The following is a 56,489-nucleotide window of genomic DNA, read 5'->3' as shown; positions in this document are numbered from 1 at the left end:
CTTCAAGGCGCTCGGCGCCTGCGCCGTCATCCCGAAGCCGTTCGACCCGATGCTGCTGGCGGCCCAGGTTCGGGCCGCCTGTTGCCGATGAGGCGGGCGGTCAGGGCGTGACGCGGATGAACGAGCCGAAGGAGCGCGGCCCGTTGCCTGTCGTCATCTCGCGCGTGACCTTGAGCGTCGCGACGTCGATTTCGCTGAGAGTGTTCGAGAACCAGTTAGACACATAGACGAACCGGCCGTCGCGCGACGCCTCGATGCCCTCCGGGTACTCTCCGACCGGAATTGTGGCGACCGGCTTCAGGCTCGACAGGTCGAACACCGAAACCTGCTCCTGATATTGATCGGTCACGAAGCCGCGTCCGCCCGCCAGCGCCACGGCGTAGGGCCTGTCGCCGACCTTCACGCTGCCCACGACCTTGCGGGCGGCGATGTCGATCACCGAGACGTCGTTGGTGGCGACGTTCGCCGTGTAGGCGCGCTCGCCTTTGGCGTCGATCGTGACGCCGAACGGCCGGTCGCCGACCCGGAGCTGCGCCACTCGTTTCGCGCTGGCGACGTCGACGATCGAAACCTCGTTGGAGTCGCGGTCCGCCGACAGCAGCAGCTTGCCGTCCGGCGTGACCGCGAGGCCGGAGGGCGACAGTCCGACTTCGATCGAGCCGGTGACCTTCCGGGCGACGGGATCGACCACATGGATCTTGTGGGCGTACCAGTCGGCCACATAGACCAGCGACCCCGAAGGATGCGCCGCGACGCCGAGGGGCCCTCCCCCGACATCGATCTTCGCGACCACCTGGCGCGCCGCCGCGTCGACGACGTTGAGCGCCTTGCCCTCGGGCGAGGTGACGTAGACGCGCGCGCCGTCCTTCGAGACGGCGACCCCGGCCGGTCGGCCGCCGATCGGGATCGTGGCGAGCGTCTTTCCGCTCGCGAGATCGATCACCGACAGGTCGTCGCTGGACTGGTTCGTGACGAAGGCCTCGTCGGCGCGGGACGGACCCGCGACGACGAGGCAGACCGCGGCGAGGAGCGCGCCGAGACGCAAAAGCTCAGCTCCCGCCTTCGACCTTCTTCTTCAGATTGTCGAGGCCGGCGCGGTAGAGCCCGCTGACGGCCTTGAGCGCGGCCTCGTCGCTGAGCTCCGGCGGCGGATCGTTGTTCGGGAAGCCGCGATAGAACGCGCCGTCCCAGGTCACAGTGGTCTTGTCGCCCTCGCCCTTGACGATGATCTTGGACGAATAGTTCGAGACCGGCAGCACCTTCACGTCGACATTGGTGATGCGGTACGAATACATCATCTTGTCGGCGGCGTACTGGTTGAGCTCCTCCTCGACGATGGCGCCGCCCTTCAGCGTGATCTTCCGCTTGGCGCCCTTCTCGGCGGCGGCGTCGCCCTCGGTCTTCTCGACGGGCGGAAGCCAGCTCATGTCGAGCCAGTTGCCGACGACCTTCCAGACCTTGTCCGGCGAGGCGTTGATCTCGACCTTCTGCTCGGTCTTCTGGCGCGTCGGGCCGTGGGCGTCGGCCGCGCCGGCTGCGCCGAGAACAAGCGCGGCGGCTGCGAGGAGTTGAAGCTTCATCCTTGTTGCGTCCTTTTTCTTCCTCCGCGCCCGCCGCGGCGCGGCCGGCCTACGGGCGCTTGTCGGCCATGCTCGGCCGGGGCGGCATAGAACCACCGGCCGGCGCCGCGATAAAGGCCCGCCCACTGGTCCCTTCGACGCACCCGCGCCGCATTCCCGGGCCCCAATCTTTTGGGCTATGTCCTAGATGAAGCTTCGTTTCCGAACCCACCCAAAACTCCTCAGCCGGGAGAGTCCGTCACGTCGCACTCGCCGAGGGAGCCGGCCTTCCGCGCCCGCGTGATCTCGCGCATCGCGGACGTCGACGCCGCCTCCTGGAACCGCTGCGCGCTGGCCTGCGGTCCATACAATCCTTTCGTGGACCACCGCTTCCTGAACGCGCTCGAGCTCTCCGGTTCGGTCGGCCCAGGAACCGGGTGGGCGCCTGCTCATGTCGCGCTCGAAGCACCCGACGGCTCGCCGGCGGGCTTCGCGCCCTGCTATCTGAAGTCCCACAGCCAGGGCGAATATGTCTTCGACCACGGTTTCGCCGACGCCTATGAACGGGCGGGCGGCAGCTATTATCCGAAGCTGCAGGTCGCGGTCCCCTTCACGCCCGCGACCGGACCGAGGCTGCTTGTCTCTCCGGACGACGACCCTGAGGCCGCACGGACCGGCCTCGCCGCGGCGCTGCGCGGCCTCATGCGCCAGACGGGCGCCTCATCCACCCACGTCACCTTCGCGACCGAGGAAGAGCGCGCGCTTCTGGTCCGCGAGGGCTATCTGGCCCGCGACGACCAGCAGTTCCATTGGCGCAATGAAGGCTACCGCTCCTATGACGACTTCCTCGCCGACCTCGCCTCCCGCAAGCGCAAGCAGCTGAAGCGCGAGCGCCGCGAGGCGCTGGCCGACGGGATCGCCATCCGGCACGTCACCGGATCCGACCTGACCGAGGACTGCTGGGACGCGTTCTTCGCCTTCTACATGGACACGGGCTCCCGCAAATGGGGCCGGCCCTATCTCAACCGCCGGTTCTTCAGCCTGATCGGCGAGGCGATGCCGGAGACGATCCTGCTGGTGCTCGCCGAACGCGCCGGCCGGCCGATCGCGGGCGCGCTGAATTTCATCGGAGGCGACGCGATCTATGGTCGCTATTGGGGCGCGGTGGAGGAGCATCCCTTCCTGCATTTCGAGGTCTGCTACCATCAGGCGATCGACGCCGCGATCGCGCGGGGCCTCGCCCGTGTCGAGGCCGGCGCGCAGGGCGAGCACAAGCTCGCGCGCGGCTATCGCCCGGTCGTGACGCGCTCCGCCCACGCCTTCGCGGATCCCGGTCTCCAGCGCGCGGTCGCGGACTATCTCGCGCGGGAGCGGCGATATGTGGCGGCCTCCCAGACCGAACTCGAGGAGGCGACGCCCTTCCGTCGCAGCGACGCTGGGGCGGAGAGCTGACGCGAGGACGGGATTCGGGACGCCGCTGTGGCCGGCGCGCGCTTGACCCGCTCCGCGTCCTGCGATCCCTTGCGCGCCCGATCCGAAGGGAGGCCGCGCGATGGCCGACTACGACCCTGACAACATCTTCGCCAAGATTCTGCGCGGGGAGCTGCCGGCCCAAAAGGTCTACGAGGACGACGCCGCGATCGCGATCATGGACGTCATGCCGCAGATCGACGGCCATGTGCTGGTCATCCCGCGGGCGCAGTCGCGCAACCTGCTGGACATGGACGCCGGAACGATCGCTCCGCTGTTCGCGGCCGTGCAGAAGGTCGCGCGCGCGGTCAAGGCCGCTCTCGGGGCCGAGGGCGTCACGATCACCCAGTTCAACGAGGCGCCCGCCGGACAGAGCGTGTTCCACGCCCACGTCCACATCCTGCCGCGCTGGACCGACGTGCCGCTGAAGCCGCACACGGGCAAGATGGAGAAGCCCGAGGTCTTGGCCGCGCATGCGGAGAAGATCAGGGCGGCGCTCCAGGAGCGATGACCGCCGTCCCGACCATCAGCGTGGCGGCGGCGGCCGCGACCCCGAGGGCGAGCGAACGACGGCCGAGCGCATAGGCCGCGACGCCGAACGCGACCGAACCCAGCCGCAGCCAGAGCGGCGCGAGCGCGAGGCCGCCCGTCGGGTTGAGCACGAGCTTGGCCACGAGGCCCGCGACCAGCGCGGTCGCGACCATCTTCACCCAGGAGAAGACGGCGCTGTCTTCGTGAAGGCGCGCCGACAGCGCCACGCCGACCACGCGCCAGACCTCGTTCGCCGCGAAGGCCGCAAGGATCGCGGCGAGCATGAACCAGCCGTCGTAATGGGTCATGGCGTCTCCCGTCGCCGGCGCAAGGCGCGCTCGATCACGAAAGCGGCCGTGCCGCCCACGACGCCCGTCAGGAGGAGATCGAGGCTCGGGGTCAGGACGCCGACGACGGGCGCCATGAAAAGCCCGATGAGGATCGCGAGGCGTTCGCCAACGCTCCCGGCGCCCCGCTCGAGCGAAAGCAGGAAGTAGATCGGCGTCAGCCCCAGCAGCGCCACGGAAAGCGGCGTGGGAAGGGCCCCGGCGGCGGCGTGGCCGACGGCGGTCGCGATCGTGCTGCCGGCCACGAGTCCGTTGGCGAGCCCGAGGAAGTACGGCATGCGGGCCGAGCGCGGCATCATCTGCGTCCGACGCTGCCCTTCGAACCAGGCGGTCACGGCCACGTAATGGGCGGCGAGCAGGCGCGCGGTCAGCCTCGTGCGCGGCGTCCGCAACACGGGCAGGAACGCGATGACCATCGGCAGGAGGCGGACGGCGGACACCGTGACCGCGAGAGCCGCCGCCACGATGCCGGCGCCGCTCGCGAGCGAGCCCGCGAGCACAAGCTGGGCCGGGGCCGCCCAGACCAAAGCGGTCGACAGCGCGGCCGCCCAGAGCGGCCAGCCGAAGTCGTGCGTCATAGCGCCGAAGCCGACGAAACTGCCGAACAGCACGAAGCCGGGCGTGCTCAGCGAGTCGCGGGCGCCGCGCAACGCCCAGACGCGCGGCGGCCGCTCGTCGCCCGCCAGCTCGGGCTGGCCCATGGGCTCAGTCCGCAGGGCGGATGGCCGCCCCGCGGGCGGGGTGCTCAGCCGTCACTGCGCACGAGCGGCGGCGTCTTGGCGATCGTCTTGCGGGGGGCGCTGGACGACGGTTTGCGCTTGGAAGGCTTGCGCCCGCCCTCCTCGGCCTTGCGGTCGATCTTTTCGGGCTTCGGCGTGACCGGCCCGGCCGGGAACTCGAATCCGAGGCCCGGCTCGCCGCCTTCCTTGGACTCGACCACCACCCGCACGGCGCCGCCGCCCTTCAGCTGCCCGAACAGCACCTCCTCGGCGAGCGGGGTCTTGATCGTCTCCTGGATGAGCCGCGCCAGCGGGCGCGCGCCCATCATCGGGTCGTAACCGCGCTCGGCGAGCCAGTCGCGCGCCTCGTCGGAGAGCTCGATCGTGACGTTGCGGTCGGCGAGCTGCGCCTCGAGCTGGAGGACGAACTTCTCGACGACCTGGCGCACCACCTCGATCGGCAGATTGCCGAAGGCGATGATCGAATCGAGCCGGTTCCGAAACTCCGGCGCGAACAGCCTGTTGATCGCGTCCGAATCCTCCCCGGTGCGCTTCGAGCGGCCGAAGCCGATCGGCGCCTTGGCGAGATCCGACGCGCCGGCGTTGGTGGTCATGATCAGGATGACGTTGCGGAAGTCGACCTGCTTGCCGTTGTGGTCGGTCAGCTTCCCGTGGTCCATGACCTGCAGCAGGATGTTGAACAGGTCGGGATGCGCCTTCTCGATCTCGTCGAGCAGAAGGACGCAATGCGGGTTCTGGTCGACGCCGTCGGTCAGCAGCCCGCCCTGGTCGAAGCCCACATAACCCGGAGGCGCGCCGATCAGGCGGCTCACCGTGTGGCGCTCCATATATTCCGACATGTCGAAGCGCAGCAGCTTGACGCCGAGCAGCGAGGAGAGCTGCCGCGCGACCTCGGTCTTGCCGACGCCGGTCGGGCCGGAGAACAGGTAGCAGCCGATCGGCTTTTCGGGGTCGCGAAGGCCTGCGCGGGCGAGCTTGATGGTCGAGGACAACGCCTCGATCGCCGCCTCCTGGCCGTAGACCACGCGCTTCAGATTGTCGGTCAGCGAGCGCAGCACCTCGGCGTCGTCCTTTGAGACCGACTTCGGCGGGATGCGGGCCATGGTGGCGATCGTGGTCTCGATCTCCTTCACGCCGATGGTCTTCCGCCGCTTGTGCTCCGGCAGGATCATCTGGCTCGCGCCGGTCTCGTCGATCACGTCGATCGCCTTGTCCGGGAGCTTGCGGTCGTTGATGTAGCGGTGCGCGAGCTCGACCGCGGCCTTGATGGCCTCGTTGGTGTAGCGGATCTGGTGGAAGCTCTCGTAATAGGGCTTGAGACCCTTGAGGATCTCGATTGCGTCCTCGACCGAGGGCTCCGCCACGTCGATCTTCTGGAAGCGCCGGACGAGCGCCCGGTCCTTCTCGAAGTGCTGGCGGTACTCCTTGTAGGTCGTCGAGCCGATGCAGCGCAGCGTGCCGGAGGCGAGCGCCGGCTTCAGCAGATTCGAGGCGTCCATCGCGCCGCCGGAGGTGGCCCCGGCGCCGATCACGGTGTGGATCTCGTCGATGAACAGCACCGCGCCGGGCGTCGCCTCGAGCTCCTTGACGACCTGCTTCAGCCGCTCCTCGAAATCGCCGCGATAGCGCGTGCCGGCGAGCAGCGCGCCCATGTCGAGCGAGAACACCGTGGCGTCGAGCAGCACCTCCGGGACCTCGTCGCGCACGATGCGCAGCGCAAGGCCTTCGGCGATCGCGGTCTTGCCCACGCCCGGGTCGCCGACGAACAGCGGGTTGTTCTTGGTGCGGCGGCAGAGGATCTGGATCGTGCGCGAGATCTCGGCGTCGCGCCCGATCAGCGGATCGATCTTGCCATCCCTCGCCTTCTTGTTGAGGTTGACGCAATAAGCGTCGAGCGCATCGGCCTTTTTCTTGCCGTTGGCAGGCTCGTCCGTGGTGGCGCCGACGTCGTCGTCCGCGCCGCGGGCCGGACGGCTCTCGGAGAGGCCCGGACGCTTGGCGATGCCGTGGCTGATGTAGTTGACGGCATCGTAGCGCGTCATGTCCTGCTCCTGCAGGAAGAACGCGGCGTGGCTCTCGCGCTCGGCGAAGATCGCGACGAGCACGTTGGCGCCCGTCACCTCCTCGCGTCCCGACGAGGTGACATGAATCACGGCGCGCTGGATGACGCGCTGGAAGCCGGCGGTGGGCTTCGAATCCTCGGACGTGTCCCCGACCAGATTGTCGAGCTCGGCGTCGACATATTCGATCAGGTTGCGGCGCAGGATCTCGAGGTCGACGTTGCAGGCCCGCATCACGGCCGCGGCGTCCTGGTCGTCGACCAGCGACAGCAGCAGGTGCTCAAGGGTCGCGTATTCGTGGCGGCGCTCATTGGCGAAGGCCAGCGCGCGGTGAAGGGACTGCTCGAGACTGCGCGAGAATGACGGCAACTGGCTTACCTCACTTCTTTTCCATGACGCATTGCAGGGGGTGCTGGTGCTTGCGCGCGAAATCCATCACCTGCGTCACCTTGGTTTCGGCCACCTCGTATGTGTAGACGCCGCACTCCCCTGCGCCGTGATTGTGGACGTGGAGCATGATCCGCGTCGCGGCCTCACGGTCTTTGGAAAAGAACTGTTCGAGCACGTGGACGACGAACTCCATCGGAGTGTAGTCGTCATTCAGGATAAGGACACGATAAAGACTCGGGCGCTTGACCTTCGGGCGCGTCTTGGTGACGACGGCGGCGCCGGGCCCTGCGTCCTCGACGCGCCGCGAGCCCGTGGCGGCGATCATGACCGACCTGAGCGCGGCGGCGCTGCGACGGCCGGCCGGCCGTCTGGCGCCTCGTTTGAAGATTGTGCCGCGTCCTTCGCCCATCAACCGTCGCGCCGTCCGTCGCCGAGCCGCGCGGCCTCGCAGCGGCGGCTCAAATCAACACCATCGATCCTAGCCCCGCTCGCCGCAGTGCGCCAGAGCGCTCGGACCTCTCGTGCGCACACCTAGGCGTCGGTCGGGACGAAAAAAAGGGCGGCGCGGACATGCCTGACCGGACCGCGCCGGTGGCGGCAGGGGCGCAGCGCCCGCGCAGGAAGGCTGACAAAAGAAAAGCCCGGCCGAGGGCCGGGCTTCGCAAGGACGGCCGCCTTGTCGGGCGGCGTCCGAAACTGTCAGCTGGAAGCCGTCACTTCGCCTTAGCGAGAGCGGTCTCGACCGGCTTGTAGCTCTCCTTCGCGATGTCCGCGTAGAGTTCGCCGATCTTGGTCATGCGCGCGAGATACGTCTCGTAGCTCGATTTGACGAACGCCGACTGAACCTCGATAGCCTTGTCGATCGTCTTGGCGCCGAGCAGCTTCTCGACCAGCGCGGAATTGTCCTCGAAGGTCTTTTTCGAGTAGTCCGCCACTTCGACGGCGATCGCCTGGAAACCCTTGCTGACCGAGCCGAGGCTCTTCAGCGTGAGGTCCATGTTCTCGCGGCCAAACTTCTGCACGTCCTCAAAAGTCGTCGTCATAGTTGTCTCCTCCTTGACGAATGTCGGACCTCGCCAAGCCTCGTCATCGAGCGCTCGGCGCCGGGCCCACCACTTTCAGCAAACGGGTCCGCCGTTCACGACGTTGATATATGCACTGCAGCATGGACGTCAAGGAAAGATTTTGCATTGCACAAAACGGGGCGCTTAACTGCTCCGTAACCGCATCTTCCTACCGTCATTGACAGCGGCGTGAACGCCACCCGGCCGCAGCGCCGGAGACGACCAGAACGGGAAATGGCGGACGGCACATGTCTTGTAGCGTAGCGAAACTCAGCGTCCGTCTTCTGTCCTGCGTCGTCGCCGCCGGCATCGTGGCCGGCGCCATGGCGGCGACCGTCGAAAGCGCCGAAGCGCGGTCGAAAAAGAAACGGTCCTACAGGTCGATCAAACCGGTCGCAGCCGCGACGTTCACCGGCGCGTCGAACTACGCGGCGCTGGTGGTCGACGCCAAGACCGGCCGCACGCTGTACGAGAAGAACGCCGACGCGCGACGTTTTCCTGCCTCTGTCACCAAGGTCATGACGCTCTACCTCGTCTTCGAGGATCTGGAGCGGGGACGCCTCAGTCTCGGCTCGCGCATCACGATGTCGCCGCGCTGCGCCGCGATGCCGCCCTCCAAGCTCGGCATGCGCCCGGGTCAGACGATCGACGTCGAGAATGGAATCAAGGCGCTCGTCACCAAATCGGCCAACGACGTCGCCTGCGCGTTCGGCGAGAATCTCGAGGGCTCCGAGTTCGCCTTCGCCGACCGCATGACCCGCAAGGCGCGCGCGCTCGGCATGAGCGACACCGTCTATCGCAACGCCTCCGGCCTTCCGAACCCCGACCACATCACCACGGCGCGCGATCTCGTGACGCTCGGCCGGGCCGTCCAGGACCGCTTCCCGCGCTACTACGGCTATTTCGGCACCCGCGTCTTCGCCTTTGGCGCCCGCCAGATGCCCAACCACAACCGCCTGCTCGGCCGCGTCGAGGGCGTGGACGGCATCAAGACCGGCTACACCAACGCGTCCGGCTTCAACCTGCTGTCCTCGGTGAAGTCGAATGGACGCAGCATCGTGGCCGTGGTGATGGGCGGCCGCACGGGCGCCTCCCGCGACAATCACATGCGCGAGCTGATCGCGCTGAACCTGCCGAAGGCCCAGCCCGGCCAGCGCGTCGCGCCGCTGGTCGCCGAAGCGGCCTCGCCGTCCGCGATTCGCGCCCGTCCGGCCGTCATGGCCGGCCTGCCGGCGCCGCTGGCCGCCCAGCGCGTCGGCTATGAAGCGCCGGTTCCCGTCCCCTCGCCCGCGCCGGTCCAGCGCGAGGCCGCCCCGATCCCTGCCCCGCGGCCCGTCCAGGTCGAGCGCGTCGTGTCGCCCGCCGTCGAGCCTGTCGTCGCCGCCGCGGTCCCGGCGGTCGTCGAGGCGCCGGCCGCGCCGGCTCCGAAGCCGATGCGCTGGGTCGTCGGGCCTGCCCCGACCACGACCGGCAGCGTCGACGTCGCCGCGGCGCAGGACGACCAGATCGCCGAGCTCGCCACGAACGAATCGCCGAGCCGCTCCGCCTCCAGGCAGGCCGCGGCGGAGCCCGTGCGCCAGACCGCGCAGACGGCCGAAATGACGCCGGCGCGCAAGGGCTGGATGATCCAGATCGGCGCCACCACCGAGGCCGCCAAGGCCGAGGAGCTGCTGTCCGACGCGGCCTCGAAGGGCGGCCGGCTGCTCAACGCCGCCGAACCCTTCACCGAGGTCTACACCAAGGGCGCGACCACCTATTACCGCGCGCGGTTCGCCGGCCTGAACGAGCGGTCGGCCGACGCCGCCTGCAGGGCCCTGAAGCGCAGCTCGGTGAGCTGCTTCGCGATCAAGAATTGAGCCCGGCGGGAGAGGCCTCAGCCATGGCGCCGCTTCGCGAGAACGTCCTTGGCGGCGTTGGCACGCGCCGCGAGCTCCGTCGACCCCCCCTGGTCGGGATGCAGTTTCTTCATCAGCGTCCGATGCGCACGGGCGACCTCTTCCGCGCTCGCCCCCGGCTGCAGGCCAAGGATCTGATACGCCTGCTGTTCCGTCATTACGCCAAAGCCCACGTCCGGCCGGACCTCGTCGGCCCGCCAGTAAGGGTCGTCCTCGACGTGCGCACGCCCGCCGGACGCCCCGCCGTCACGCTCTCCTTCGGGCCGCCGCGGTGACTTGCGCGGCCGCGGGGCCGCGAACACGCCAGCCGCGCCGAGCGCCATGAGGGTCAGGCCGTAGAGCGGCTTGCCCGCGAGCGCCAGCGCGACGCCGACCGCCCACACCGCCATCGCGGTCACGCGAATCTGCCGACGCGCATGGGCGGGGTCCGCGTCGACGAGGATCCGGCCGACGGCCAGGAATGTGGCCACCGCCATCGCGCCGAACACGATCCAGATCATTCCGCTCTCCGAAGCGGCGACGCGGCCGCCCGGCGAAGCTCGCACGGGCAAGGCCGGCGGGCCAAGACGCCGCCGCTCAGTCTTGCTTGATCGCGCCTGTGTCGGACCGCGACCGTGGCGCGTCGGCGGGCGCGCTGCTAATGGGCCGCGGTCGCCGGCCGTCGGGCGACGTCCATGGAGGCAGATCGCGTCGATGTCGCGTCCGAAAACCGTCACCGCCGTCGCCGAGCTGCGCGCCCGCCTCGCCTCCCGGCGAAACGCCGGAGAGCGGATCGCGCTCGTCCCCACCATGGGCGCGCTCCACGCCGGTCATCTGTCGCTTGTCGAGCAGGCGGCGCGCGTCGCGCCGCGCGTCGTCGTGTCGATCTTCGTCAATCCGACCCAGTTCGCGCCGCACGAGGACCTCGCGACCTATCCGCGGAACCTGGAGCGCGACCTCGACATGCTCGCGCGATGCGGCGTCGACCTCGTCTTCGCGCCGGACGTCGCGGAGATGTATCCGGACGGCGCGGCGACCACCGTGACGGTCGGCGGCCCGTCGGAAGGTCTCGAAAGCGTCGTCCGGCCGCATTTCTTCGCTGGCGTGGCGACCGTGGTGGCGAAGCTTTTCGTCCAGGTCGCGCCCGACGTCGCGATCTTCGGCGAGAAGGACTTTCAGCAGCTCGCGGTGGTCCGGCGGATGGCCCGCGACCTGTGCTTTCCGATCGAGATCCAGGGCGCGCCGATCATTCGCGAGACCGACGGACTCGCAATGTCGTCGCGCAATGTCTATCTGACGGACGCTGACAGGGCGCGCGCGCCCGAGCTGCATGCCGCGCTGGCGGAAGCCGCAGCGGCCGCGGAGGCTGGTCGGGACGTGAGCCAGACTCTCGACGCCGCGAAAAGGCGGATCGAGGGAGCGGGTTTCGCGATCGACTATGTGGAATTGCGCGACTCAGGCACGCTGAGACCGATCACCGCGCTGGAGGACCGCCCGGCGCGTCTTCTCGCCGCCGCCCGCATCGGCGGGGTCCGGCTGATCGACAATGTGGCGGTCAACACCGCGTGACCCTGCGAAGGTCGCATTGAAACATGTCGTAATGTTCAGCGTTTGATCACTCGTCGAACTCCGATCGAAAGACGCGACAAATGGCGTCGACTACAGCGTTCCCCAGATTCTCGCCGATGACCTCGGCGGCCAAGCCGCGCGGAGCCGTGCGCGCGCGGCGCTCGATCGTCATTGAGGCGCGCGACGCGATCGGGCTCTGGCGCCGCAAGCAGGCGGTGTTCGTCGATCTTCGCGACTGGGAGGTCGTCGACGAGACTGGCTGGATTGAAGGCTCGCTTCACTGCCCGCCGGGCGAGTTCGCGGCCATCGTCTCGCCGTCGAGCCCGCTCCACGCGCGTCTGTTCGAACCGGGCAAGACCTTCATCTTCTATGGCGGCCCTCACACGGCGCCGCTCGCTTCGGCGAAGCGTGCTCGCGAGCTCGGGCTCGAGGGCGCGCTCGCCCTGCGGGGCGGCCTGAAGTCCTGGCGGAACGCAGGCGGACGCGTCGCTGGCCATCCGAACAGCCCGTTCCCGGCGCTGAAGGCGTCATTCACGCTGGCGACCAAATACGCCCGCTCTCGTCTGTCGGCCTGGTGGCGGCGCGACAGGCGGCGGAGCGATGGCCGGCGGCTGAAGAAAGCCTGACGGCCTTTCCGGGGATGGCGCAGACCATCACGCGCGGCTTCCGCGACATGCTGGCCGAGGCCGAATCGCGCGTCGAGAGCCTGCCGGTCGAGACGGCCCTGTCTCTCCATCGCCGCGAAGACGTGACCTTCGTCGATCTTCGCGATCCGCGCGAACTCGATCGGGAAGGCCGCGTGCCCGGCGCCTTCCACTGCCCGCGGGGCATGCTCGAATTCTGGATCGATCCGGAGAGTCCGTATCACAAGCCGGTCTTCGCCGAGGACCGGACCTTCGTGTTCTTCTGCGGTTCGGGCTGGCGGTCGGCGCTCGCGGCCGACACCGCGCAATCGATGGGGCTGAAGCCCGTGGCCCACGTCTCGGGCGGCTTCAAGGCCTGGAAAGAGGCTGGCGGGCCGGTCGAGCCGGCCGCGTCGAAGAAGGGCTGAGGCCTGAGGCCGGAGACGAGAGCCGCGCTCATGTCCCGGCCCTGAGCCGGGACCCATTCGGGCTTCCACTTCAACTCGAGAGCGCGCCGGGCGACGCCCCTCATCGGGCGCGTCCGGCGCATGATGGGTCCCGGCTCAAAGGCCGGGACTTGGGCGTAGCGCCGAACCGCGCCACTTTCTCGCGACGGACCCCGGCTCGGCGGTTCGCGCCGGCCGGGATGACGCCTCGTTTCGGCCTTAGCCCGCCGAGTGCGCCAGGATCGCGAGCAGCAGCAGCGCCACGATGTTGGTGATCTTGATCATCGGGTTTACGGCGGGTCCGGCCGTGTCCTTGTAGGGATCGCCGACCGTGTCGCCGGTCACCGCGGCCTTGTGGGCTTCCGAGCCCTTGCCGCCGTGATGGCCGTCCTCGATGTATTTCTTGGCGTTGTCCCAGGCGCCGCCGCCCGAGGTCATCGAGAGCGCGACGAACAGGCCCGTCACGATCACGCCGAGCAGCATCGCGCCGACCGCCGAGAACGCCTCGCTCTTGCCCGCGACCGCGAGGATGATGAAGTAGCCTACGATCGGCGACAGCACCGGCAGGAGCGACGGGATGATCATCTCCTTGATCGCGGCCTTGGTCAGCAGGTCGACGGCGCGTCCGTAGTCCGGACGGTCCTTGCCTTCCATGATGCCGGGCTTCTCGCGGAACTGGCGGCGGACCTCCTCGACGATCGAGCCTGCGCAGCGGCCGACCGCGGTCATGCCCATCGCGCCGAACAGGAAGGGCAGCATGCCGCCGAACAGCAGGCCGACGACGACGTAGGGGTTCGCCAGCGAGAAATCGAGCTTCACATTGGCGAAGTACGGGTACTGCGAGGCGTTGGCGATGAAGTGGTTGAGGTCCGAAGTGTAGGCCGCGAACAGCACAAGGGCGCCGAGGCCGGCCGAGCCGATCGCGTAGCCCTTGGTGACGGCCTTCGTCGTGTTGCCGACCGCGTCGAGCGCGTCGGTCGAGGTCCGGACCTCCGGCGGCAGCTCCGACATCTCCGCGATGCCGCCGGCGTTGTCGGTCACCGGTCCGAAGGCGTCGAGCGCGACCACGAAGCCCGCGAGCGCCAGCATGGCCGTAACCGCGATCGCGATGCCGAACAGGCCCGCGAGCGAATAGGTGACGATGATGCCGACCATGATCACCAGCGCGGGCAGCGCCGTCGCCTCGAGCGAGATGGCGAGGCCCTGGATGACGTTGGTGCCGTGGCCGGTGACCGAGGCCGCGGCGATCGACTTCACGGGGCGATAGCCGGTGCCCGTGTAGTATTCCGTGATGACCACGATCACGCCGGTGATGACGAGGCCGACCACCGCGCAGAGATAGAGGTCCCAGCCCGTGAAGCTGGTTCCGGTCGTCGTGGTGTACTCAGTCGTGAAGCCGACCTGGAGCGCGGTGACGATCGCGATGCCGACGAGCGAGAGCGCCGCCGAGACGCCGAAGCCGCGATAGAGCGCGCCCATGATCGACTGGTTGGCGGGCAGCTTCACGAAGAAGGTCCCGGCGATCGACGTCACGATGCAGATGGCGCAGATGCCGAGCGGATAGAGGATCAGGCTCGGCAGCAGGGCGTTGCCGGCGAAGAAGATCGACGCCAGCACCATCGTGGCGACTACGGTCACCGCATAGGTCTCGAACAGGTCCGCGGCCATGCCGGCGCAGTCGCCGACATTGTCGCCGACATTGTCCGCGATCGTCGCGGGATTGCGTGGGTCATCCTCGGGAATGCCGGCCTCGACCTTGCCCACGAGGTCGCCGCCGACGTCCGCGCCCTTGGTGAAGATGCCGCCGCCGAGACGCGCGAAGATCGAGATGAGGGACGCGCCGAAGCCGAGCGCGACCAGCGCGTCGATGACCGTGCGGTCGCCCGGATCGAAGCCGATGATGCGCAGGATCGAGTAATAGACCGCGACGCCGAGCAGCGCGAGGCCGGCGACCAGCATGCCGGTGACCGCGCCCGACTTGAACGCGATCTCGAGGCCGGCGCCTAGCGATTTCGAGGCGGCCTGGGCGGTGCGGACGTTCGCCCGGACCGAGACGTTCATGCCGATGAAGCCGGCCGCCGCGGAGAGGACCGCGCCGATCAGGAAGCCGATCGCGACCGCGAAGGACAGCAGGAAGATGAGGGCGACGAAGATGACGGCGCCGACGATCGCGATCGTGGTGTACTGGCGCTTCAGATAGGCCTGCGCGCCTTCGGCGATCGCGCCTGCGATCTCCCGCATGCGCGGCGTGCCGGCGTCGGCCTCCATCAGGGACTTGGTCGCCCAGACCCCGTAGACGACGGACAGAAGACCGAGAATTATTATCAGTACAAGCGCCATTGGGGTTCTTCCCTCACACGTGACGTTCCTCGTCGCAGGCCGGACCTGCGGCGACCAGCGCCGTGCTTTTGTTTTGTCTTATGGGGAAGTCGCCTTCCGCCCGCACGACCGATCGGTCGCGGCGGAAGCTGCCAGAACGGCGATGATTGCGCAATCGTCCTGGTGGCTTGTCTTCGACGGGCGCGCACATGGACGAAGCAGATTGATGAAAGCCCCGGGGCGCCGGCGTTGCGTGCTTCGAGACGCATGCCTTGCGGCATGCTCCTCAGCATGAGGACCATTGCAGGATGCCAAAGCACCAACCTGCCTCATGCTGAGGAGCCGTCCTTCAGGACGGCGTCTCGAAGCACGCAGCACGCCAGAGCAAGGCGTTGAGAAGTCGCCGAGCCGCCTCAGGAGCCTTCCGCGATCTTGTTCGCCGCGTAGGCGATGGCCTTCTGGTAGACGCTGGCCCTGTTCCATTCGGCGAGCGGGCCGTACTGGTCGAAGCCCCCGCCGCGCTGCCAGCCGTTCGACCGCAGATAGTTGGCGATCGACGCGATGGTGTCGGCCGAGGAGCGCACCATGTCGCTGCGCCCGTCGCCGTCGCCGTCGACCGCATATTTGATGTAGGAGGTCGGCAGGAACTGCGCCTGGCCGATCTCGCCATGCTCCGCGCCGCGCATCTCGGCCATCGTCAGGTCGCCGCGGTCGACGAGCTGCATCGCGGCCAGCAGTTCGCCTTGGAACATCTCGGTCCGGCGGCAGTCATAGGCGAGCGTCGCGAGGCCGTTGAAGACGTTCTTCTTGCCCTGGATGGCTCCGAAGGCGGTCTCCATGCCCCAGATCGCGAGGATCACGGGGGCTTCGACGCCGTAGCGCTGCTCCACCCGGTCGAAGACGGCGCGGTTCTTGGCCCAGCGCGACTTCGCCTGGGTAATCAGCGAGGCCGGCGCGCGCTTGGCGATGAACTGCTCGAGGCTGAGCTTGAAGGGACGCTGCGTGCGGTCATAGGCGATCAGACCGCGATCGTAAGCGACGCCCGACAGCGCCGCTTGGGCGACGCGCGCCGAGATGCCGCGCGACTGCGCCTCCGCCTGGAACTCCGGCACCCACGCGCTGAAACCGGCGCCGTCATTGCCGCACGAGGCCGCCGACGCAGCTCCGGACCAAAGCGCGCCTAGGCCGACGACCGTGGCCGCCAAGGAAAGAGAGATGGGTCGCATGCGGGTCCGCCCCATGGTTGTGGTTTGTTCGTTCGGTTCGGGACCTGCGCCTTGAAAGAAGGCCAAGATTCGACCGCGGACCATCATGCGTGCGCGCTTCGGCCGTTTCAATCGCGGTCCGCGCGTCTCGCCGGCCTCTCGTGGCGCACGCGCAACAGCGGACGTCGGTCAGAAGTGGCTGTAGCTGCTTCGGTCCAGCGAAAGGAGGCGGGCGCCCGATTCGATCTCGACGCCCTCGCCTTCCAACAGCACGCCGATGTCCGTCACGGCGACCGCGCAGCTGCGCGCCTCCGCTTCGAAGGCCTCGACGTCGTCGGGATCGATCGCGATCAACAGTTCGTAGTCGTCGCCGCCCGTGAGCGCAACGCCAAGCGCATCCTCGTCGCACCGCACGATCCGGGCGGCCGCAGACGACAGGGGAACGCGGGCCGCCTCCACGATCGCGCCGACCCTCGAGGCGGCCGCAAGCTTCTCGAGATCGCCCACAAAGCCGTCCGAAAGGTCCATGGCCGCCGTGGCGTAGGCCGCGACCACGGCCGATAGCGCAAGCCGGGGCTCCGGAATGAGATAGCGGTCGAGCAGCCATTCGCGCTCGGAGCGCCGCAAATCCCAGCGCAGCGCGAGCCGCTCGTCCTGCCTCAGCCGCAGGCCAAGGGCGGCGTCGCCGATCGTGCCGGTCACGTAGAGCCGCTGGCCCGGCGCCCCGCCTCCCCTTCGCGGCACCCCGCCCTCCTGCGCATGGCCAAGCGCGGTGACCGAGACCATCAGTGGGCCCGGGGTCCGCACCGTGTCGCCGCCCAGCAGGCTGACGCCGAACTCCTCCTGATCCGCCGCGAGCCCTTCGACGAAGCCCTCGAGCCAGTCGACCGCCCAGTCGTCGGGAAGCGCCAGCGTGACGAGATAGCCGGCCGGCCGCGCGCCCTTGGCCGCGAGGTCCGACAGATTGACCCTGAGCGCCTTGCGCGCGATCGCATCGGGCGGGTCGTCGGGGAAGAAATGCACGCCGGCGACGATCGCGTCGGTCGTGACCACGAGCTCCGGGCCGTCGCCGGTCGGAACCGTCGCGGCGTCGTCGGACAGGAGCGCCGCCCCCGGCGCGGTCGCGAGCGGGCGGAAGAACCGCTCGATCAGCCCCTGCTCGCCCGGCCGGCTCACGCCAGCGCCGGCTTGTCGCCGTAGACGCGGTCGGCGCGCTGCTCGAAGGCCTCGGCGTAGCGTCGGAACACCCGGTCGAACACCGAGCCGACCAGCATGGCGAGCGTGCGGCTCTTCAGCTCCCACTCGATGAAGAACTCGACGTCGGAGCCGCCGCTCTCACGGTCCCGGAAGGTCCAGCGGTTCTCGAGATGGCTGAACGGACCGTCGAGATATTCGACCAGGATCTTGTTCGCGTCGCGATCGAGCGTGACGCGGCTCGTGAAGGTCTCGCGGACGATCTTGTACGCGATGGTCATGTCCGCGATGAGCACGGGCCGCGCGACGCCCTCCTCGCGCTTCCTGATCCTCAGCGCCTCGCAGAGCGGCAGGAACAGCGGGTACTTCTCGACGTCCGCCACGAGGTCGAACATCTCAGCGGCCGAGTGCGGAACGCGGCGGGTCGTGCGGAAGGCGGGCATTCGTGCTCTGCGGTTGTGACGCCAGCGAAGTATAGGAGCGCAGGGATCAGGCGTCATCCCAGGCCAGCGGGGGCCGGCCGCTCTTCTACCCTGCCCCGCGGCAGCGGGGAGGGTGGACTCGGGCCTAAGGCCCAGGCCGGGAGGGGACTCGGAGCGTCGAGCTTGATCCTGCACGATCCCCCCCCGTCCCGGCTGACGCCGGTCCACCCTCCCCTTGCAAGGGGAGGGATCAGGCGAGCCGCCACGTCGACGATGACTACGGGATCAGCACCGTCGAGCCGGTCGTCTCGCGAGCCTCGAGCGCGCGATGCGCGTCCGCCGCCTTCTCGAGCGGGAACCTCCGGCCGATCTCGATCGTGACCTTGCCGGACGTCACGACGTCGAACAGGTCGGCGGCCGTCGCCTCGAGCTCTGGCCTGGTCCCGATATGGTTGAACAGGCTCGCGCGCGTCGCGAACAGCGAGCCTTTCCGGGCGAGCAAATTGATCGAGAAATCCGGAACCGGGCCGGAAGACTGGCCGAAACTCGCCCAGAGGCCGCGCAGCTTCAGGCAGTCGAGCGAGCCCGGAAAGGCGTCCTTGCCAACCGAGTCGTAGACGACGTCGCACAGCCTGCCGCCCGTGATCTCCCTCACCCGCTCGACGAAGTTTTCGGTTTTGTAGTCGATGACGTGCGCGCAACCCTTGGTCTTGGCGAGCGCGACCTTCTCCGGCCCGCCGGCCGTGCCGATAACCGTCGCGCCGAGATGGGCGGCCCACTGGCAGGCGATCTGGCCAACGCCTCCGGCGGCCGCATGAAACAGAATCGTATGCTCCGGCCCGACCTTGAAGGTGCGGCGGAGCAGATACTGCGCCGTCATGCCCTTCAGCATGATGGCGGCGGCGGTCTCGTCCGACACTCCGGCCGGCAGCTTGACCAGATGCTGCGCGGCGACGACCCGGTCCGTCGCGTAGGCGCCGAGCGGGCCGGTCGTATAAGCGACGCGGTCTCCTTCGCGGAGTCCCGAGACTCCCTGGCCAAGCGCCGTGACGACCCCCGCCGCCTCGAAGCCGAGGCCGAAGGGCGTCTGCGGCGCGGGATAGAGGCCGGTGCGGTAGTAGACGTCGATGAAGTTGACGCCGACCGCCGTGTGGCGGACCGCGACCTCGCCCTCGCCCGGCGCAGGCAGTTCGACGTCCTCGAACTGCATCGCCTCCGGGCCGCCGGTCGCCTTCACACGGATCGCCTTGGCCATGTCGATCTCCTCTGAACTCGTCTATCGCGCCGGGGGCGGCCCCGCGAAGCCGCGGAACGTCACGTCCGGCGCGCTGGTGTTGTGTCTCGAGAGCTCGATCCGGTCGAACCGGATCTCGTGCGCGTTGGCGCCCTTAAACTCCATGATCGGTTCATTGTAGAGCCCGGCGTCGGTCCGCCAGTTGATGCGGGCGACGTCCGCGTTGGTCGGCGTCACGAACATGGAGCGGATCGCCGCGAATGGCGCCGGCGGATCGCCGTCCGGCAGGCCGTCCACGCTGACGTCCAGCACGACGCGCTCGCGGTCGGCGCTCCGGATCCTGATCTCGCCGACGCCGCCCTTGGCGAAGGTCATGCGGAAGGCGCGCGCCCTGGGGTCGATCTTGAGCTTCGCGATGTCGACGATCGGCCGGTGCTGCTTCTCGATCGGCCCGACCAGGAAGGACGTGCCGTAGGCCGCGTCCGGGAACGCCTCGGTCGGTATCGGCTTCGCGCGCCAGTAGCCGTCGAACGGATAGACGACGAGGAACTCGTGGAAGTCGCCGTCAACCTTCTGGAACCACTGGACGAGGTGCAGGTCGCTCTCGTCGATGTCGCCCACCATCACCTCGGCGCCCCGCGCCCGCCAGCTCTCGGCGTAGGTGTGGCCGACGATGCGGATGTCGCCGTCCTCGTACAGCGTCAGCTTCTTTGGCTGGAACTTGTGCTTCGGATCGTCCTTCATCGCTTCGCAATTGGCGAAGTCCGGACCGGTCGAATCGGTTTTGAGATCAGGCAGGTAGACGGGCGCGCTGACCTCGATCTCGAAGCGCGTGACCTTCGGGTTGGCGAGCGTGTAATAGACGTTGTCGAACTCGGCGCACTGCGTCGGTTCGCTGAGGTTCTCCACCCAGGCGGCGTTCGGCGCGTCGGCGGCCGAGACTGGCGATGACAGGACAAGCGCGGCCGAAAGCGCCGCTGCGGCATGCCGGATCACTTGCAAGGGCGCCTTTCGAGGACGGGTCAGCGGCCGCCGCTGACGCGGACATTCGCGCCCGTGACATAGGACGCGGCGTCCGACAAGAGCCAGACGACGGTCTCGGCCACCTCCTCGGCGGTTCCGGCGCGTCCGATCGGCACGCTCGGACCGAGCCGCTTGAGCCGGTCCGGCTGGCCGCCCGAGGCGTGGATGTCGGTCTCGATCAGGCCCGGCGACACGGCGTTGACGCGCACGCCCTCGGCGGCGAGCTCCCGCGAAAGCCCGACGGTCATGCTGTCGACCGCGCCCTTGGTCGCGGCGTACCAGACATATTCGCCGGGCGCGCCGAGCGTCGCTGCGATCGATGAGACGTTGACGATCGCGCCACCCGCCCCGCCGCGCGCCGTCGAGAGCCGCCGAGCGGCCTCGCGCGCAACGAGCAGAGCGCCCGTGACATTGAGGTCGACCACGCGGGCGATCATGTCCGCCGAGGCCTGGTCGAGACGACCCGCCGGGGAGCCCACCACGCCGGCATTGTTCACGACGCCGCCGATCCGGCCGAGCAGCGCCGCGGCGGTCTCGAACAGCGCCACGACGTCGCGCTCGATCGCCATGTCGCCCTGGATGGCCGCGGCGCGGCGGCCCGCGGCTGCAACTTCAGCCACGACCTTGTCGGCCGCGGCCTTGTCGCGGGCGTAGTTCACCGCGACGTCCCATCCTTCCGCGGCGGCGCGCCGTGCGACCGCCGCGCCGATCCCCCGACTGCCGCCGGTGACGACCAGAACCCGGCCTCGATCGCTCATCGCACGATCCTGTCCTGCGGCTTCGCCGGCGCGTCCTCGGCGTCTGCCGCCTCGGCGAGCTTGAGCCGGCGGTTCTTGGCCGTCACGTTGAGGATCTCGACCATCAGCGAGAACGCCATCGCGGCGTAGATGTAGCCCTTCGGCACGTGGAAGCCGAAGCCGTCGGCGACCAGCACCATGCCGATCAGCAGCAGGAAGGCGAGCGCCAGCACCTTGGTGGTCGGGTGCTTGGCGACGAAGGCCGAGATCGGCCCGGACGAGACGAACATGACCGCGACCGCGATCACCACGGCGGCGATCATCACCTCGATATCCTCGGCCATGCCGATCGCCGTGATGATCGAGTCAATCGAGAACACAAGGTCGATGACGATGATCTGGGCGATGATCACCGCGAAGGCCGCCTGAACCCCGCCCGTCGGGCCGTGCTCCTCGCCTTCGATCGAGTTGTGAAGCTCAAGCGTCGCCTTGACGATCAGGAAGCCGCCGCCGGCGAGCAAGATGATGTCGCGCCACGAGAAGCCATGGCCGAACAGCGAGAACACCGGCTCCTTGAGCGCGATCAGCCAGGAAAGCGCGAACAGCAGCAGGATGCGGAACACGAGCGCGAGCGCGAGGCCGAGCTTGCGGGCGCGGTCGGCCTGCGCCTGCGGCAGCTTCGAGACCAGGACCGAGATGAAGACGACGTTGTCGATGCCGAGCACGATCTCCATGGCCGTGAGGGTCGCGAGCGCCACCCAGGCCTCGGGGTTCGAAAAGACTTCCAGCATCGTGCGCAACCGCCTCCGAGGGCCGCCGCGAGCCCGATTTTCCGCGGCTGCCAGATAGCCCGGAACCGCTGAAATACAAGGCGAGAAGCGCCTGCGCAGGCATCACGGACGCGTCAGGATTCGAAGACTTCGCATGACGCCGCCGTGAGCTGGCGTTCCGCTGACGCCTCACGACCGCGCCCGATGTCGCCGCGGGACGCGCACATCAGACCAGTCCTTTTTCGTTTCAGGTCGCTATAATCCGGCTCATGCCAGTCGCAGTCCCCGCCGAAGCATGACCGAAGCCTGCGAAGTCGCAGTGGTGGGTGGCGGCCCCGCTGGCCTGCTCGCCGCCCTGCTCGTCGCTCGCACGGGCGCTGAGACGACGCTCGTCGCGCCGAGGCCCGGCCCGGACCCGCGCACCACCGCCCTGCTCGACGGCTCCGTCGCGATCCTGCGCGACGTCGGCGTCTGGGACGCGGTCGCGCCGCTCGCCGCGCCGCTGAAGACGCTCCGAATCGCCGACGCCGGCCGCAGGCTGTTCCGGGCGCCTGAGGCGACGTTCCACGCCGCCGAGCTCGGCCTCGAGGCGTTCGGCTGGAACGTCCCCAACGCGGCGCTCACGGCGGCGCTCACTGATGCGCTCGGCCGCGCGCCATCCGCCCGCGTCATCGAACAGGAGGCCGTCGAGAGCCGGCCCAACGCGGACTCCGTCGAACTCGAGATCGAGGATGGCGGCTTGCTGCGAGTCCGGCTCGCCGTCGCGGCGGACGGGCGGAACTCGCGGCTCAGGGAGGCGGCGGGCATCGGCTTCAAGAGCCGGCGGGCGCCGCAATCCGCCCTCGCCTTCGCCTGCGACCACGAGCGCGACCACGGCTTTGTCTCGACCGAATTTCACGGCGAGGAAGGCCCCTTCACCCTCGTGCCGATGCCCGGAAGGCGGTCGAGCGTCGTCTGGGGCGTCTCGCCCGAACGCGCCGAAAGATTGCGCGCGCTTCCGCCAGATGAGCTCGGCCTGGAGGCGACGATCGCCTCCGGGAATCTCCTTGGACGCCTGACCGTTTCAGGGACAGTCGGTCAATTTCCGATCGTCATCGGCGCCGCCACGCGCTTCGCGGCCCGGCGGACCGTGCTCGTCGGCGAAGCCGGGCATGTGCTGCCGCCGATCGGCGCGCAGGGGCTCAATCTTGGTGTGCGCGACGCCGAGGCCGTGGCGAAAATCGTCCGGAAGGCGCGGGCGGCCGGCGAGGACGTCGGCGGCGAGAGGGCCTTGCGCGCCTATGCCCGCGCCCGCTCCGCGGACGTCTGGAGCCGCACGGCCGCGACCGACCTCCTCAACCGCTCGCTGCTGACGGACTTCATGCCGGTCCACGCGCTGCGCGGTCTCGGCCTCGCGGCCCTCTCCCGGATCGGCCCGCTGCGGCGCTTCGTGATGCGCGAGGGCCTCGTGGGCGGGCCGGCGTTCTGAGGCCGCTCAGCGCGGCCCGCCGACGATCACCGCGAGCAGCGCCGTCACCGTGACGAAGGACGCAATGGTCCCGACCAGGATGACGCTGGAGGCGCGCTCGACATAGACGCCGTACTGGCTCGCCATGACGAACACGTTGAGCGCCGGCGGGAGCGACGCCATCAAAGTCGCGGTCGCGACCCAGAGCGGGTCGAAGCCGCCGATCACAGTCAGCGCCGACCAGGCGAACAGCGGGTGCAGCAGCAGCTTCACGCAGAGCAGAGCGGGCATCTCCGGCGGAACCCGCTTCAGCGGCCGAAGCGCGACCGTCACGCCCATGACGAACAGCGCCGACGGCGCGGCCGACACGCTCAGCAGCTCGACGAGCTTCGCGACCGGGCCTGGCGGCGACCAGTGGAAATAGGCTGCAAGGCCCCCGGCGAGCGTGGCGATGTTGAAGGGGTGGAGCGCGATCCGCCTGACGATCAGCAGCGCGGTCGAGGCGACGCCCTCGCGCCGCGGGTCTGCGATCGACATCAGCAGCGGCGTCAGCGTGAACAGCAGCATGCAGTCGAACACGAAGATCAGCGCGGTAGGCGCGGCCGCGGCGGGTCCCAGCGCCGCGAGCGTCAGGCCGGGGCCCATATAGCCGACATTGGCGTAGCCGCCCGCGAGGCCCTGGATGGTCGCCTGCCTGAGATCGCCCTTCGAGGCGAACAGCCCGATCCCGACCGCGATCGCGAAGGCCGAGAAGGTCGCCGCGGTGGTGGCGGCCACGAAGCCGACATTGGCGAGCTGTTCGAAGGGCGTGCGCGAGATCAGCGCGAAATAGAGCGCCGGAACCGCGACATAGAGGATGTAGACGTTGAACCAGGCGAGCCCTTCCTCCGGCCCCTTCACGAGCTTCCCGCACAGGAAGCCGAGCGCGATCAGGCCGAAGAACGGCATGGCGAGGCCGGCGACGTCGGTCATTGGCGCGGGATAGGGTCCGGAGAGCGAGAAGCCGATGGCCGGCCGATCGGGCCGCCTCCGCGGCAATGGCGCCTTTGCGGCCGGAGCTCAACGCTTTTTGGCGCATAGCGAGCATGCCCGCGACCCCCGGGGGGCCGCAGCCGCGGCTCGAAGAGACCCCGACGTCCCAGACCTTGCGACGAAAGACGTCTTGCGCCGCAGCATCGCGGCCGCGAAATGGCGCGGCTCCCTTCAGCGCCGTTCGAAAGGTCCGACCATGATCGTCCCGAGCGCCTATTATCGCCCGCTCGCGCTCGGCGCCCCGGAACCGTTCCGCGAGCCGCCGGTCCGTGTCGAGCGCATGATCCATTTCGTGCCGCCGCATGTCGAAAAGATCCGCGCACGCGCCGGCGACCTCGCACGCCAAGTCGACGTGGTGCTGGGCAATCTCGAGGACGCGGTGCCGGCGGACGCAAAGGAAGCGGCGCGCGCAGGCTTCATCGAAATGGCGAAGGCGACCGACTTCGGGGCCGCCGGCCTCTGGATCCGCATGAACGCGCTCGACAGCCCCTGGGCGCTCGACGACGTGATCGAGATCGTCGGCGCGGTCGGCGACAAGCTCGACGTCATCATGCTGCCGAAGGTCGAGGGATCCTGGGACGTCCACTATCTCGACCGGCTCCTGGCCCAGCTCGAGGCGCGCCACGGCGTCAAGCGCCCGATCATGATCCACGCGATCCTCGAGACCGCGCAGGGCGTCATGAATGTCGAGGAGATCGCCTGCGCGTCGCCGCGCATGCACGGCATGAGCCTCGGCCCGGCCGACCTCGCGGCCTCCAGACGCATGAAGACGACGCGCGTCGGCGGCGGGCACCCGGGCTACGGCGTGCTGGTCGACAAGGGCGCGGAGGGAGCCGCCCGCGCGTTCTACCAGCAGGATCTCTGGCATTACACGATCGCCAAGATGGTCGACGCCTGCGCCGCGAACGGCATCAAGCCGTTCTACGGGCCGTTCGGCGACTTCTCGGACGGAGAGGCCTGTGAGGCGCAGTTCCGCAACGCCTTCCTGATGGGCTGCGTCGGCGCCTGGACGCTGCATCCGAGCCAGGTCGAGATCGCCAAGCGCGTATATTCGCCGGACGTCGAGGAGGTGAAGTTCGCCAAGCGCATCGTCGAGGCGATGCCGGACGGCACCGGCGCCGTGATGCTCGACGGCAAGATGCAGGACGACGCCACCTGGAAGCAGGCCAAAGTGATCGTCGACCTCGCCAGGCAGATCGCCGAGCGCGAGCCCGAGGCCGCCGAGCGCTACGGTCTGTGAGCCGCGGCGAAACCGTCTGAGCCCTTGGGACGTATCGAGCCGGCGCCCGTCCCTTGATTGACGCATGGACGCCGGTCGGTGCATGTCCGGCCGTCGCCGATCGTTCCGAGTCCCCCGCCCTATGCCCGCCGCCGAACGTCGCGCCAAATTCCGCATCGGCGAGGTCGTGCACCACCGGATCTACCCGTTCAGGGGCGTGATCTACGACGTCGACCCGACCTTCTCGAACACCGAGGAATGGTGGCTCGCGATCCCGGAGGACGTCCGGCCCGTCAAGGACCAGCCATTCTACCATCTGTTCGCGGAGAACGCCGAAACCGAATATGTCGCTTATGTTTCCGAGCAGAACCTCGTGCACGACACGAGCGGCGAGCCGGTGCGGCATCCGCAGGTCGGCGAGATGTTCGAGCGGCTGAGCGACGGCACGTACCGCGTCCGCGGCGGCATGGCGAACTGAGCTTCTAAGCGGCGTAGAGCCGTCGCGCTCTATCTGCTCAACCGGATCGCCCAAACGAAAACGCCCGGCTCGATGAGCCGGGCGCCCGTCGTCCGCGCGTTGCGCGAAACCGATTACTGCGTCTTGACCTGACCCTGGCCGCCCGGCATCGCCTGGCCGCTGGCCGGCGCCTGGGCGCTGCCCGGACCCTGAAGCTTGTCGCGGGCCTCCTGCGCCTTCTTGGCGAGGCCCTCGTTCAGCTCCTTGCGCTCGTCGGCGAACACCTTCGGGTCCATCGCCGGACCGTCATAGGCCTTCGAGAAGCCGTCGAGGCTGACCGGGAAGTTGATCGTCTTGGCCTGCTGGTTCATCGCCTGGACCACGAGGTTCTTGCCCTTCTGCATGTTCTTGAAGAAGGCGTCGGTGATCTCGACCTCGGCGTAGCAGGCGTTCGGGAAGCAGATCGAATAGCGGCCGTTGGCCGGCTGGTTCTGGTCGACCGCGACGCGCACGCCGGGCTGGATCAGCAGGCCGGGCGGCACGGCGGCCAGGAAGAACTTCTTCGACTCGCCGCTGACCTGACGGATGGCGATCGAGGCGACGTTCTGGCCGGTTTCGGTCCGGACGTCGCGGGAGGTCAGGCAGACCTCCTTCTTAGCCTTCTCGTCCTTGTTGCAGATCTTCACCCAGTCGGGCTGCGGCGCGGCCGGAGGATTCATCGGCATCGGGCCCGGACCTGCGGCCTGCCCCTCCTTCGGGGCCTCCCCGGCCGGCTTCTGCGCGTCCTGAGCGAAGGCATGGCCAGCCGCCATGCTGACGGCGGCCGTCATGACGGCCAGGCGCGCGACTTTCCCCAATTTCATGCGAGTTTCCTTCCTGTCGTCGGAACGACTGACGGCGACGGCCGATGCGCGCGTCTAAACAAGACGGTTCCGCGCCGCAAGACCTGCCGCTCCGAAAGCGAAGATCGGCTGTCTGTAGATCAAATACGGCGACATGGTGGCCGATCATCACGGCGGCGTCAGTTGATCGGCCCGTAGCGTCAAAAGCCTGTGGTAACGTATTCTCACATTGTTGCGAATCGGCTTGGGCGTCAGCCTGCTGGAACCATGACGAACTGCCGCCGGATGGAGCTTCCGATCGCGCGCCGTGATCTTCTGCGCGCGGTCCCCGCGGTCGCGGCGACGCTCGCGCTGTCGCGCCGCGCGCGGGCCGAGAACGGGCTGCCGCTGCGCCACGGCGTCGCGATGCATGGCGAGCCGGCGCTGCCGCAGGGCTTCGCGCAACTTCCCTATGTGCGCCCGGACGCCCCGAAGGGCGGGAAGCTGACCTATGGCTGGCTGGGCGGCTTCGACACGCTGAACCCCTACGCCTACAAGGGCGCGCAAGCTCAGGGGCTGCGCGGCTACGTCTATGAGAGCCTGCTCGCGCGCAATTACGACGAGCCGTTCTCTCTCTACGGGCTGCTCGCCGAAACCGTCGAGCTGCCCGACGACCGCAGCTTCGTGGTCTTCAATCTGAGCCCGCGCGCCGCCTTCTCGGACGGTGAGAAGATCACGGCCGAGGACGTGCTCTTCACCTTCGAGCTGCTGCGCGACCGCGGCCATCCGACGTTCCGGGCGAATTATCGACGGGTGGGATCGGCGGTCGCCGAGGGAGAGCGCAGCGTTCGTTTCGATCTTGCGGGCCTGGACGACCGCGAATTGCCGATGATTCTTGGCCTGATGCCCGTCCTGCCCGCGCATGCGATCGACGTGGCGAGGTTCGAAGACACGACCTTCGCGCCGCTGACCGGGAGCGGACCCTATGTCATCAGCGCCGTCGATCCCGGCCGGTCGGTGACGTTCCGCCGCGACCCGAACTATTGGGGCCGCGAGCTCGCGGTGAACCGCGGCCTGAACAATTTCGACGAGATCCGCTACGATTATTATCGCGACGCCACGGCGATGTTCGAGGCGTTCAAGAAGGGCCTGATCGACGTCCGCCCGGAAGGCGACCCGACGCGCTGGACCACGGGCTACGACTTCCCTGCCGTCAAGCGCGGCGACGTCCTCGCCGAAAGCTTCTCGTCCGGCCTGCCCTGGGGCATGAACGCCTTTGTGTTCAACTCCCGCAGACCCGTCTTCGCCGACGTCAGGGTGCGGGAGGCGCTCGGGCTGCTGTTCGACTACGAGTGGGTCGACCGCAACATGTTCGGCTCGGCGACGGTGCGCACGCAGAGCTATTTCGAGGGCTCGGAGCTGTCGTCCAACGGGCTTCCGGCCGACGAGCGGGAGCGCGAGCTTCTGGCGCCGTTTCCCGGCGTCGTTCGCGAGGACATCCTGGAGGGTCGCTGGAGCGCGCCCGTCAATGACGGCACCGGCCGCGATCGCGAGTCGCTCCGCCAGGCGCTCGACGGTCTTGCGGCGGCCGGCTGGACGATCAAGGGCGCAGAGCTCAGGCGCGCCGACACCGGCGAGCCGATGCGCTTCGAGATCCTGGTCTCGACAAAGGACGAGGAACGGCTCTCGCTCGCCTTCGTCCGCAGCCTGGAGCGCGCCGGCGTGCGGGCCACCGTGCGCCTCGTCGACAGGATCCAGGCGTTCCGCCGGATGCAGACCTACGACTTCGACATGATCATCTACAATTGGGTGTCGTCGCTCTCGCCCGGCACGGAGCAGAAGAAGTACTGGAGCGTGGCGGCCGCCGACACGCCGGGCGAGCGCAACTACATGGGCGCGAAGCAAAAGGCCGTCGACGCCATGATCGCGGCGCTGCTCGCCGCCCGCGAGCGCCCCGATTTCGTCTCGGCGGTCCGCGCCCTCGACCGGGTGCTGCTGTCAGGCTTCTACGTCGTGCCGCTGTTCCACGTGAAGGAGCAGTGGATCGCCCGCTGGCGCTCGGTCGAGCGACCTGCGGTCACGCCGCTCTACGGACCGGCGCTCGAAACATGGTGGCGGGCGCCCGCCGCCGCCGGCTGAGTCTGGAGCACGAGCCGATGCGCCTTGCGCCCTTCCGCACGGACCTGCCGCCGAACCCGGTCGCCGGCTCCGCCACGCTGGACGAGATCCTGGCGCTCAACGCCGCCCGCGATCCGGAAGGGCTGGCGCTGGTCGCCGATGACCTGCCCTTCCCGGGAACGTGGCGCGAGGTGGATCGCGCCGTCTCCGCGCTCGCCGGGACGTTTCGCTCCTGGGGGCTCGGCGAGGACGCGACCGTCGGCGTCCAGCTCGGCGCGAGCCATCTCGGCGCGCTGACCTGCCTCGCGCTGTGGCGGGCGGGGCTCGTGCCCGCGATGCTGCCGCTCGCCTGGCGGCGCAGGGAAATGGTGGCGGCGCTCGACTCGATCGGCGCGACCGCGATCGTGGCGCGTACCGGAGGCGGCGGCGCGCGCCATGCCGAGGTCGCCTGCGAGGTCGCGGCGGGGCTCGAGACCATCCGCTTCGTCGGATCGTTCGGCGGCGAAGCGCCGGACGGCGCGACCCTGCTCGACGAGACGCTCGAGCAGCCCACTACCGCCGTCGAGCGAGCCGAAAGACCGGAAGACGCCGCCGAGCATATCGCCGTCGTCACCTTCGACGCCGGCGTCGCGCCGGTGGCGCGGAGCCACAACGAGCTGCTGGCCGCGGGCCTCGCGCCGCTGATCGCCGCCAGGCTCGCCGGCGGGTCGGCCTTGATGTCGACGCTCGATCTCGCCGGGCTCGCCGGAATGGCGACGGGCCTCGCGCCTTGGCTCGCGACCGGCTGCGCGGCGAGCTTCCACCAGCCGTCGAGCACCGAGGCGTTTGCGGCCGCGGCCCGCGACCTTGGCGCCACCCACCTGATCGCGCCCGGACGCGCCGCGGCGCGGCTCGCGGCCGAGGGCGGGCTCGAAGAGCTCGCTCCGGACTGCGTCATCGCTGTCTGGCGCGGGCCGGACGGGCGCGGCGGCGACATCCCGGCCGCGCAGTCGGTCGTCGACGTCACGGCGTTCGGCGAACTCGGCGTCTTCGCCGCCGCCCGCACGGTCCGCGACCGTCCCGCGCCGCTGCCGCTCGGGCCGGCCGGACCGGAAGGCTTTCCGCCGCTGATCGAGCTCAGGGTGACGCCGGAGGGACGGCTGACGCTGCGCGGGCCGGCCTGCCCGCAATCGCCCTGCCCGGCGCATCCTGCCGCGCCTGCGCTCGCCTTCGACGCCGAGGGATGGCTGGAGACCGGGCTTTCCGCGATCGGCGACAGGCTTTCGCGGCGCGTCTCGCTCGGCGGGGCGCGGCGCGGCGTCGCGCAGATCGGGGGCCTCGCGGTCTCGCTCCAGGAGGCGGAGGCCGCCTTCCGGCGGTCGGGCGTCGAGGCGCCCCCCGTGATGCAGGACGATGCGCTGTTCGGAACGCGATTCGCGCTCGAGGGCGGAGATAGCGGGGCGCTCGCCAAGGCGGCCGCGACGCTCGAATTCGCGGGCTTCGGACCAGCGCTCGCGCCGGTCGCGCTGGTCACGGAGCCCGCGCGCAAGACGGCCTGAGGGTTTCGGGGGGCGGGCGACCCGCCTATATCGGCGTCTTCCAGAGCCCGAAAACGAGCCGTCATGTCCGCGTCCATCTCGATCGACGTCTTCGCCGATCCCGTCTGTCCCTGGTGCTGGATCGGCAAGCGCCGGCTCGAAGCCGCGCTCGCGGCGCGGCCCGACGTCGACGCGACGGTGCGCTACCTGCCCTACCAACTCGACCCGACGATCCCGCCCGAGGGCCTCGACCGCAGCGAGTATCTCGAGCGCAAGTTCGAGGATATGGAGCGCGTGCGCGCGATGCACGAGCAGCTGTAGCGCGCAAATTCGGATGGCACGCCGCGCAAGTTCGAATGGCGCCGCTTTTCGATTGCGCCGCAGGTTTCAAAGCCGCTTTCAATCCTCGTCGTCCGACCCGCCGCCGGCCCGTTGTGCGTAGGCCGAGGGCGACGGGAAGGCCGCCGTCATGGCGTCGGCCTCGGCCACGAGCGCCGGGCTTGGGCTCTCATACTCGTTGAAGAATTCGAACTCGTCATCGGGCTTGCGATAGAACTCGCGGTCGCCGCCGTCGTACTGAATCAGCCGCGCCGTGTTGGACCGCGCCGTCAAGTGCAGCCGCGGCGCGTTCGGCAACAGCGCGTTGGTCTCCGCCGTCGTCAGCCCCCAAGACGCGACGGCGACGTTGTCCCGCGGCGTCGTCGGGCTGGAAAGCCAGGACTTACGGCTCGTGCCGCTCAGGTCGAACTTGCCGAGATCTTCCTTCGTCGGAACAGCGCCGAGCGCGAGATCGCAGAGCGTCGGGAACAGGTCGATCAGGCTGATCGGCGTGTCGCAGTTTCCGGGCGTGACGCCCGGCCCGGAGATCATGAAGGGCACGCGCAGCGCCCGCTCCCAGAGGGTGAACTTGCGCCATGCGAGCTTCTCGCCGAGCTGCCAGCCATGGTCGCTCCACAGCACGACGATCGTGTTGTCAGCGTGTGCGCTCGCGGCGAGCGCCGACCGGACCAGGCCGACGCTATGGTCAGCGAAGGCGATTGTCGCGAGGTAATGGCGGATGACGTTGAGCCACTCGCCGCTGTTGATGATGCCGAGCGCCTTGTTGGTCCCGAAGCTGTCGCGCTCGCCAAACTGCCGGACGAACTCGATCGCCGAGGACGGCAGGTCGCGCAGGTCCTTGTCGGTCGCCATCGTGACGTCCTGCCGGCGATCCTCCGTCATGACGCCGAGCGGATAGACGATGTCCTCGAGCGGGAAGAGCTCGAGGAACTCGGTTGGGGGACGCCAGGGCAGATGCGGTTTCTGCAGGCCGATCACCCCGAAGAACGGCGCGTCGTGGCTCGCATTGAGCACGTTGTCGATGAACCACTGCGTCCGGATCGTGTCGGGCTGCTGCTCCGTCGCGAAGATCTGAGGCCCGTAGTCGAAGGCATCGCCGCCGTCGCGCGGCGCAACGCATGAGCCGCTGCCACAATTCTCGAGGAAATCCCAAGCGTCGGGCCATTGCGACGCGGCGCGCTTCCGCGGTCCGTCGCCGGCGCGCCAGCCGGTGTGGAAAAACTTGCCAACACTGAGGGTCTTGTAACCCCGGTCGCGGAAGTGCCAGGGCAGTGACCTCTGCCCCGTCACGATCCGCGAGCCGACCGGCCAGTCCTCGCCTCGAGCGTAGACGCCGGTCACCCATGGCTCGAGGCCGAACAGAGTGGCGGTCCGGCTAGTCGCGCAGTAGGGCGTCGCGCAGTAGGCGCGCCGGAAGTTGACGCTCTCAGCCGCGAGAGCGGCGAGGTTAGGCGTTTGGGAGAGCGGATAGCCGCCGAGCGGCTCGATCCAGTCGTTGAGATCGTCGAGCACGATCATGACGACGTTGGGCGGTGTCTGCGCCCGGGCAATCGCCGGAGCGGCGAGCGCCGCGACAGCGCCAAGAAGACCGGCGTTGGCCGTGCGTCGCGTGATCATCCGGGAGCAGTCCCTATGGGAGCCGAGGATCGTCACTTCGTCACGATCAGCATCAGGACGCCGGCTCCGCCGTTGCCGCCCTTGCCCGACGTGAACCCGTTGCGCGCCGCGCCGCCGCCGCCGCCGCCGGCCCCGTAAAGCCCACCATTGCCGCCGTCGCCGCCGTCGCCAGAAGCATTGGCAGCTCCGCCGCCGCCGCCGTTTCCACCCGCGACGTAGTCCGCCGCCGTCGTGTCGGCGCCGGTCGTGCCATCCCCGCCGGGGGCGGCGCCGCCGGCCGTGACGCCGATCGACATGACGGCGGGCGCGCCGTTGGAGCCAGAGCCGCCATTGCCCGGCGTGTCAGCGGCGTTGACGCCGCCGCCGCCGCCGCCGTGGCCCGGACCATAGCCCGCGGCCTCACCGGCCACGCCGCCGCTGTTCGCGCCGCCAGCGCCCGCCGAGACAACGGGGCTCGGCGGAAAGGCGCGGTTGCCGGCGAATGAGCCGCCCGCCCCGGCCACGGCGCCCCCGCCGCCGCCGAACGCGCCGCCGCGCGCAGTGAGACGGCCGCTTCCGAAGAGCACAAGGCCGCCGGCCGTACCCGGGTTGCCGTTGGCGTCTGTCGCCGTCACGGCGGCCCCGCCGACGCCGGGGGCCTGAATTGTGATGGCCTCGCTCGAGGCGAGCGTGGCCGCGTCGAACACCTTTTCGACCAGCGTGCCGGCGGCTCCGCCACCGCCACCATAGACTTGGACACCGGGACCGCGCAGACCTCCAGAGCCAGCGCCACCGCCGGGAGCGATAGCGATCGCGCGGACAGTTTTGTCGCCGGCCTGCTTCGTGAAGGTCCCGCTGATGGTGTGAATCTCGACTCGCACGGCGTCGAGCGGCCCCTCGTCTCTGAGGCCGGGATTGCCGGAGACGTTGACGTTCGCCCCGAAGGCCCCTGAGCCCGTCGTCGACTTGGCGAATTTGGTCGGGCAGTTCTTGAACTGGTTGCCCGAGATCAGGACTTCGTCGACCGTGGTGTCGGTCGCGGTCAGCAGGATGCCCTGCTCGGTGAAGTTCTCGATGTGGTTGAGCGCCACCACCGCGTCGCTGGTGTCGTGAAGCCGGATGCCCTTCTTCGACGACACGCCGCCGCGGACGCGGTTGGCGATGATGCTCGCCCGAGTGGCCCCGTTCAAATAGACGAACGTGTCTGACGAATACACCGAGTAGATGCGGTTCATGCCGATCATGACCTCGGTCCAGCCCGGGTCGACGAAGACGCCGAAGCGCGTGAAGCCGACGATCGTATTGCCCGAGATCACGACGCCGTCGTCGCTGGTCTCCGTGCCCTGCACCGCGATCCCGTCGAGCCCGGCTCCGCGCAGGTTGATCGTGTTGCCGGTGATGGACGCGTTGTTGCAGCTCGGCATCTCGATGCCGTAGTGGGTCGCCTCCTCGATCGTGTTGTTCGCCACCACCGGGCCGTCGCAATAGGCGACCGACGGGCCCATGGAGCCGCCGAAGAAGTTGTTCCCGGTGACGATCGGCGTGCGGGCGTAACGGATCTCGACGCCGAGCGGCAGGCTGCTGGAGCCGTCGCCGTCGATCTGCCGCACCGTGTTCCCGGTGAACTTCACGCCCTGGTAGGGGTGCCCCACCGTCCCGCGGATGATCGCTCCGGCGCCCGCAAAATTGGCCGGCTTGTCGGTCACGTCGATGATGCAGCCCGTGACCTCGATGTCGCTGAGATAGCTGGTGTCCGCGATGTTCTGGACCCAGATGCCGCAGGAGACGCCGCCGGTCATCGAGAACTTCGAGACGCTGCAGTCCTTGATCTTCACGCGGCTCGCATTGTTCGCCACGATCCCGTAGCGCCGCGTGTCCGAGACGACCATGTGGTCAGCCTCGCAGCCGGTGCTGAGCCTGAGGCCGAACTCAAGGGTGTCCTGATCGGCTGAGGCGCCGAAGATGAAGCCGTTCTGGATGCGCGTCTTGTTGCCGGTGAGGTAGACGATCGAGGTATCGGCGATGTTCGGCCCGGCCTCGATCGCCGCGCCTTGCATGTCCCAGATCTGTTCGGCGACGCTCAGCGCCAGCATGGCCGAGACGACGTATTTGACGCCGAACTCCAGGATGACCTTGCCGCCGACGCCGGCCGCGTCCCGCGCGGCCTGCAGCATCGGCAGGTCGTCGTCGGGCGCGGCGAGGTGGCGGAAATCCTCGACAAGGACGACGTCGGACCGGCGCTTCTCGACTGTCGTCCAGGTCGCGGAAAACGACTTCACCAGCACGACGCGATCGTGCGCCGTGCGGAGCGTGATGTCTGATCCAAGGATCAGGGAAGCGTTATTTTTCAGGACGACGTCGGTGGCCCCGCCCCGACCCACGATGATCGTCTGGCCGGCCCGGCCACCGACGATGGACGTGATGTCAGTCTCGCTGGCAGCCGCGTTGACGCGGATGTCGGCGAACGGCTCCAACTGACCTGGGATCGTGAGTGCGCCGCCGGGCGCGGCCGTGTAGGCCGGGCGGAAGAGGTTCCACGGATTGTTGCTCTCCGTGAAGCCCGCGACGCCGGACACCCCGGTGATGGGCGTCGCCGCGGGAGCGCCAGACGCGTGATTGTCCTTCACGACGATGTTGGCGCCCCACGGATCGGCGCCGGCGAACTTCACGTAGTTGGTCGAGATGTCGATGAACGTGTTGCCCTCGATCGAGACGTTCTCGGCGGGGGTCTCGGCCGACGCGATCTGGACGCCGATCGTGCCGCTCTTCAGCGTGCAGCCGTGGATGCGCCACTGCTTCGCGGTGGCCTTGGTCGCATACGGGCTGTCGATGATCGGATAGTCGTCCGAGGTCCCGATCAGCTCCGCGCTGATGTCGATGTTCTCCTGCTTCTTGCCGCAGATCAGGACCGGTCGAAGAGCCAGGACGCGGCCGCGAAGGACCAGTCCGTCGAGAGCCGAGGTCGCGTAGACGCCCCAGGTCGCGCCGAAGATGTCGGCGTCGATGTGGACATAGCCCGCGCTCGGGTTCTCGGCGTAGCTGGCCGGGTCCTCGTAGGTCGGCGACCCGTAGCCGAGGCCGACGCCGAGCGAGACGTCCTTGATGACGGTGTTCGTCACGCGCAGGTGGCGGCCCCGATGGATGATGCCCGTGGTCCCGGCGCCGCGGCCGTCGACCATGTGCCCGTCCACGATCATGTTGTCGTAGAGGTGTCCGCCAGGGCCCGAGACGCAGGCGAGGCTGCGGCCGCCCGTGATGACGACGTCGTGGGTGAGGACGTCCTGCAGCGGATCGTCGTCGAAGTAGCGGTACTCCATGCCGTCCGGATCGACGAGGCGGCGGCACGCGAGGGCCGAGCAACCGACGAGCTCCATCCCCTTCACGCCGCCTGCCCACCAGCCAGTGAACCAGGACGAGATCGTCGGGAGGTTGCTGGCGTCGCTCAGCCTGCGTCCGTCGATCCTGAGCCCGATGCCCTTGTGGTCGAGGCCGAGGTTGGAGACGATCGCGAAGCGGTTGAAGTTCTCCATATAGAGGGCATCGAGCACGAGCCCCTTAACGCAGTCGAAGCGCAGGCCGCGCACGCCGGGAGGGTTGGCGCCGGTGTCATCCGCGCCGTGGCCGGAGCCGCGCCAGCGCCCGCCCTTCACCCGGATGTTGTCGAGCATCGTCAGTCGGCGGACATAGACCGTGTGGGTGACGGCGTCGTAGGTGTCGCGCAGATTGTGCGCGAGCGTCAGCGTGTCGGTCCCGAGATCGACGGACTGGACGATCGCGAGCTCGCCCTTCTGGCGGGTGTCGCCGCCCGAGAGCCCGGCGATGCCGCTCCAATATTCGCCGAGCGACGTGATCGCGACGATGTCGCCGGCCTGGTAGCCGGCGGCGTCCGCCAGCACGAGCGTGTTGGCGCCGTTGCCGTTCGACTGCCTGATCGCGCTCGCAGCGAGCGTGGTGCGGTGCGACTGGCCCGCGCCCGCGAAATGCAGCAGCGCCCAGCTTTCGGTCAGGGACGCGGCAGACGCATCGATCCGTCCCGCTCCAGCAAAGTCGAGTTCGATGTTGGACTGCGTGAAGATGTGCGGGTCGCCGATCTTGTAGCTGCCCGCCAGGTCGACCTTGAGCCCGCCACCGATCTGGTTGGCGTAGTCCACCAGGTTCTCAAACGCCGCGTCGTCCCACGTGGCGCTGTCCCCCTTGGCGCCGGCCATCTCGGCCGTGATGCGCTTCTGGCGGTTGACGAACCACTTGCCGATCGCAGGAGCCGGGATCGAGAACGGGGTCGGCAGCCCTGGGTCGACGTCCTCCCTTCGGAACACGGCGCCCCCGCCGTCGCCGTTCTCGGCATGGCCGCCGGTGAGGATGGACGTTGTGGCCGCCGGCATGCCGACGAGGCTGATGCCCGCCCGGGCCGCCGAGAAGTAGGAGCCGTCGGCGCGCGCGGCGCCGAGAGCGCCTCGCCCGGCGTCCGGGACGACGTTCGACAAATTGGTGTCGACGCTGTTCGCCTGGAGATCGTTGAGAAGCTCGATGACGCCCGTGTAGTCAGCGCCGCCAGGCGCAAGATCCGTGACGTCCCGGAAGGAGAACAGGGAGAAGCGCGTGGTCGGGGTGCCGCCGAACGCCTCGCCATACATGACGACATAGGCGGCGGCCGACGGGATCACGAAGTCGACCCCATCGCCGGCCTCGAATGCGAAGCGCTTGGTGACGCTGCGGACGCCGTTGGCGACCGACGACACGTTGTTGAAGAGATAGACCTCGCTGAGGACGCTCCGATGGATGTCGAGATAGACGACGACCGCCCGCACGACGTCGTCGCTCGGATTGTTGCTGTCGACCGACCGACGGAGGCGCGCCTTGCCGTCATATATCCGCCCGGCCTCGACCGGAATCAGATCGGGACGGCGGATGACGATCGACGTCTGACCTTCTTCGATCCGCGAGCCCTTCGCCTCGGCCGACAGACCAAGCTCCGCGTCGTCCACGCACCACAGCGCCGGGACGATGGCGGTCAGCGCGGCGTCGACGTCGCCATCCCTGACCGTCGACGCCCATCCGCTCCCGGGGCGCTCTGGATACAGCACGCCCTTAGCGGTCGCGACCGCGCCCTCCATGTCGGCCGCGACCTCGTCGACGCGAGCGAGGGCCGCCTGTTCGTTCACGACAAACTGCTCGAAGACCGAGGCGTCGAGCTTGCCTTCCACGGCCACCGCGATGACGTCGGCGTCGATCGAGGAGTTGTCCCGCCCGAGCGGGTTCATGGTCATGACTTTGGTGCCATTGCCGGCGAGATCGTGTTTACCGGCCGGCAGCGCGCCAATCTTCAGAGCCCAGGACCCCGGCCCCTGCTCAATCTCCGTTTGGTCAACGAGATCGCCGTTGCTGCGCTTGATGCGGAGCTTCGGCTTCGGTTTTGTGTTCGCGGACGGGAGCGTGACCGTGTAGCGCTTGCCGTTCTGGAACGGGTTCGCGGTCGCTTCGTCGCTGACGACCGTGTAGATGTCGAAGTCGCCCTCGTCGGTGCGCGTCGCTGCCCCAAGGTCGATCGGGATGCGGTCGTAGGCGGCTTTCGGCACCGGCACGCCGATGGGCGTCAGGCAGCGGTAGGACGCGACGCCGGCCCTGACCAGCATGTGGCCGGCCCGCGGCACGGTGTCCGCAGGCCACTGCGCCCCGTTCCAGTGCAGGAAGGGCTTCGGCGTCTCGTCGTTGACCGAGAGCGTGACCGCGCCCGCCGCGTTCGGCGGCGTCGCGCCAGTCGAAAGCCAAAACGTCCGGTTGGTCTCGTTCGGATCCCCCTCGGCCGGCGACGTCGCCTTGAGCGCGTTGGCCGCTGACGTCCCGACATCGACCTCGACTAGGGGGATCGGCTTGCGCGCAAGCGCCTCGATCGTGGCGGCGAGCTCCTCGATCATCGCCGCCGTAGTGGTGTCGAGCGGCCCCTCTCGCACGAAGCCCGACGGTGTCTTGCGCCAGATCCCGTCGACCGCCTCGTCGCCCGAAAACTGGATCAGGAACTTGCGATAGAGCGGGATCGGGCCGAGTTCGGGGTCGGCGTCGAACGCGTCGCGCTCGGCGGTCGAGGTGAACATCAACCCCGAAAATTCGCCGCCGATGGCGGCGTTGATCGCGTCGCGGACCGGCCCGCCCGCCACCAGCTGCTGCGCGAGATCGATGAATGTCTGTTGCACCGGCCGGAAGTTGCCGGGCCCGATCTGCTGGTGCCCGATCAAATGCGAGATCAGCGGCCAGGGCGGCAGGTCGGTCGAGAATTTGGCGTTGCTGGAGGTCAGCATCGGTCCGTCCTGGTCATGCGGGGATCGTGAGGGTGACGAATTCGGGGGCGCGGCCCTCGCCGTCTTCGTTGGCGAGGAACAGCGCGACCCAGTAGTCGCCGGGGTCGTCGGGCTCGCTCGCCTCGAAAGGCGAGGAGGTCAGCAGGCCGCTATGCAGGCGGTCCATGTCGGCGAAGTCGGGCTCGGTCTCGCCGGGCGTGCCGCTCTTCGCGAGGATCCGGAGCCGCGCGACCGCCGCCTCGTCGTCGGTGCTCCACTTGATCCGAATGCGTCCGCCGACCCAGTCCGCCGTGAAGGTCAGGGTCTCCGGGACGTCGCTCACCGCCTTGACGACGTGCTCGACCGGCCCGGCCGCCGCGAGGCTCTCGATCCCGAACATCGAGATCGCGATCGCGGTCACGCTGATGGTCTCGCCGACGTCGAAGTCGTCGCCGTCGAACTCCGCCCGGCCGACGCCCGCGCCCGTCGTGTCGTCATGCTCGCCGATCGTCACCTTGATCGTGTGCGTCGGCGCGAGCCCGCCCGAGCCCGGCCGCACCATGACGACGACCGGCGGGACCTCGACCTCGCCGAAGTCCTCCTCGTCCTCGAAGCCCGGGCGCATGGCGTCGCGGCCCGACATCACGCGGACGATCACCGGCGTCGCCGGCCGCTCGTCAGCCCAGTCGCGCGGCTCCGGCTCGATCGGAAACCAGGCGGGCACCGAGGCCTCGGCCTCGGCGTCGAGCTGCGGCGCGTGATGGACGAGCGTGAGACGGGCCCGGCCGTCCTTCATCGGCTCGACGCCCTTGACGACGACGTCCTCGGCCTGCGCGCCCGCGAGGCCGACCAGGGCGATGTCGTCCTTGCCGGGCTGCGATCCTTCGCCCGTCAACGTGATCAGTTTGCTTGAGCCCGCCCGCCAGGCGAGCGTCCGCTCGAAGACGACGCCGCTACTCGACTGGAACAGCGCGGCGTAGGACTCGCCGGCCGCCATGTCGACGAGCTCGTCCAGCACCACCAGGTCGCCGTCGACGGCGAGCACGCGGGCGCTGACCTGCTTCTGGTCGACGGTGACGAACTGCGCGCCGAGCCGGGCGCCGGGCGGGGCGTAGAAATTGGCTGCGCCCTGCTCGGCGAACATGGTCTCGAAGCGATACTCGAACTCGAGGTGTCGCCGGCGCGCCTCTATCCAGATCTGGTCGGGGTTGGTGCGGCCGGGCAGGTCGAGCGGCAGGAAGGTCTTGGGCTTGCCGACGAGGCCCGGCTTCGGGACGAGCCGTTCGGTCTTCTTGAAGTCGTCGGTCTCGTCGAGGAACGCCACGCGGAACGCGTCGGGGGCGTCCGGATAGAGCGGCTCACCCGCGAAATTCGAGGCGTTGCGGGTCGCCACGATGCCGCGCCGGATCGGCTGCGGCCGGTCGATGAATAGCGACCGCAGCCCTTCGGGCCGCGTCGGGAAGGCGCGGCCCGCGCCCGCCGCCTGGCGCATCGCCTCGTCGACCGAGACGTCCTGGTCGCAGGACATGTTGAAACAGAGGTTCTTGTCGACGCAGTGCTGGCCGAACTCGCCATAGGCGTCGAAATCCATCTCCTCGTCCGGCGTCGGCTCGGGATTGGCCGGCCCTTGCGCCATGCGGCGGAGCGCGGCCGCGGCGCTCTTTGTCTTGCGCGTGATCCAGGTCCCGGTCGCGGGATCCCAGTCCGGCCGGATCGCGTGCGCGACGCAGCTGATCTTGTTCAGCATGCCTTGCGCCATCGCGCTCGAGCGGATCCTGAGCACCGCGAGGTCGATCGGCTTGTTGAAGTTGAAGGGACGGACGGGCCGGTAGCCGCGCAGGATGCCCCAGGTCAGCTCGTCGATGTCGCGGTTGGACTGCTCCTCGTTGGAGACGCGCCGCGTCCGGACCTGCCAGTTGCCGGGCCCGTCGGTCAGCCAGGCGTCGCCGAAGCGATACTCGACGTCGTCGTCGAAGCCGCCCACCACGTCGGGCCGCGCGATCCATTCGGTGTCCGTCTTGTGCTTGTACTGGACCGCAGCGGTGACGGTGCGCCAGCCCGGATTGCCCTTCTTCGAGAAGGCGACCAGACCGCGCTTGCAGACGAACTCGACCGAGATGTAGTCGCAATTGGTCGCGAGATCGCGGACCGCCCAGCCCTCCTCAAATTTGAGGAGGGTGTCGACATATTCGGAGAACACCGGGTTGACGTAGGCCGAGAACGGCCAGGGGTCGTCGGGCCCGACGGTTTCGACCTGCAGCTCGGCGTCCGGGAACTCCTCGAGCGGCGTCTCGCCGATCCGCCAGTCGCTGTATTCGGCCTCCGGATAGCCCAGCACCATCGGGATATTGGTCCACTGGTGCTCGTTAAGGCCCTCGCTGAAGGGCTGGGCGAACAGCGGCGGGTAGATCCGGATGCGCCCGTGATTGTCGGGGATCTTGGCGTAAGGCTTGAGGTCGTTCTGCGATCCGGTGATCGAGTAGCGCGGGTCGTCGCGCTTGCCACCCTTGGGCGTCTCGGCCGGGATCAGAGCGTTCAGCAGGAACTGGCCCGCGGCGCCGATCGCCATCGCCCCGAGATTGCCGAGGAGCCCGCCGCCGAAGATCAGCGGCCCCGCCCAGGCCGCGAAGGCGAGGATCGCGATCGAGAGCAGCGACTTGATGACCGGCCCCTTTTCGAGCCGGAAATGCACCCGGAGCGTCGATCCCGCCGGCGGCCTGTATTCGGCCCAGACGCCGATCGCGAGCTCGCGCTCCTCGCGCTCGAGCACCACGACGACCACCAGGCGGGCGCGCTGCGCCTCCGTCGCCTCCGGCAGCTGCTCGTCCAGCAGCTCGGCGACCGTCGCGCCGTAGGGACGCTCGATCACCTGGGCGAGCGACGGATCGAAGCGACGGGCGACGATCAGCCCGACGCCGGTCCCGGCCGCGGCCGCCGGCGGCGGCGCGAAGGCGAGCGCCGGGGTCACAGCAGCGACTCGTGTCGGAAGACGCCAGAGACCGCGCCCCAGCCGATGTCGATCCGGTCGACCCGGGCGTAGCCGACGCGCTTCGACAGATGCAGCATCAGCCGCGGCGTCGCGACGATCCCGCAATGGTCGTCGAAGCCCGCCGCGTCGAACGTCACGACGTCGTAGGGGCGGCGTTCGACGGGGTTTTGAACGGCCTTCGAAACCGGCCGGAAGGGAGTGCGCGCAGCGCCGTCGCGCAGCCGTTCATGGCGGTCGCGCGCCGGCCCGTAGTCCGGCACGAAGATCCCGTGGTCTTCCAGGAGGACGAGCCGCACGAGGCCGAAGCAGTGCGTGCCGGCCCAGCCGCGATCGTCCTCGAGCCAGCCGATCTCGGCCGAGACGAAGCGATTGGTGAAGGCCTCGGCGATCGCGGCCGCCGGCGCCGCCGGCGCGATCATGGGAACAGCCCCGGGGCGACCGATGGCCCAAGGAACCCGACCGGATAGGGCTCCTGGTCGTAAGGGGTCAGCTGCAGCCCGAGCTGCGCCGCGATCCCGTCCCAGGGCGCGCGGCGGAGATAGAAGCCGCGGAAGCGGAAGTCGACGATGTCGGGATCGCTAGCGAGCGCCGATTCGACCAGGCACTTGACCCGGCCCTCACGATAGACCCTGAGGATGCCGAGGATCGACGTCCGGTCGACCATGTCGATCGCGATCCGGATCTCGGGAGTCGCGCCCTCCTCATAGCCCGGCCAGACGACCGCGAACGGCAGATAGTCGAACTCCTGGCGGGCGTTCGGAAGCTCGCCGCCCACCCGGCCGGCCTCGCGCGATCGCGTCCAGTAGGTGGTGACCGGCCCGTCGACCGACTTGATCTCGGTCTTGTGGTTGCAGAGCCGGATCGGGTCCCCAAGGCTCGCATGGGTGAAGGTCAGGAAGTCGACCGTGGCCTCGGCCGAGCTCTCGGCCGTCATCATCTCGTGGGCGCGCTCGGAGGGCGTCGTCACGCGATCCTCCCGATCGCGATCGACGCGACCCAGTCGAGCCCCCGCAGGTCGAAGGAGGGCGGCGCCTGGCGCTTGACGAACTGGACCAGCCACCACTCGCGGAACGCGATGCCGAGACCCGTCTCGTCCGTCAGCGCCTTGCCGTCGGTCGGATCGGCCCAGTAGCGCTCGTGGGGCTGGGCCGGAAACCAGAAGTCCAGATTGCCGCCGCCGACGTCGTACTCCCAGAAGCGGAGGAACTCTTCCCTTTGGTGGTCGTCGAAGAACATCTGGAAGGTGTGGACGTCGACGCGCCGGGTCGAGCGCCGCCGCGAGTTGTCGCCGCCCGACTCCGTCGAGCCGACGAGCCGAGTGTCGCCGATCGCGACCTTGTAGCCGGGTCGCGCGGCGTATTGCGGGAGCGAGGGCCGCCAGATCGCCGCCATCACGCGCCCCGCCCGTAGGGAGCGTCGGTCAGCCCGTAGCGGCGGGCCAGCGCCTTGTTGGTCTGCGAGCCGGCACGGTCGATCTCCGCGGCCTGCGCCTCGCCGAGCAGCGCGGTGACGTGACGGCCGTTCTCGTCCTCGCGATCCTCGACCACCTGGCCGGTCACCGGCCGGCCCTGGTTGAGCACCGTGAAGCTGAAGTTCCCGGACCGCGCTCCGGCCGCCGGCGCGGCCGCCGCCGCGATCGCCGGCGCGGCGGCCACGGCCGGCGCCGTCGGCACGGGCGCGGCGGTCGCCCCAGCGCCCCCCGTCGCCCCGCCCGTGCCGAACAGCCAGGAGAAGATCCCGCCGCCCGCGCCGCCGCCTGCTGGGGCGCCGCCGCCCCCTTGGAGCGCCTTCAAGAGGCCCTGGCCGAACCCGTCGAGCCCCTGCGTCGCGGCCTGGGTCTGCTGGGTGAGCTGCGGCAGCGCGCCCTGGGCGGCCTGATTGGTCGACTGGGTGAGCCGGTCGATGCTCGCCTGCGCCGGGGCCACGTTGACTTCAGGAGGCGCAGCCGGCGCGAGCGTTCCTCCCTGTCGGCGTCCGCCGACGGGCTCAATGTGCCACGGCTCGTAGGGGTGCCGCCGGGGATCGTTCATCGGAAAGCGCAAGCCGTACTGGCCCGCGTTCTCATGCACCCAGGAGCGCGCTTCCGGCGATGTGAACCGCAGATCGGCCGCCTCGCCATACTGATGCATGGAGCCGCCCGGCCGGCCCACCATGCCGCTCGGCCGGCCGCCGTTGCGGGCGATGTCGAGGGCGTAGAGCCGCGCCTGGTGGCTTGTGGAGCGGTACCCCGAATAGACGGACAGATCATCCGCGATGTCGGGCGGGGCCGCCGCGAACATCGCGCCGAGACGGTCTTTGAACACCGGGTTGAGCGAAGAGACGTTCGCCGTCCCGCTGGTTCGGATGGCCGACCACGGCCCCGCCGCCGCCTCGTTCGCGCGGGCGGCCGCGGCGGCCGGCGCGGTGAGGCCGGTGTGTTTCGGCAGGTAGATCCCGTCCGCCGTCGTGCCCGGGATCTGCGGGACGCCGGCCCTCATCGCGAGGGCCGGAAGGCCGCCGCCCGCTCCTGTCAGGCTCGGCACGCCGGCGGCCCCGGTCACAATCACGGTGCCGGCCGTCACCGTCATGGTGGCGGCCGACTTAACCGCGTCCGCGACCTTGGCCTCGGCGGAGCTCTGCCCGCCGCCGAACAGCCGCTGCAGCGCGCCGCCGGCGTCGCTGAGCGTCGGGTTGTTCTGCCCGAGCAACATGTTCTTGGCGGGGTTGGCGACCGCGAGCTTGAAGAACTCCGCCTCGAGATCCTTCGCCATGTCGGTGGCGGCCGAGCCGAGCGTCTTGAAGCTCAGGCCCTGTTCCCGGATCTTGTCCGTCACCCGGTCGATCGAGCGCTCGCCGAAGGCCTCGACCTCGGCATAGGCGGCCTTCTTGCGCTCGAGCTCGGTGCTGACCTCGGCGATCGCACGGGCGTTCGCGCGGATGGCCTCGGCCTCGGCCGAGCTCGACGCGACCCCGGCGTCGCGGATCCTCTGCTCGGCATCGAGCAGCGCGATCGCGCGCGTCCGCTCCGCGTTGGACGAGCCGATCAGCGCCTCCTCGAGGCGGAGCCGCTCCATCTCCTCGCGCTGGCCCGAGGACATGCGATAGACCGCCTGCCGGCGCTCGGTCTCGATGTTGAGCTCTGCGAGCGCCGCCGCATTGTCGCGGATCTGCTTCGCCTCGGCCGAGCCGGTCGCGAGGCCTGCCTGGCGGATCTGCTGGTCGGCCCGGAGCAGGGCGATGCGGCGCTCGAGCTCGCCATTCGTGTCGCCGATGAGCGCCTGTTCGGTCCTGGCGCGCGCGAGCTCGTCGCCCTGGCCGGAGAGGATGCGAAGGCCGGCGGATCTCGCCTGCTCCGCGCGGTTCGCCTCAAACGCCGCGCGCTCCTCCCGGATTGACCGCGCGAGATCCTCGCGCGCCGATCCTTCCGCGTTGGCGAGCGCGATGATCCGAGGCCGGAGGGAGAGCTCGAGCCGGAGCCGGGCCTCCAACTCGTCGAGAGACGCGCTGCCGGCCGCGACCGCCGCATTGACCCGCGCCCGCTCCTGGGCCTCGTCCCGCATGTCGGCGGTCGCGGTTCGGGCCGTCGCGAGGCTTGCGTTCAGCGACTGGGTCCGCGCCGCCTCGATCCGCGCGGCGCGCTCCGCCGGCCCGATCTCCTCCTGCGCGAGCGCGATCCGCTCGCGCCGAGCCGCCAGATCGGCCTTGGTGACGGGATCCCGCGCCTGGCTGATCTGCGCGTCGAGCTGCTCGATCTGGATCTGCCGCTCATAGGCCGGGCGAAGCCCTTCGAGCGCCGCCCGCTTCGCCTCGATCGAGCGGGCGATCCGGTCGTTCTCCTCGGCCGTGACGCCGGGCTTGCCCTGGCCGGCCTCGAGGTTGCCGATCTCGGTCTGGAGCTCGCGGCGACGACGGTCGAGTTCGTTGACCGGCGACCGGTCGGCCAGGCCGATCGCGAACGTGCCCTTGGCCTCGTCAAGCTTCCTCTGGCGCTCGGCAGCGGCCGCCTGCTTTTCAGCTGCGACCTGAGCCTCGAGCTCCTTGATCCGCCGGTCGCGATCGCCGAAGAGATCGAGGTCGAGCGTCGGGTCGAAGCCCCCCGGGCCGTCGCGCTCCTGCTTGAGCCGGGCGAGCTCCTGTTCCGGCGTCTCCCCCGAGACGCGGCGCTCGATCGCTTCGCCTATGGCCTGGGCGGCGTTCGACGCGGCGTTGGCGACAGCATCCCACGCCCGCCCGAGCGCCGTGGTCGCCTTCTCGGCATCGACCAGCCGCCCGTTGAGGGCTTCGATCAGGGCGAGCCTGGCCTTGTCCGCCTCGCCTTGGCGAGCAAGCTGCTGGACGTATCGGGATTGGGCGCCCGAGATCAGCCCATATTTCTGGTAGAGCGTCTCCGCGCCCTTCGCCGGGTCGGCGAACATCGCGGCGAGCTGCTCGCCGGCGCCCGCGAGATCGGTCCCGATCGTTGCCGCGAAATCCTTCGACATCGTGATGAGCGGCTGGAAGGCGTCCGCACCGATCTTGCCGGTGCGGAGCAGCACCGCCTCGATCGAGCGGGCCTCCCGCTCCGATATCCCGCCGGCGGCCGCGCCGCGTTCGGCGATCAGGCCGAGTTCGCTGGCCGTCGCCCCCGAGCCGCGGCCGAGGCCGGAGGCCGCGGTCTCCACCTCCTTGACCGAATTGAGGTAGCTGTTCCAAGCGAGAGCGCCGGCCACCACGGCCCCGGTGACGCCCAGGACCGCAACCCGGGTCGCCGTGACAGCCGCGCGCACCCCCTCGATCGTCTCCTTCACGCCGCCATAGGCCTGGACGACCTGCGGTCCCTGCTGGGCCGCGATCATCAGCGGGTTCATGCCGCCGATGAGCGACGTAGCGACGTCCAGACCTTGCGCCGTCAGGTTCGCCCGCTGCCAGGCCGGCATGCCGCCGCGGGCGACGGTGCGCTGGTCACGCACCTGCGCCGCGAAGGCGTTCTTGGTCCGCGTGATCGCGGCCGTCGCCTCGTCGGCCGAGAGCGCGCCGAGCCTCTGGGCTTCGCGGATCTCGCGCAGCTGGCCGAGATACTGTTGCTGAGCCGCGAAGACGGGGTTGTACTTGGCCCGCACCGCGTCGAGCTCGCGGCCGAAGGCGGCGACGTCCTCGCCGCGCTGCGCGCCCCCGAAGTCGGTCCGGACGCCGAGCCGCTCATTGATCCGGCCGGCGCTGTTGACCGAGGCGTTGGTCATGCGCGCGGCCGCGCCGGCCGCCTGCTCGAGCTCGGCCTCGAGCCGGGCGAGCTCGGCCGCCGAGACCTTCGCCTTGGCGACGATCTGGTCGAGGTCGCGGCCGGTCTCGGTCGCGGCCGCCTTGAAGCCGCGCTGGTCGCCCGTGATCTCGATCGCGAGCTTGAGCGTCACGGGGCCGCCTCGTTCAGCGGCCCGAGCGCCTCGGTCTCCATGACGCGGATGTCGGCGAAGGCCTCAGACCCGAGGCCGTGCGCGCGCAGCACCTCGCCGACGCCCGAATAGTCGAGCCCAAGCCAGACCAGGCCGCCCTTGCCGAGCAGCGCCCGCCACTGCGTCGCGCAGTCCAGGAAGGCCGTCAGGCTCGCCCAGTTCTCGGAAAACACGCGCACTTGTCCGTCGTCCTCGGCTCTCTTGGACGTCCTCACGGTCACGCCGAGCTTCTTGAACTCGGCGAGGGTTTCGTCGTCGATCGCGGCGGGGCGGGAGGCGTCGGCCTTACCGACATGGCCGTAGGCCCAGGCCCGCGCCGCCGCCTTCAGTTTCCCAGGCGGGCCGCCTCGCCGTTCATCGCCGCCGTATAGGCCTCGTTGACCGCGATCCGGACCGGGGCGCGCCGCCACGCCTCCGCGAAGCTTTCAGGCGTGAAGGCGACAGACTTCCCGCTCACGTCCTGGACGTCGCGCCAGCCCTTGCAGACGCGCCTCATCAGCTCGTCATTGGCGTCCTCGCCGCTCCGGCCGGCGGCGCGAGCGTCGTCGAAGATCTTCTTCGTCTCGTCGCGCGAGAGCAGCTCGAACTGCATCTGGAAGGTCTGCTCGTCGAACTGGCCGGGCTTCTCATTGCTCGGCCAGCGGACCGTGACGGGCCACCAGAACAGCGAGGTTTGGTCGATGACGAACATGCGGGCCGCCTCCTCAGCGGAAGGTCAGCGTCAGCTCGTCATCGCCCTCGTCGGGCGTGAACATGAGCGGAAGGCTGTTGTTGGTGATGCCTTGCGTCTGGCCGACGGTCGGCCGGCCGATCTGCACGGCGGGCGCGGAGATCTCGCAGATGTTCCCGGCCACCGTGCCGTGCTGGACCGCGATCGCGCCCTTGGCATGGGACTTCGAGATGCCGATCCAGTTCTTGCTCGCGACCGAGACCGCCTCGACGACCGCGGTTCCGGTCGCGCTGCGGTTGACGATCTCCATCGTGTCCCTGCCGATCAGGAGGCGCGGCTCGACCTGGTTGCCGAGATTGAACGCGAAGCTCTCGGCGACGCAGGGCGTGCCGTGGATCGAGAACACCGGCGAGTTGTCCTTGGAGACCGGCAGAGGATCCTGGAAGCCCGCGTGGTCGACCTCGGGCAGGGCGACGTCGGCGATCGCGCCCATCAGCCCCCAGAATTCGAACTGGAGACGCGGGATGCGCTTCGGCGTGTAGGTGGCGAGCTGGACGTTGCCCCGAGCGCCCAGCAGGATGTGGTTCACCCCGTCCATGTTCCAGTAGATCGACGCGGACTCGTAGCCGGAGGAGACCGGCAGGTAGTCGACCTTCACGCCCGCCGAGATGACCTCGGCGAGGCCGCAGGCGCGCAGCGCCGGGCCGAACGCGGGCGCGTCGCCGGCCGCGCCGGATCCCGCGAGCTCGATCGAGCCCGAGACCTTGGCGAAGTTGCCGACCAACAGCACGCCCTGATGGCCGAGCCACGGGAGATAGAGCTCGCGCGCCTCCTCCTCGCCCTGGAACGGCTCGATCGAGACGTTGGTCATGAGCAAGGCGTTGGCGGCGATCGGCGCCGAGTCGACGCCGTAGGTGGTCTCGCCTTTGAGCAGCGTCGCGAGCTTGCGGAAATAGCGCGGCATCGGTCAGGTCCCCTTGCCCTTCGCCGCGGGCTCTTCGGCTGGCGGCTGCTCGAGCTTGTCGGGCGGCGAGTAAGTCGCCGCGCTCTTCGACTTCTCGCCCGGCCCGGGCGCAGGCTTGGTGGCCTCGTCCTTCGGATCGCGAGCGACCTTCCCGTTCTTGTCGGCCAGGTAGCGGCCGCCCGTGCGCACCGGCATCGGGACTCTCCTCGTTTCAGGCTCTGACGGTGAAGGCGGTCGCGAAGGTCATCTCGACCGTCACGTAGCCGCCGGCGGCGCGCACCAGGCGCGCGCCCAGATAGGTGACGACGTCGTCGGCCCCGGGCGGCGTCCAGCCGATCAGGCTCTCCCGAACCTCGGCCTTCAGCGCCTCCATGTCGTCGGCGCCGGTCGCGCCGCGCGCGTCCGAGACGTCGCTCGTGGTGACCACCACCTTGAGGTCGCCCTCGACGCGCTGGCTCACGCCGTTGACGCGTTCGTTCTCCTCGGCCGCCTCCTCGTCGAGGAACACGCAGGCCGCCGGCGTCGCGGTCGGGACCTCGGTCGCGAGCGCGGAGAGCCGCTCGACGCCCTCGACCAGCGCGAAGGTCTGCGGGATCGCCTCGAGGCGCGCGATGACCGCCCCGACGATCACGGCTGCGCTCCGATCGCCCGCGCCTTGTGGTCGGCGACGATGGCGAGGATCTCGGCCTCGTCGGTCGGATCGACGCCGAGATACGGCCGCGCCGGGATCGTGATGGTCCGCGCCCCGACCTCGAACGTCACCTCGCGGCGCGACTTCACGCGGGTCGACGCCTTGGCGAAACGATGCCGCGATCCGTAGCGGATGATGGCGCCGTCCTTGTCGACCTTGCGGCCCGCGCCGTCCTTGACCAAGCGCATCACGGCGGTCTGCTCGCGCGCTTCCTGCTTCACCTCGCCGCCGAACTGGTGGATGGCGGCGTAGGCGAGATTGGTGCCGACCCGGACGCCGCCCCCGAACGCCTGGCTGACGATCGACGAATAGAGCCGGTTGCGGTCGCGCAGCAGGCGCGGCGGCCTCCGCTTCGGCGGCATGCGCTGCAGCGTCGACTTGGCGAACGGCGCCCACTTCTGGCCGCCCGGGCCGGTCTCGGCCTCGAAGCGCCGCTGGGTCGCCGTCACCATGTAGGCGCCGATGTCCTCATACATCGCGCGCTCCTGCGCGCCGGAGCCGACCGCGTCGTTGATCGCCGCGCGGATCGCCCTGTCGTCGATCGTGACGCGCGCGCCCTCGGCCGCCATCAGACGTAGCCCTTCATCGAGCCCTGGGTGAGCGTGCGGTCGCCCGAGCTCGAGCGCACGGCGCCGCCGCCGGCAGGCTCCGGCGGAGGGACGTTCGACCCGAGGTCGAGCGCCACCGCTCCGGTCGAGACGAGCTCGAGCCAGTCGAGCGCGCCCTTGTAGTTCCGGTGGACGAAGCCCTTCTCCTCGCTCGACTCGTCGCGGATCGTGTAGCGGGCGATGTCGCAGATCTTGTCGACGAGCACGCGCGGCGTCGCCGGCAGCGGCAGCTCGTAGACCTTGCGCAGATAGCCGTCGGCGAGGGACGACGCGCCATCCAGGGCCTGCTCGACCAGCGCCTCGTCGATCGTCGACGGCGGCTTGTTCGTGCGGTCGGTGCGCTGAACGAGTTCCTTCGCGCCGAACCGGTCGATCAGATCCTGGAGTGTCGCGTAAGCCACGAGGTCAGACGTCCTCGACGATGATCGCCGGATCCGCCTGCAGCGCTGCGATGTCCGCGTCGGTGAGATCGCCCGCCGACACGAAGGCCGCCGCCGTCGACCAGGCGCGCCCGGCGCGGCGATGCCCCTCGCGGGTCGCGCGGATTCGGAGCCATGGTCCCTTATCGGGGTCGAGCGCGAACTGGGCGTCGAGCTCGGTGACGGGCGGCAGAGCGCGCCCTTCGGAAAGCGCGCGCAGCCCGCCCCACAGGCGACCGGCGGTCCGGACCGTCGTGTCGAGCCAGCGACGGTGGTCGTCGCCCTCGAGCGTGCCCTGGCCCCGCACCGGGTCGATTGGCGCCTGAGCGAGCTCTGCGCGGAACAGCTCGAGGTCGGCCGCTGGCAGCAACGCCAGGCGCGCGTTGAGCGACAGGATCTCGGCGTTCGAAAGCCCTTCGAAACGGGCTTCAAGCGGACGTGGATCGTCGAGGAAGCCGGAGCCCGGCAACGGATTGACGGGCGCCTCGGCGATCGCGGTCGCGGCTTCGGCCGCCGGCGTCGGCAGCGGCCGCCGACCGGCGAGCGCCTCGCCGATGCTGCGGTCGATCGCGCCCTCCAGGGTGTCGCCACCATGACCCGAGACGGTATTGGCCGCGCCGCCCAGCAGCGTGTCGCGGAGGCCGCCCGCGATCGTGTCGGAAGCGACCCCGCCAGGAAGCGAGGCCGCCTCGCCGGCGAGCGTATCGCCGCCGGTTGCGGAGGCTACAGTCGCCCCCGCCTTGGGCGCGGCCGCGGCAGTCTTGGCGGCCTTGCCCGTCGGCGCTTTCGCGCCCCCTGAGGTCTTCGTATCCATCGTTTTCCCTTCCGTCGGCTCAGGCGAGCCAAGGCACCACGACGAGCTCGGCGGTCCCCGCCCAGGGGTTGCTCTCGCCGCCATTGACCAGCTGCGACTGCAGGAGCCGGCGGCCGGCGCCCTCGAGGGACGGCGGGACGATCAACTTGTTGGGCTTGAGGCCGAGCGGGCGGCCGAAGTCGCCCTTCATCCCGGTCATGGCGACGCGCGCGGCCTCGTAGGAGGTCGCGTCGAGCGTCTGCTTCGAGCCGAAGACGAGCTGCCAGAAGCCGTAGCCCACGTTGCAGCGCGCATCGACGCCGTACTGGAATTCCTTCCGGTTGAAGACGTTCTCGTCTTCCTCCCGGTCGCGCCGCACCAGGGTGAAGGGCTTCCGGGTCTGGTAGATGATCGGCTTGATGGTCCGCGAGGCGTCAAGCAGGTACCAGGCCGTGCCGGCTCCCCCGCCGGTGTTCGACACCGAGACGATGTCGCCGGCCTCGTTGCGCACCGGATGGTCGGTGTCGAAGAAGTACTGCTTGTCGTAGCAGAGGGTGGAGAAGCCGGCCTTTAGCAGCGCCCAGACCAGCTGATCGGGGAACACCGCCGCGGAGCGCCCGAACTCCTGCATCAGCGGGTTGTAGATCCCGATGTTGTCGTCCTCGATGTCCTCGCGGTTGACCGCGATCGTGCCCTCGAAGGGCCGGTTGCGGATGAGGTACTCGAAAAGCTCGAGGTTCTGGATGACGCGGTCGCCGATCCACTCGCGGATGTTCGGGAACTGCCCGATCCAGCCATACTCGTTCGCCCTGGTGGTCGACGGGACCGTCATCGCCACTTCGGCGTACTGAGGCGCGACGCCGGCGAAGCCGCCCTGGAAGGCGGTGTTGAAGCCCGTGTAGAGCGAGCGGAGATTGGTGCCGTTGACGAGCATCGGGGGCGCCTCAGTGCTTGATCCAGACGCCCTTGTCGTCGACGTCGAAGATGACGCCGGCGGCCGAGCGGGTGTTGGTGCCGTTGGTCTTGGCGACCGTGTGGTCGTCAACCGCGTAGGCGGTCGCGCCGATGTCGGCGCGGGTGATGGCGTCGCCGGAGGCGGAGTTGTCCCAGCGGAAGATGCCGGTCGCGATCCGGCAATTGACCGCGCCGTCGGCGCCCGCCGAATTGTCGACGGTCTCCTCGGCGCGACCGAGGATCTTCAGGGTGGTGGCGGTCGACGCCGGGACGGCGAAGCCGTCGGCGCCGACCGCCGCCATGGCGCCCTGGAAAATCTTGGTGGATCCCTTGACGCCGGGCTCGCGGATGTCGCCCGAGCGGGTGACGGTGTGGCGGGGTGCGGTGAGCGCGGCCATCAGACCCTCTTCTCTTCCTCGAGCTTGCGGGCGGCCGCGAAGGCCTTCGGATCGACGCCCATCAGGGCGATGACCTGGTCGTCGACCTCACTGAGGGCGGGCTCGCCCTCCTTTGGCGTCGGCCGCGGGCGGGCGCCCTGCAGCGAGACCATCGCGCCGATCTCGGTCTCGACGCGCTTGGCCTCGTCGGGCGAGGCCATGTGGCGGGCGATGTAGTGGTCGCGCAGCGGCACGATCGGCTTGCCGGCCTTGATCGCCGCGTCGACGAACGCCGTGGCGCGCTCCTTCGTGATGCTTTCGCCGAGCTCCCTGAGCTGCGACTGGAGCGCCGTCACGGTGGCGGCCGGAACATGCTTCGCGGGATCGCGCAGCTCCTGGACCGCCTGCAGCGCGACGGCCGGCGCCGCGTCCGCCGCGAGACCGAGCGCCGCGTTGATCGGCTTCAGCGCCTCGGTCACGGCCTTGGCGCCGGCGGCCTGGACGCCCTGCAGGGCGACCTCCGTCGCCGCGCCGGCGTCGACGCCGAGCGCCGCGGCGATCGCCGCATGAGTGGAGACGCGGGCGGCCTGGCCCTTGACGGCCGCCAGCACGGCGGCCTCATCGGCGCTCTCTGCCAGGCCGAGCGCCTGGCGGAGCTGCGGGAGCAGATCCATCGAATGTCCTTGCTGGCTGTGGAGGGCGACGAGACCGCGGAGGTTCGCCATGTTGACGAGCGAGGCGCGGGCGACGCCGACGACCTCCCCGTCCTTGCGGTGGACGAGCGCCGGCGAGATCTCGCGATAGGCCTTGCTCGTGACGAGGCGGGCGCCGGCCGCGGTCCACTCGACCTTGCCCCAGAGCCCGTCGTCCCGGGCCTGCAGGCCGACGATCCAGCCGCGCGCCGGCGACGGGCCGCCTTTCGGCGCCGCGTAGTCGATCGCGTGGTTTTCGCAGATCGGCAGCCGCGAGCCGGAGACGAAGCTCGCCGCGACCTTGGCGGCGTCCGGCATGCGATAGGGGCCGCGGCCGTCGACGGTGGCGACGTCACCGGCCGGGACGAGGTGGATGAACTCGGGCGCCTTCGGATGCGCCGCGTCGCCGGCCGCGGGAAGCGGCAGGGCGGCGCAGAGCGCGATCTCCGTGGCGGCGGCGTTCGACATGGCGCCGAAACTGCCCGAACCGCCGCCGCGCCGTAATTCGCAAGCCTGTTGTGAGGGAGCGGGGCGAACCGCGTCGGTCGCGGCGAAGCCGCGAAGGCGGGGATCGTCTCCCCGAGGCTTCGCCGTTAAACCGGTTTTGAAACGGCTAGAACGGCCGAAGCGCCCCCCTCAGGCTACATCGCCCCGTCGCATGGCGGCAATGGGCCCTCTACGGGCCTCCTATTGGCTCGAGCGGCGGCGCGGTCTATCTTGGGCTTGGCCGCCGAAGCAGCGAGGAAGTCGCTTTCGCGGAGCGCGCCGCCGTCGAGCACACGACGCGCGGCCTGTTCGACCGGGGATGTTGCGCGCCCCCGGCGGCCGCCTCTCAAAAAAGCTTCAGCGACTCCGTCTCCGGCGTCCCGTAGCCCTGCGGCGGGATCGTCTTCTCGAGGCTGGCGCAATCCGGCCGAGACCCGCAGACGCGGCAGGACAGCCGCTTGCGGACCTCGCCAAGCGGGAAGCCGCGCGGCAGGCGGTTGAGCATCACGGTCTTGATCTTGCGGCATGTCGGACAGCCGACCATCAGCCGGTCCCAGCCCTGGGCGGCGGCTTCGGCGGCGGTGGTCGGGATCATGCGCCAAGATCTAGCGCGGCCGCTTCAGTCCAGCGAGCCGTCGATCAGCTCATAGGCGTTTTGGTCGCGCAGCACGCGCGTCTCGACCATCCCGCCCGACCGGATCGAGTTGCTGACGACCGTCACGCGCCCGACATCCGGCGCGCTTGCCCGCTCGACATAGTCGATCTCGACGACGAGCTTCGCGAGCCGCTCTTCGGCCTCGACGTCGAACACGTAAAGCAGCTTGCCGCTCCGCCGGTCGAGCAGCACCGCCGAGGCGCGCCCCAGCGTCTCCGGCAGGCGGAGCAGCGCGGCGATCGGCGGGGCGGCGCCGCGCGACGCCTTGAAATCGCGCAGCATGTGGCGGACCGCATCTTGCCGGACTGTGATTGCGGCCGAGGCCGGCGCGATTCCGCGCGCCTTCAGCCCCGAGAGGATGGGCGGCGTCATCGCCCCGACGGTCCAGGTCGAGCGGTTCACGCGGTCGCCGTCGACCACCTTGGTCGCCCATGTCTCGAACTCGTCGGCGAGCGGCCGCGCCGGCCAGGCCGGATCCGCGGCCGCCTGAGCCGCGAGCTCGGGCGGCGCTTCGACGAGCTTGTCGGCGAGGACGACGGCCCGGTGGCCTTCCTTGCCGGGGTTGTGCGCCCAGCCCGGGTCGATGCCGATCGGCACGTCGACCACGTCGCCGGTCGCGCGGATCCGGTACTGGCGGACGCCCTCATCGGGCGGCGGCGCGAAGGCGAGCTCGCCGCGCATGCGCTCGACGTCGCGGTCCGAGAGGCTCTGCAGCGTGCAGCGGCAGTTCCAGCCGCAGGGCGGCGCCCAGCGGTCCCAGTACGGATCGTCGACGCGCAGGCAGAGATTGTGCCGGCGGGCGTGCTCCGGCCGGGTTCGGCCGTCCATGACGGCGACGTAGCGAAGCCAGGGCCGGGTCGCCTTGTTGCGCTCGAACGCCGCCCAGGCGCCGGCCGCGTAGGAGACCCTCAGATTGGCGTCGAAGATTGTCCGCAGCCGGCGCATCGAGCCGAGCTGGACGCCGTCCTCGGTGCGGCCCCACCAGCCCTTGAGCTCGAGCTTCGGCTGCAGCTCGGACGCGAAGTCGCGGAAGGTCGCGCCCTCAGCCAGCGCCCGGGTGAGCTCCTGGTGGATGTCCGCCAGGATGTCGAAGCCGGCCGAGCGCGCCACCGTGAAGGCGTGGGCGTGCTCGGCCTGCCATTTCTCGGTCCAGTGCTCTGTCGGATCGAGCCGCCGGCCGCGCGCGGCGAGCGCCGCGAGCGCGTCGATCGGCGCGACGGGCTCGAGCTCGGGGACCATCTCAGGCGAGCGGTTCGCGCGCGGCGCCCGAGATCCCGGCCGCGAAGGCGGCGCGCGCGAGGATCTCGCCGAGCTTCGACGCATCCATCGTCGCGAGCTGCTCGGCGAGGATCCGCGTCGCCTCGTCCATCGACGTCGCGGCCGCGAGGCGCGCCTCGAGCCCCGCGATCATCGGCGCGACGAGCTCAAACCCCTGGTCGGCGATGATCCGGTCCACCATGGCGTCGATCGCATCGGCCGGGCGGCCGAGCTCGGGCGCCTGCAGGGCCGTCCTGGTGGCCGCCGGCGGCTTCGCCTTAGGATCCTTCTCCGAGCTTTTCTCGGGACCTTCCTTTGGGTCCTTCTCCGGATCGCCGTCCGCTTTCGGCGCCACGGGCGGCGTCAGGATCTCGGCGTCCTTGGGCGCGTCCGGCAGGCCAAACTTGTCGCCGACCACGGAACGCTCGACGCGGCCGCCCATCGCCACGAAGGTCGGCAGGAAGTCCTTCAGCAGACTGAGGTCGATCGTCTCCTCGCGGCCGATCTTGAGCTTGGGATACTTCTTCTGCGGCCCGAAGTTCAGACCGATCATCGGGGGGATCAGGTCGCGGTTGAGGCAGGCCGCGAGCGCCTTGGCGTCGGCGCGCTCGATGTCCTCCTGGACATTGCGATGCGTCTTCCCGACCGCATGGCCGCCGGCGATCGCGTCGGTGGTGCCGGTCTGGCCGAGCACCGCCTTCGACATCTGCTGGTCGAGCCAGTCGCAGCGCTTCAGGTAGAGATCCGACCCGGCGCTGACGTTCTTCGACTCGACGAACTCGATCAGCATCGATTCCGGGATAATGGCAGCGCAGTCGCCGGCGATGTTCGCAACGGCCCGGAACAGCGTGTCCTTGTCGTCTTCGCTCGCGCCGGGGCCGTATTTGCCGACGCGCACCGGCTGGCCGAAGGTCTGTGTGAAGATCGCCCAGTCGCGATTGGTGAAGGCCTTGAACATCCAGGACCACACCGCGAGCCGACCGATGCCCGAACGGACCGGCAGCCCCGACTTCGCGCGGATCTTCGCGACAACGTAGCAGCCCGCCTCGAGCGGCTCCTCGCCGGTCTCGGTCCGGAGCAACGGCGTCGTCCCGTCGCGGCGGTCCGGCATGAAGAAGCGCGGGTCGC

The 56,489-nt window shown here is 69.4% G+C and carries 51 protein-coding genes and 1 pseudogene (2 of these 52 cut by a window edge); 13 read left to right on the top strand and 39 right to left on the bottom strand.

The features are described from left to right. On the top strand, nucleotides 1-91 hold the 3' end of the coding sequence (locus EK403_RS03465; RefSeq protein WP_128776107.1) for a response regulator. 275 nt of this gene lie to the left of the window's left edge; only the last 91 of its 366 coding nucleotides appear in the window; its start codon lies off the left edge, out of view; its stop codon occupies nucleotides 89-91. A 9-nt stretch (nucleotides 92-100) separates the two neighbouring features. On the opposite strand, the gene EK403_RS03460 is transcribed toward EK403_RS03465, so the two are convergent. Then, entirely contained in the window at nucleotides 101-1,045 is a 945-nt protein-coding gene (locus EK403_RS03460; RefSeq protein WP_128776106.1) for a YVTN family beta-propeller repeat protein, read from the bottom strand. A gap of 4 nt (nucleotides 1,046-1,049) precedes the next feature. Then, nucleotides 1,050-1,580 carry an SRPBCC family protein gene (locus EK403_RS03455; protein ID WP_128776105.1) on the bottom strand — a complete coding sequence of 177 codons (531 nt, stop codon included), beginning with the start codon at nucleotides 1,578-1,580 and terminating at the stop codon, nucleotides 1,050-1,052. A gap of 279 nt (nucleotides 1,581-1,859) precedes the next feature. Between EK403_RS03455 and EK403_RS03450 the strand changes: the two genes are divergently transcribed. Further along, nucleotides 1,860-3,011 (top strand): GNAT family N-acetyltransferase, encoded by a 1,152-nt coding sequence (locus EK403_RS03450; protein WP_206659470.1) that lies wholly within the window; start codon nucleotides 1,860-1,862, stop codon nucleotides 3,009-3,011. A 100-nt stretch (nucleotides 3,012-3,111) separates the two neighbouring features. Further along, nucleotides 3,112-3,540: an HIT family protein gene (locus EK403_RS03445; protein ID WP_128776103.1), complete on the top strand. Its 429-nt coding sequence runs from the start codon at nucleotides 3,112-3,114 to the stop codon at nucleotides 3,538-3,540. Here the strand turns inward: EK403_RS03445 and EK403_RS03440 are convergent. The 5 genes from EK403_RS03440 to EK403_RS03420 all read right to left on the bottom strand — a co-directional run bounded on the left by EK403_RS03440 (nucleotide 3,515) and on the right by EK403_RS03420 (nucleotide 8,140). Beyond that, complete coding sequence (locus EK403_RS03440) at nucleotides 3,515-3,868, bottom strand: AzlD domain-containing protein (protein WP_128776102.1); 354 nt, start codon at nucleotides 3,866-3,868, stop codon at nucleotides 3,515-3,517. The genes EK403_RS03445 and EK403_RS03440 overlap by 26 nt on opposite strands. Continuing rightward, the gene (locus EK403_RS03435; RefSeq protein WP_128776101.1) at nucleotides 3,865-4,608 is read right to left on the bottom strand and encodes an AzlC family ABC transporter permease; all 744 of its coding nucleotides are present in this window, start codon (nucleotides 4,606-4,608) and stop codon (nucleotides 3,865-3,867) included. The genes EK403_RS03440 and EK403_RS03435 overlap by 4 nt, the downstream gene beginning before the upstream one ends. Nucleotides 4,609-4,652: 44 nt before the next feature. Continuing rightward, nucleotides 4,653-7,076: an ATP-dependent Clp protease ATP-binding subunit ClpA gene (gene clpA / locus EK403_RS03430; RefSeq protein ID WP_128776100.1), complete on the bottom strand. Its 2,424-nt coding sequence runs from the start codon at nucleotides 7,074-7,076 to the stop codon at nucleotides 4,653-4,655. A 10-nt stretch (nucleotides 7,077-7,086) separates the two neighbouring features. Beyond that, nucleotides 7,087-7,422 (bottom strand): ATP-dependent Clp protease adapter ClpS, encoded by a 336-nt coding sequence (clpS, locus tag EK403_RS03425; RefSeq protein WP_128776099.1) that lies wholly within the window; start codon nucleotides 7,420-7,422, stop codon nucleotides 7,087-7,089. 388 nt (nucleotides 7,423-7,810) lie between these two features. Beyond that, nucleotides 7,811-8,140 (bottom strand): phasin family protein, encoded by a 330-nt coding sequence (locus EK403_RS03420; RefSeq protein WP_128776098.1) that lies wholly within the window; start codon nucleotides 8,138-8,140, stop codon nucleotides 7,811-7,813. Between the two features lie 269 nt (nucleotides 8,141-8,409). On the opposite strand from EK403_RS03420, the gene EK403_RS03415 reads away from it, so the two are divergent. Then, complete coding sequence (locus EK403_RS03415; protein ID WP_128776097.1) at nucleotides 8,410-10,017, top strand: D-alanyl-D-alanine carboxypeptidase; 1,608 nt, start codon at nucleotides 8,410-8,412, stop codon at nucleotides 10,015-10,017. 17 nt (nucleotides 10,018-10,034) lie between these two features. Here EK403_RS03415 and EK403_RS22910 read toward each other — a convergent pair. After that, a pseudogene (locus tag EK403_RS22910) lies at nucleotides 10,035-10,283 on the bottom strand (DnaJ domain-containing protein); the annotation flags it as partial. A 466-nt stretch (nucleotides 10,284-10,749) separates the two neighbouring features. On the opposite strand from EK403_RS22910, the gene panC reads away from it, so the two are divergent. From panC to EK403_RS03395, 3 genes are all read left to right on the top strand, one after another. After that, nucleotides 10,750-11,604, top strand: a complete 855-nt coding sequence (panC, locus tag EK403_RS03405; protein WP_128776095.1) for a pantoate--beta-alanine ligase — start codon at nucleotides 10,750-10,752, stop codon at nucleotides 11,602-11,604. An 80-nt stretch (nucleotides 11,605-11,684) separates the two neighbouring features. Beyond that, nucleotides 11,685-12,230, top strand: a complete 546-nt coding sequence (locus EK403_RS03400) for a rhodanese-like domain-containing protein (RefSeq protein WP_128776094.1) — start codon at nucleotides 11,685-11,687, stop codon at nucleotides 12,228-12,230. A 14-nt stretch (nucleotides 12,231-12,244) separates the two neighbouring features. After that, the gene (locus EK403_RS03395; RefSeq protein WP_128776093.1) at nucleotides 12,245-12,655 is read left to right on the top strand and encodes a rhodanese-like domain-containing protein; all 411 of its coding nucleotides are present in this window, start codon (nucleotides 12,245-12,247) and stop codon (nucleotides 12,653-12,655) included. Between the two features lie 237 nt (nucleotides 12,656-12,892). Here the strand turns inward: EK403_RS03395 and EK403_RS03390 are convergent, their stop codons facing one another. The 8 genes from EK403_RS03390 to EK403_RS03355 all read right to left on the bottom strand — a co-directional run bounded on the left by EK403_RS03390 (nucleotide 12,893) and on the right by EK403_RS03355 (nucleotide 21,598). Then, complete coding sequence (locus tag EK403_RS03390) at nucleotides 12,893-15,013, bottom strand: sodium-translocating pyrophosphatase (protein WP_128776092.1); 2,121 nt, start codon at nucleotides 15,011-15,013, stop codon at nucleotides 12,893-12,895. A 392-nt stretch (nucleotides 15,014-15,405) separates the two neighbouring features. Further along, entirely contained in the window at nucleotides 15,406-16,218 is an 813-nt protein-coding gene (locus EK403_RS03385) for a lytic murein transglycosylase (RefSeq protein WP_128776091.1), read from the bottom strand. Nucleotides 16,219-16,386: 168 nt separating this feature from the next. Then, nucleotides 16,387-17,373 (bottom strand): thiamine-phosphate kinase, encoded by a 987-nt coding sequence (thiL, locus tag EK403_RS03380; RefSeq protein ID WP_128776090.1) that lies wholly within the window; start codon nucleotides 17,371-17,373, stop codon nucleotides 16,387-16,389. Continuing rightward, a complete protein-coding gene (locus EK403_RS03375; protein ID WP_128776089.1) occupies nucleotides 17,370-17,834 on the bottom strand; it encodes a type II toxin-antitoxin system RatA family toxin in 465 nt (154 codons plus the stop codon). The genes thiL and EK403_RS03375 overlap by 4 nt, the downstream gene beginning before the upstream one ends. Before the next feature lie 256 nt (nucleotides 17,835-18,090). After that, on the bottom strand, nucleotides 18,091-19,068 hold the full coding sequence (locus tag EK403_RS03370; RefSeq protein ID WP_128776088.1) for a quinone oxidoreductase family protein: 978 nt from the start codon (nucleotides 19,066-19,068) through the stop codon (nucleotides 18,091-18,093). Between the two features lie 21 nt (nucleotides 19,069-19,089). After that, nucleotides 19,090-20,049 carry a hypothetical protein gene (locus EK403_RS03365; RefSeq protein WP_164919485.1) on the bottom strand — a complete coding sequence of 320 codons (960 nt, stop codon included), beginning with the start codon at nucleotides 20,047-20,049 and terminating at the stop codon, nucleotides 19,090-19,092. A 20-nt stretch (nucleotides 20,050-20,069) separates the two neighbouring features. Further along, nucleotides 20,070-20,828 (bottom strand): SDR family oxidoreductase, encoded by a 759-nt coding sequence (locus EK403_RS03360; RefSeq protein ID WP_128776086.1) that lies wholly within the window; start codon nucleotides 20,826-20,828, stop codon nucleotides 20,070-20,072. After that, the gene (locus EK403_RS03355) at nucleotides 20,825-21,598 is read right to left on the bottom strand and encodes a TerC family protein (RefSeq protein ID WP_128776085.1); all 774 of its coding nucleotides are present in this window, start codon (nucleotides 21,596-21,598) and stop codon (nucleotides 20,825-20,827) included. The genes EK403_RS03360 and EK403_RS03355 overlap by 4 nt, the downstream gene beginning before the upstream one ends. A 274-nt stretch (nucleotides 21,599-21,872) precedes the next feature. On the opposite strand from EK403_RS03355, the gene EK403_RS03350 reads away from it, so the two are divergent. Then, nucleotides 21,873-23,045, top strand: coding sequence for a UbiH/UbiF family hydroxylase (locus EK403_RS03350; protein WP_128776084.1), 1,173 nt, complete (start codon nucleotides 21,873-21,875; stop codon nucleotides 23,043-23,045). Nucleotides 23,046-23,051: 6 nt separating this feature from the next. On the opposite strand, the gene EK403_RS03345 is transcribed toward EK403_RS03350, so the two are convergent. Further along, nucleotides 23,052-23,996: an AEC family transporter gene (locus EK403_RS03345; RefSeq protein ID WP_128776083.1), complete on the bottom strand. Its 945-nt coding sequence runs from the start codon at nucleotides 23,994-23,996 to the stop codon at nucleotides 23,052-23,054. Between the two features lie 256 nt (nucleotides 23,997-24,252). Between EK403_RS03345 and EK403_RS03340 the strand changes: the two genes are divergently transcribed. Further along, a complete protein-coding gene (locus EK403_RS03340) occupies nucleotides 24,253-25,296 on the top strand; it encodes an HpcH/HpaI aldolase/citrate lyase family protein (RefSeq protein WP_128776082.1) in 1,044 nt (347 codons plus the stop codon). 121 nt (nucleotides 25,297-25,417) lie between these two features. Then, nucleotides 25,418-25,753 carry a heat shock protein HspQ gene (hspQ, locus tag EK403_RS03335; protein ID WP_128776081.1) on the top strand — a complete coding sequence of 112 codons (336 nt, stop codon included), beginning with the start codon at nucleotides 25,418-25,420 and terminating at the stop codon, nucleotides 25,751-25,753. Nucleotides 25,754-25,866: 113 nt separating this feature from the next. On the opposite strand, the gene EK403_RS03330 is transcribed toward hspQ, so the two are convergent. Then, nucleotides 25,867-26,595, bottom strand: coding sequence for an invasion associated locus B family protein (locus EK403_RS03330; protein ID WP_245479477.1), 729 nt, complete (start codon nucleotides 26,593-26,595; stop codon nucleotides 25,867-25,869). A gap of 264 nt (nucleotides 26,596-26,859) precedes the next feature. On the opposite strand from EK403_RS03330, the gene EK403_RS03325 reads away from it, so the two are divergent. The 3 genes from EK403_RS03325 to EK403_RS03315 all read left to right on the top strand — a co-directional run bounded on the left by EK403_RS03325 (nucleotide 26,860) and on the right by EK403_RS03315 (nucleotide 30,509). Beyond that, nucleotides 26,860-28,692 (top strand): extracellular solute-binding protein, encoded by a 1,833-nt coding sequence (locus tag EK403_RS03325; RefSeq protein WP_245479476.1) that lies wholly within the window; start codon nucleotides 26,860-26,862, stop codon nucleotides 28,690-28,692. Nucleotides 28,693-28,709: 17 nt separating this feature from the next. Beyond that, entirely contained in the window at nucleotides 28,710-30,209 is a 1,500-nt protein-coding gene (locus tag EK403_RS03320) for an AMP-binding protein (protein ID WP_128776079.1), read from the top strand. 63 nt (nucleotides 30,210-30,272) lie between these two features. Then, on the top strand, nucleotides 30,273-30,509 hold the full coding sequence (locus tag EK403_RS03315) for a DsbA family protein (RefSeq protein ID WP_245479475.1): 237 nt from the start codon (nucleotides 30,273-30,275) through the stop codon (nucleotides 30,507-30,509). Between the two features lie 78 nt (nucleotides 30,510-30,587). On the opposite strand, the gene EK403_RS03310 is transcribed toward EK403_RS03315, so the two are convergent. The 21 genes from EK403_RS03310 to EK403_RS03215 all read right to left on the bottom strand — a co-directional run. Further along, nucleotides 30,588-32,144, bottom strand: coding sequence for a sulfatase-like hydrolase/transferase (locus EK403_RS03310; protein ID WP_128776078.1), 1,557 nt, complete (start codon nucleotides 32,142-32,144; stop codon nucleotides 30,588-30,590). A gap of 32 nt (nucleotides 32,145-32,176) precedes the next feature. Next, nucleotides 32,177-38,419, bottom strand: coding sequence for a right-handed parallel beta-helix repeat-containing protein (locus EK403_RS23570; RefSeq protein WP_164919484.1), 6,243 nt, complete (start codon nucleotides 38,417-38,419; stop codon nucleotides 32,177-32,179). A 13-nt stretch (nucleotides 38,420-38,432) separates the two neighbouring features. Then, nucleotides 38,433-41,366 (bottom strand): TipJ family phage tail tip protein, encoded by a 2,934-nt coding sequence (gene gpJ / locus EK403_RS03300; RefSeq protein ID WP_128776077.1) that lies wholly within the window; start codon nucleotides 41,364-41,366, stop codon nucleotides 38,433-38,435. Further along, nucleotides 41,363-41,806, bottom strand: a complete 444-nt coding sequence (locus tag EK403_RS03295; RefSeq protein ID WP_128776076.1) for a hypothetical protein — start codon at nucleotides 41,804-41,806, stop codon at nucleotides 41,363-41,365. The genes gpJ and EK403_RS03295 overlap by 4 nt, the downstream gene beginning before the upstream one ends. Beyond that, a complete protein-coding gene (locus EK403_RS03290) occupies nucleotides 41,803-42,354 on the bottom strand; it encodes a hypothetical protein (RefSeq protein ID WP_128776075.1) in 552 nt (183 codons plus the stop codon). Before EK403_RS03290 ends, EK403_RS03295 begins: the two co-directional genes overlap by 4 nt. Then, complete coding sequence (locus EK403_RS03285; protein WP_128776074.1) at nucleotides 42,351-42,779, bottom strand: hypothetical protein; 429 nt, start codon at nucleotides 42,777-42,779, stop codon at nucleotides 42,351-42,353. The genes EK403_RS03290 and EK403_RS03285 overlap by 4 nt, the downstream gene beginning before the upstream one ends. After that, entirely contained in the window at nucleotides 42,779-46,756 is a 3,978-nt protein-coding gene (locus tag EK403_RS03280) for a phage tail length tape measure family protein (RefSeq protein ID WP_128776073.1), read from the bottom strand. Before EK403_RS03280 ends, EK403_RS03285 begins: the two co-directional genes overlap by 1 nt. Beyond that, nucleotides 46,753-47,016, bottom strand: a complete 264-nt coding sequence (locus tag EK403_RS03275; protein WP_206659469.1) for a DUF1799 domain-containing protein — start codon at nucleotides 47,014-47,016, stop codon at nucleotides 46,753-46,755. The genes EK403_RS03280 and EK403_RS03275 overlap by 4 nt, the downstream gene beginning before the upstream one ends. A gap of 104 nt (nucleotides 47,017-47,120) precedes the next feature. After that, nucleotides 47,121-47,486, bottom strand: a complete 366-nt coding sequence (locus tag EK403_RS03270) for a hypothetical protein (protein ID WP_128776072.1) — start codon at nucleotides 47,484-47,486, stop codon at nucleotides 47,121-47,123. Between the two features lie 13 nt (nucleotides 47,487-47,499). Further along, nucleotides 47,500-48,429, bottom strand: a complete 930-nt coding sequence (locus EK403_RS03265) for a phage tail tube protein (RefSeq protein WP_128776071.1) — start codon at nucleotides 48,427-48,429, stop codon at nucleotides 47,500-47,502. A gap of 3 nt (nucleotides 48,430-48,432) precedes the next feature. Further along, nucleotides 48,433-48,624 carry a hypothetical protein gene (locus EK403_RS03260; RefSeq protein WP_128776070.1) on the bottom strand — a complete coding sequence of 64 codons (192 nt, stop codon included), beginning with the start codon at nucleotides 48,622-48,624 and terminating at the stop codon, nucleotides 48,433-48,435. Between the two features lie 16 nt (nucleotides 48,625-48,640). Next, the gene (locus EK403_RS03255) at nucleotides 48,641-49,060 is read right to left on the bottom strand and encodes a phage tail terminator protein (protein WP_128776069.1); all 420 of its coding nucleotides are present in this window, start codon (nucleotides 49,058-49,060) and stop codon (nucleotides 48,641-48,643) included. Beyond that, complete coding sequence (locus EK403_RS03250) at nucleotides 49,057-49,689, bottom strand: phage virion morphogenesis protein (RefSeq protein WP_128776068.1); 633 nt, start codon at nucleotides 49,687-49,689, stop codon at nucleotides 49,057-49,059. Before EK403_RS03250 ends, EK403_RS03255 begins: the two co-directional genes overlap by 4 nt. Then, nucleotides 49,689-50,129 carry a gp436 family protein gene (locus EK403_RS22155; RefSeq protein ID WP_164919483.1) on the bottom strand — a complete coding sequence of 147 codons (441 nt, stop codon included), beginning with the start codon at nucleotides 50,127-50,129 and terminating at the stop codon, nucleotides 49,689-49,691. The genes EK403_RS03250 and EK403_RS22155 overlap by 1 nt, the downstream gene beginning before the upstream one ends. A gap of 4 nt (nucleotides 50,130-50,133) precedes the next feature. Next, entirely contained in the window at nucleotides 50,134-50,961 is an 828-nt protein-coding gene (locus EK403_RS22150) for an HI1506-related protein (protein WP_164919482.1), read from the bottom strand. A 19-nt stretch (nucleotides 50,962-50,980) separates the two neighbouring features. After that, the gene (locus EK403_RS03240; protein WP_128776066.1) at nucleotides 50,981-51,874 is read right to left on the bottom strand and encodes a Mu-like prophage major head subunit gpT family protein; all 894 of its coding nucleotides are present in this window, start codon (nucleotides 51,872-51,874) and stop codon (nucleotides 50,981-50,983) included. A gap of 10 nt (nucleotides 51,875-51,884) precedes the next feature. Next, a complete protein-coding gene (locus EK403_RS03235; RefSeq protein ID WP_128776065.1) occupies nucleotides 51,885-52,292 on the bottom strand; it encodes a hypothetical protein in 408 nt (135 codons plus the stop codon). Further along, complete coding sequence (locus tag EK403_RS03230; protein WP_128776064.1) at nucleotides 52,292-53,431, bottom strand: phage protease; 1,140 nt, start codon at nucleotides 53,429-53,431, stop codon at nucleotides 52,292-52,294. The genes EK403_RS03235 and EK403_RS03230 overlap by 1 nt, the downstream gene beginning before the upstream one ends. A gap of 364 nt (nucleotides 53,432-53,795) precedes the next feature. Further along, nucleotides 53,796-54,044, bottom strand: coding sequence for a hypothetical protein (locus EK403_RS03225; RefSeq protein WP_128776063.1), 249 nt, complete (start codon nucleotides 54,042-54,044; stop codon nucleotides 53,796-53,798). A gap of 24 nt (nucleotides 54,045-54,068) precedes the next feature. Then, nucleotides 54,069-55,343: a phage head morphogenesis protein gene (locus EK403_RS03220; protein WP_164919481.1), complete on the bottom strand. Its 1,275-nt coding sequence runs from the start codon at nucleotides 55,341-55,343 to the stop codon at nucleotides 54,069-54,071. 1 nt (nucleotide 55,344) lies between these two features. Further along, on the bottom strand, nucleotides 55,345-56,489 hold the 3' portion of the coding sequence (locus tag EK403_RS03215; RefSeq protein WP_128776061.1) for a DUF935 domain-containing protein. Its footprint extends 472 nt past the window's final position; only the last 1,145 of its 1,617 coding nucleotides appear in the window; the start codon falls outside the window, past its right edge — the gene reads right to left on this strand; its stop codon occupies nucleotides 55,345-55,347.

The organism is Hansschlegelia zhihuaiae, from assembly GCF_004103825.1.
Lineage (GTDB): Bacteria > Pseudomonadota > Alphaproteobacteria > Rhizobiales > Methylopilaceae > Methylopila > Methylopila zhihuaiae.
This window is presented reverse-complemented; position numbering and strand designations above follow the sequence as displayed.

Coding starts and splice junctions, on each gene's coding strand:
- EK403_RS03455 (WP_128776105.1), bottom strand. CDS start 1,580: ATGAAGCTTCAACTCCTCGCAGCCGCCGCGCTTGTTCTCGGCGCAGCC.
- EK403_RS03445 (WP_128776103.1), top strand. CDS start 3,112: ATGGCCGACTACGACCCTGACAACATCTTCGCCAAGATTCTGCGCGGG.
- EK403_RS03440 (WP_128776102.1), bottom strand. CDS start 3,868: ATGACCCATTACGACGGCTGGTTCATGCTCGCCGCGATCCTTGCGGCC.
- EK403_RS03435 (WP_128776101.1), bottom strand. CDS start 4,608: ATGGGCCAGCCCGAGCTGGCGGGCGACGAGCGGCCGCCGCGCGTCTGG.
- clpS (WP_128776099.1), bottom strand. CDS start 7,422: ATGATCGCCGCCACGGGCTCGCGGCGCGTCGAGGACGCAGGGCCCGGC.
- EK403_RS03420 (WP_128776098.1), bottom strand. CDS start 8,140: ATGACGACGACTTTTGAGGACGTGCAGAAGTTTGGCCGCGAGAACATG.
- EK403_RS03415 (WP_128776097.1), top strand. CDS start 8,410: ATGTCTTGTAGCGTAGCGAAACTCAGCGTCCGTCTTCTGTCCTGCGTC.
- panC (WP_128776095.1), top strand. CDS start 10,750: ATGTCGCGTCCGAAAACCGTCACCGCCGTCGCCGAGCTGCGCGCCCGC.
- EK403_RS03400 (WP_128776094.1), top strand. CDS start 11,685: ATGGCGTCGACTACAGCGTTCCCCAGATTCTCGCCGATGACCTCGGCG.
- EK403_RS03395 (WP_128776093.1), top strand. CDS start 12,245: ATGGCGCAGACCATCACGCGCGGCTTCCGCGACATGCTGGCCGAGGCC.
- EK403_RS03390 (WP_128776092.1), bottom strand. CDS start 15,013: ATGGCGCTTGTACTGATAATAATTCTCGGTCTTCTGTCCGTCGTCTAC.
- EK403_RS03385 (WP_128776091.1), bottom strand. CDS start 16,218: ATGCGACCCATCTCTCTTTCCTTGGCGGCCACGGTCGTCGGCCTAGGC.
- EK403_RS03375 (WP_128776089.1), bottom strand. CDS start 17,834: ATGCCCGCCTTCCGCACGACCCGCCGCGTTCCGCACTCGGCCGCTGAG.
- EK403_RS03370 (WP_128776088.1), bottom strand. CDS start 19,068: ATGGCCAAGGCGATCCGTGTGAAGGCGACCGGCGGCCCGGAGGCGATG.
- EK403_RS03360 (WP_128776086.1), bottom strand. CDS start 20,828: ATGAGCGATCGAGGCCGGGTTCTGGTCGTCACCGGCGGCAGTCGGGGG.
- EK403_RS03355 (WP_128776085.1), bottom strand. CDS start 21,598: ATGCTGGAAGTCTTTTCGAACCCCGAGGCCTGGGTGGCGCTCGCGACC.
- EK403_RS03350 (WP_128776084.1), top strand. CDS start 21,873: ATGACCGAAGCCTGCGAAGTCGCAGTGGTGGGTGGCGGCCCCGCTGGC.
- EK403_RS03345 (WP_128776083.1), bottom strand. CDS start 23,996: ATGACCGACGTCGCCGGCCTCGCCATGCCGTTCTTCGGCCTGATCGCG.
- EK403_RS03340 (WP_128776082.1), top strand. CDS start 24,253: ATGATCGTCCCGAGCGCCTATTATCGCCCGCTCGCGCTCGGCGCCCCG.
- hspQ (WP_128776081.1), top strand. CDS start 25,418: ATGCCCGCCGCCGAACGTCGCGCCAAATTCCGCATCGGCGAGGTCGTG.
- EK403_RS03330 (WP_245479477.1), bottom strand. CDS start 26,595: ATGAAATTGGGGAAAGTCGCGCGCCTGGCCGTCATGACGGCCGCCGTC.
- EK403_RS03325 (WP_245479476.1), top strand. CDS start 26,860: ATGGAGCTTCCGATCGCGCGCCGTGATCTTCTGCGCGCGGTCCCCGCG.
- EK403_RS03320 (WP_128776079.1), top strand. CDS start 28,710: ATGCGCCTTGCGCCCTTCCGCACGGACCTGCCGCCGAACCCGGTCGCC.
- EK403_RS03315 (WP_245479475.1), top strand. CDS start 30,273: ATGTCCGCGTCCATCTCGATCGACGTCTTCGCCGATCCCGTCTGTCCC.
- EK403_RS03310 (WP_128776078.1), bottom strand. CDS start 32,144: ATGATCACGCGACGCACGGCCAACGCCGGTCTTCTTGGCGCTGTCGCG.
- EK403_RS23570 (WP_164919484.1), bottom strand. CDS start 38,419: ATGCTGACCTCCAGCAACGCCAAATTCTCGACCGACCTGCCGCCCTGG.
- EK403_RS03295 (WP_128776076.1), bottom strand. CDS start 41,806: ATGATCGCGCCGGCGGCGCCGGCGGCCGCGATCGCCGAGGCCTTCACC.
- EK403_RS03285 (WP_128776074.1), bottom strand. CDS start 42,779: ATGGCGGCGATCTGGCGGCCCTCGCTCCCGCAATACGCCGCGCGACCC.
- EK403_RS03270 (WP_128776072.1), bottom strand. CDS start 47,486: ATGTTCGTCATCGACCAAACCTCGCTGTTCTGGTGGCCCGTCACGGTC.
- EK403_RS03265 (WP_128776071.1), bottom strand. CDS start 48,429: ATGCCGCGCTATTTCCGCAAGCTCGCGACGCTGCTCAAAGGCGAGACC.
- EK403_RS03260 (WP_128776070.1), bottom strand. CDS start 48,624: ATGCCGGTGCGCACGGGCGGCCGCTACCTGGCCGACAAGAACGGGAAG.
- EK403_RS03250 (WP_128776068.1), bottom strand. CDS start 49,689: ATGGCGGCCGAGGGCGCGCGCGTCACGATCGACGACAGGGCGATCCGC.
- EK403_RS22150 (WP_164919482.1), bottom strand. CDS start 50,961: ATGGATACGAAGACCTCAGGGGGCGCGAAAGCGCCGACGGGCAAGGCC.
- EK403_RS03240 (WP_128776066.1), bottom strand. CDS start 51,874: ATGCTCGTCAACGGCACCAATCTCCGCTCGCTCTACACGGGCTTCAAC.
- EK403_RS03235 (WP_128776065.1), bottom strand. CDS start 52,292: ATGGCCGCGCTCACCGCACCCCGCCACACCGTCACCCGCTCGGGCGAC.
- EK403_RS03230 (WP_128776064.1), bottom strand. CDS start 53,431: ATGTCGAACGCCGCCGCCACGGAGATCGCGCTCTGCGCCGCCCTGCCG.
- EK403_RS03225 (WP_128776063.1), bottom strand. CDS start 54,044: ATGATCCCGACCACCGCCGCCGAAGCCGCCGCCCAGGGCTGGGACCGG.
- EK403_RS03220 (WP_164919481.1), bottom strand. CDS start 55,343: ATGGTCCCCGAGCTCGAGCCCGTCGCGCCGATCGACGCGCTCGCGGCG.